Here is a 56,622-nt window from a genome sequence, read left to right as displayed (position 1 = left end):
GAATTGCCATCAGTTCCGCCCGAAATTCGGCATCTTTCGCAGGCATGTTATTATCCTGACAACGATTGGAAGAAGCTGTTTCTTCCATACGTTATCTGATCAGCCCCTGCTGTCATAGCAGGCGGGTGAAGAGATGGGTGGTGCCGTTATGCGTATTCAGTTGCTGTTGATCCTGCTGGTGGCGTTTGCCGGCCTTGCCGACGCGCAGCTGCGTCTGCCCGACCGTCTTCCGACACGTCTGCCCGATGTCCTGCCGGACACGCAGCTGGACCCGGCAGAAAGCCTGCTGGGTCAGCTGGAAGACAGTGTGCTTGATGAAATCGAGGATGCGCGCCGCGATGCGGTCAATACGCTAGTGCGCGCCAATCGCGATGTTCTGGAGCGCGGTCCCGGGGGAAGCGCTGTCCTTCGCGGTGAAGTTCTGGTGGTGGATCCTGATATTGTGCTCCTGACATTGGCACAGCAAAACGGATTTCGCATTATCGAAGACCGAACGGAAAGCGCTCTGGGGCTTCGTTATGTACGGCTGGGGGCGCCGAGCGGAATGCGGGCACAATCCGCGCTGCGTATTCTGCGGGGCCTTGATCCGGATGGCCTGTTTGATCTGAACACAGTGTATCTGCCATCCGGAATGGCGGCACATTTCCGCGGATATGCGGAACAAACGCACCGCGACCTGACTGTGGGCGTTATTGATGCAGGCGTCCCCGCGCAGGCTCCGGTTTTCGCTGCCGGTCAGGTCGAGACCCGGCATTTTCGTGGCACATCGGTTGTGCCTCATGATCACGGATTGCAGGTCGCCGCCATTCTGGGATCAGGAAATGGAGTGGTTCCAGGCGCCCGCATTCTGGCCGCGGATGTCTATGGCGGACAACCGACGGGGGGCTCTGCCGACACACTGATCCGGGCACTGGGATGGATGGCGGAATCTGATGTTCGCGTCGTGAATATCTCTATCGTCGGTCCGGAAAATCTCGCCTTGCGCGCGGCTGTCCAGCGCTTTACAGACCAGGGCCGCCTGATCGTCGCAGCGGTTGGAAATGACGGAGCCAGCGCGCGGCCGCTCTACCCTGCTGCCTATGAGGCGGTCATTGCGGTCACCGGCGTTGATGCCAATGGCGATGTTCTGCCCGAAGCGATTCGCGGCGATCATGTCGATTTTGCCGCGCGCGGAATGGATATGGTTTGGCCCTCTCTTAACGAACGATCCGTGCAGGTCCGCGGCACATCATTTGCCACCCCGATCGTAACCGGTCTGCTGGCTCACCAGACGCTGTTATTGGGCTCCACCGAAGCGGCCCTCAACGCACTGACGATGCAAGCCCGTGATCTGGGGCCGCGGGGGAAAGACCGCGTTTACGGGCACGGGCTGGTCGGTGACGGCCTGTTTCAGACCGCATCAGGGCACCTGGCGGGAAACTGATCTCCGTCAGCTGGAATAAACCGGGAGCTTCATTCGTTGTCTTTCTGAACGGCCTGCTGTGAGCGGCGGGCCGGAAAGGCAAGGAAAGGAGTTTCCAATGCGTATCATGCTTTCAATCTGTACCGTCCTGGCGACCGCCTCGATGGCCGAAGCGCAGCTGGGATCCGTAACCGGCACCGTCCAGCAGACGACTGATGTAGAAAATGACGAATTGCGGTTAGATCAGGACAGCCGCCTTCGGTCGAGTCTGCAAAGTGGCCAACCAGCTTCGCGACTGGAAATGATGCGGCAACAACAGGCCGTGCGCGAAGCGCGCCGGACAGCGGTAGCCGCCCGCGAGAGCGCCGGACAGGACGCGGCTTCACCACAAACCAATGCCAGCGTTGTGACTGAAGTCGATGCTCAAGCCGATGAGGCTGCGCAGGCCGCAGCACAAACCCAATCTGCGATCACTGCCGGCCCCGAGGGCGCCGGCGCTACAAATGCAGCAAGCGGTCAGGCAGACGCCGCAGACGCTGGCAATGGCCAGCTTTCCAGCCGCTCGGCCGCCAGTATCGAAGCCCGAGCAGCGCCGACGGGAACTGCGACCAGCCGCGTTCTGACTTCGGCCGAAATTGCCGCCAATTCAGCGCGCACGGAGGTGACAACGCATGTCCCGCCTGACGTGAATGTGCAGGTACAGACACCCGAAGCCGTCGTGGTTTCACAAGGCCGGAGCCAGACCTATGCCGGACCGGTCCGGCATTCCGATACTGTCATAATCCGTGATCGCCGTGTGGCCGATGACCGCGGGCCGGCAACCGCGGCGGCTCAACCCCGGCCCGATACGGCGCCGCAATCGGCCACTCGTCCTGCATCACGGGCTTCGGATACGATGTGGGTCAACCGGGACAGTATCCGTGAACATGCTTTTCCGCTGAGCTTTGCGCTCTTTCTCATCCTGTCATTGCTGGTGGCCGCAAGGCTGCTGGCTGAACCTCGCCGTCGACGCCCCTAGGCGGACGGACAATCAACCGGATATCGGGGGGCGGTCAATGCCGCCCCCTTTTTTGTGACTTTGTAACCGCGACCGACGCTCTGACCGTTTAAAGCTGACGGACAATGGAGGCTTCAAGAACCCGGCTTGATGCTGTTCGTTCGAGTGAGTCTGATTTGCGGCTGGCCTGATCAGTCCCGCGCCGGGCAGAGCGCGCCCTCACAGGCTTCGGTCATGAAGGTTTCGGCATCGAGCCGCCATCCGCCTTCATCCAGCGCCCATTTGGCGGCATAACTGCCGGAGACGCTGCCCTGTTCCGGTGATCCTTCCTGCTGGCCAATCCAGTGGCCGTATTCCATGGCCAGCGGCATCAGCGGCGACAGGATGATGCAGTCGGGCGTGCGGCTGTAGATGACGCGATCCTCACGCCCGAAATTACCCTGCCAGAGAGCGAGCTGTGCTTCTGCGCCCAGAAACAGGTCGCTATAGCTGGCAGCGACCAGCACGACGTCCTCACTCAGAATGGCAGCAATGGTGCCGGGGTCGCGTTCGGCAATGGCGGTGTTGAAGGCTGCCCTCGCCGCAAGTATATCGCCTGCAGCGGCAAAGTCGGCGCACGCCGTTTCCTGTGCAATGGCCGTGGCGGCCAGAAACAAAGCGCCCGCCACGCCCGAAACGGTTTTTCTCATACCGGTCTCCCTTTTTCCGGAGCACAGCACGCCTCCGGCGCGACGGCAACTCGACAGGGCGTCTTCACGGGCGCTAGTGTCGGGCAAACCAAATGACTGGAAGGCCTGTTTGCATGACGTTCTGGCCCATCGTCCTGATCCTCTGGCTGGCTTTTCCGCTGACCGCCCCCGCGCTCAACCGCGAGACGCCGCTGTCGATCACGGCGGATTATTCCGCCTCGGTGCTGGTTTTCCGGGTCGGGCGGGTGACGCTGGAGGCCGATCTGGGGCGCGCGGACTATGCGGCGCAGGCGCATGTCGAGGCCGCCGGACTGGCGGCGCTGTTTACCGATTTCGAGATCGATTCCGATGTCGCCGGACGGTTCACCGATGCCGGACCGCAGCCCTCACGCTATGGCCATGTCGAGCGCACGGGCGACAAGACGCGGATCATCGACGTTGCATTTGACGGCGGTGTGGCGCGCTCCACCGCCTCGCCGGACTTTTCCTCCTGGGGCGAGCCGCCGGCGAGCGAGGCGGACCGCACCGGCGTGGTTGATCCGATGACGGCGACCCTGCTCTTGTCGGAAATGGTGGCGGCGTCCGGCGGCGCACCGTGCGAAGGCGCGCTGCCGGTGTTTGATGGCAAGCAAAGGTATGATCTGCTGCTCGCCGCCCGTGGCACCGAGACCATCCGCACACGCGGCTGGCGCGGCGAGGCGCTGGTGTGTGATGCCTATTATGCGCCGGTGTCCGGTTATGACCCGGAAGACTGGCCGGAGCCCGGCGAAACCCGTCACCCGCTGCGCATGTGGATTGCCCCGATTGCGGGCGGCACGGCTTTCCTGCCGGTGCGCCTGCACACGCGCGCCGGCTTCGGCGGGGTGACGGTGGAATTGCGGGCGCTGACCCTGAACTGACGCCTTGACCCGGCGCCGGTCCGCGCGATGTTGAGGGCAAAGGGAGGGTTCGACATGACGCAGCGCCAATACGGAATCGTGGTTTACGGGGCGAGCGGCTTTACCGGCCGGCTGGTGGCCGAATATCTCAACACCGCTTATGGCGATGCGCCGGAGTTAAGCTGGGCCATGGCCGGGCGGTCGGTCTCCAAACTCGAAGCCGTGCGCGAAGAGATGGGCATTTCCGGCAATGTCGACATTCTCGCCGCGGATGCGTCCGATCCGGCCTCGCTGAAAGCGATGGCGGAGAACGCGAGCGTCATCATCACCACCGTCGGCCCCTATCAGCTTTATGGCGAGCCCCTGCTGGCCGCCTGTGTGGAGGCCGGGACGGATTATGTGGATCTGTGCGGCGAGCCCGCCTGGATGGCGCAGATGATCGTCAAATACCAGGAAAAGGCCGAAGAATCGGGCGCACGCATTGTGTTTTCCTGCGGGTTCGACTCGGTGCCGTTTGATCTCGGCGTCTGGTTCCTGCAGCGCGAGGCCAAAGCCCGGCTGGGCCATGTCCTGCCGCGCGTCAAAGGCCGTGTGCGCAAGATGAAAGGCACCTTCTCCGGCGGCACGGCGGCCAGCCTGACGGCGACGCTGGAAGCCGCGTCGAAAGACACGTCCGTCATCAAGCTTCTGACCAATCCGTTCTCTCTGGTGCCGGGTTTCAAAGGGCCGAAACAGCCCCATTCCGACAAAGCCGAATATGATGAAACGGCGCAGTCCTGGACCGCCCCCTTCATCATGGCCCCGATCAATACCAAGAATGTGCACCGCACCAATGCGCTCGCCGGACACGCTTATGGCGCGGATTTCGTCTATGACGAGCGGATGATGACCGGCGATGGTCCCAAGGGCGAGAAACGCGCCAAGGCGGCGGCGCGCCAGGACAAGCTGCAGAACATCATGCTGGCCATGGCCCCGACGCGCTGGCTGTTGAAAACCTTCATGCTGCCCAAGCCGGGCGAAGGTCCCGACAAGCAGGCCCGCGAAACCGGCTTCTATGACGTGCTGTTTATCGGTGAAGGCCAGAATGGCGAAGTGTTGCGCGCCTCGGTGAAGGGCGACAAGGATCCGGGCTATGGCTCGACCTCGAAGATGATTTCCGAATGTGCGCTGTGTCTGCTGCTCGATGTTGGCGGCGACAAGACCGGCGGCGGGATCTGGACGCCGGGGGCGGCGCTGGGCGATGTGCTGATCGGCCGCCTGCAGGCGCATGCCGGGCTGACATTTGCGGTCGAGGACTGATCAGGCGCGGGTTTCCGCTTCCAGGCCGGGCAGGCCGAACAGGGCCAGTTGCAGGCTGCGGGCGATGCGGTGGGCGCGTTCCATGAAATAGGGCACCGCCACCGCTGTGGGTGCCGTGTCCACAAGCGTCTGTTCAAACAGGGCCAGCCAGGTGCTGAAATGCTCCGGGCGAATGGAAGCGTGCTTCTTGTGTGCGGGGACCGGCCTGCCCGAATAGCGCCCGGCATTGAGGGTCACCGAGGCCCAGAAATCCTTCATCCGGGCCAGATGTTCCGGCCAGTGATCGCCAATGGCGTTTTCAAAGACCGGGCCCAGCACGGCGTCAGCCCGCACGCGGCCGTAGAAGGTTTCGACCAGCGTGGAGATATAGGCCTCATCTATGCCCAGAGTGGCGGCATGGGCGCGGATGGCTTCGCGGCGTTCGGCAACACTGGCGGATTGTGGATGCGACATGGCAGGGGGTTGGACGCTCTGCCAGGTGACGGCAAGGCGCGATGTTGCCGCACCCCTTCCGTCAAGGCGCGGTCAGTCCGCCATCAGCGCCTTGCGGCGGAAGCTGGTCGGGGCTTCGCCGGTGGCCTCGCGGAAAGCGCGGTTGAAGCTGGCAATCGAGCCATAACCGAGATCGAGCGCGACCTGCAGGATCTGCAGGCGGGCGCGTTCGGGATCGGCGAGGATTTCCTTGGCATCCTCGACGCGGTGGGAATTGATATAGCTGGAGAAATTGCGGTAGCCGAGGCCGGAATTGATCAGCTTGCGCAAGCGGTGTTCCGGTGTTTTGAGCTGATCGGCCAGCTTGCCGACGGTGAGGCCGGTTTCGCGATAGGCTCCGGCCTGCATGGCCGCTTCCAGCCGGGCCAGAAGCGGGCGGTCGACAGGGTCGATGGCGGCGATGGCGGCCTCGCTGTCATGGTGCTGGCGCACTTCCTTGCGGTCGACAAACATTTCCGGGCTGGCGCGCAGCGCCCACAGGGCAAAGGCGAAGGACAGCGCCAACAGCCAGAGCGCCGAGCCGACAAGATAGGCGGTTTCGGCCGCCGAGCCGCGCAATACGATTTCCAGCCCCATGAGAATCACGGCGGACAGGCCGACCGAGACGGCAATCACGACGCGGAAACGGCGGCGGGTATCGACCAGATCATCCTTCAGGCTGAGCAGGGCGAAATAGGTGGCGTGCAGGAACAGGATGACGGAAATGGATTGTTTGATCAGGGTCATGGCATCGCGCCAGAATGGATCGCTCACCGTATATTGCAGCGGCACAAGAATGAGAATCGGAATGGCCGGCAGAAGATGCGCGGCGCGAAAACGGTACTGGTCGCAGAACAGGGCGAGGCAGAACCACCAGAAGAAGACCCCGTCGAGCCAGCCCAGAGGCTCGATGACATGCTGCCAGATGCCGAGAAGGTCGCGCATGGTCGGTGAGGCGCAGATCATGTAGGCGGCCGCGCCGAGGCCGAAAAGCGCGCCAAGCCGGGCGGCCAGAGAGCGGCGGGCATTCAGAAGCAGAACCGCGCTGGTCAGAAGACACAGCACACCCGCGCTCATGCGGGCGATGATTTCAACAAGGGCGGCGTCCGTCATGACAGGGATTATGCCTCAATCAAAAAGGACCTGCCAGCTTTTCCGTTGCGGAAGGCGCGCGGGAGAAGCTGGCAGGCAGCACTCGCTAGCTGCCACTGGCAGCCAGCACCACGGCTTCCCGTCCATCTGGGGAGACGCTCCGGGCAGCGTGGATTTGGTCAAGTTGCGGGGCGGCAATTTCACTGACGGTACGGGCTACCGTGTCGGCCACGCAGATCCGGGTGGCGGTGGCGGCCATGGCGGAATGGCGGTTTTCATTGGCGCAGACGCGTTCTGCGGCGGTCACAAGGCGCTGATAAACAGCGGCGGAACCGCTGTGGGTGGAAAGTTCGGCCTGCGTGTAGGAGAGCTCTGCGCTGGCGGGATTGCCGGCGACGGCGCTTGCGCCCAGGAGAAGGGCGGGGAGGAGTGCATTCAACATAATCGACCTCGTTTGTTAGGGCCGCGGGGAGGCGGCTGACGAGCTCAATCTGGCGATCTTCCCCCTGCTCTGCTTTGCGATTTCGAAAATCGCGTGATGATTTTCAGAAACGCGCGGCGTTTTTCAGAAACGATCAGTGGCGGGGGTTGTTGTCTGATTGCAGGCTCTTGCCGGTCCAGTGGTGCCCGGTGCGCAGGCGCGAAAAGCCCGGATGCGCGCGGCATCCGGGCTCTCGATCATTCTGCGTCAATCACTGGTGCAGAGCAGGTTGATGATGGCCCCACAATTACGTCCACGACATTGCGTGCCGTCGCCGACATGAACCGTACCGCCATACTGGCTTGGCGGAAGGATCGAGTAATAGGACGCTTCCCGGTAACCGGCCATCCGGCACACCGCATCCGCGCCAGTATCACCACACGTCTGGCTCAGCGAACGTTCGCAGTGGTCAATGGCGCTGCCATTCGCGCGCGGTATGGCAAAGAAGCCGACACCGTTTTCACCGCGGGTTTCGCCGCTGAGTTGCGTGAGTCCGCCGCCCGGCGGCACGATCGGCCGACCCGGGATCGGCGGGCTGCCAATACGACGCATCGAGGAAATATTATTGTTCAATCCCACCGCCGTAAGATCGGCGACAGGCTCGCTGAAGCTGCGGCAGAGGCCGCGATAATTGGCATCGGAACAGACTTGCCAGGTTTCATTCTCGGCCATGACAAGCGAGCCGGTGCGGTCATTAAAACCGGTATTGCTCAGATTGTTGACATCGGACCCGGCGTCGAAAGTCTGGCCGGAATACCCGGCATTGTCGTAAAGCTGCAATCCGCTGCGCGGCAGGAGGACCGGCGTCGGACGGGAAGGGGGCGGAATTGTTGCGAGAACGCGCACCGAGCTGATGCGGTCGTTGAACCCGCCCAGATTCGCGACATCGCTGTTGAACCGCTGGCAGGCCCCGTCGAAATTAACATGTTCGCAAACCTCCCAATTGCCGAGAACCCGCATGGAAGATGCCCGGTCATTGAAGTTGAGGTTCGTCAGATTCGAGCCGTCTTCGCCGGCCTGGATGCGGACGGAGCGCCCGGTAAAATTGGGGCCGTCATAAAGAACGACTTGCGCGCGCCGGCTGAGCGGTGCGGTTTGCTGGGCCATGGCTTCCGCCGTTATGGCCAACGCAATGAAGGCTGCGGCGAATGCAGCCAGGAATGTGTTTGATTTCATGGTCCTCCCCCCGGAGATCAAAATGTCCGGGCAGATCCGGGAACCGGATATCCGCCACGAACGGGTTGGAAAATCAGTGATCGGGCCGGATCGGTTCTGACCCGCTTACATGGTTGTCATGGAAGAGCACGCGGTCGACCCGGCCCATGACATGGTAACATTCGAATCCGCGCTGGTATCCGCTCTGGAACGTCACAGTTCCGGAAATCATCCAGGTTTCCTCGCGCCGGTTCTCACCGCGGCCGAGATTCGAAAAACCGGCGGCACGGGCGAAGGTTGTCATCCGCTCAAGGCATTCCTGCTGCTGGTTCGCTCCCGGTGCCGGATCGTTGAAACCGTAGTCAGCCCCGGATTCCTCCATCGGTACGTTGGTCACCGGCGTGTAGTAATGGAAGGTGATCCTGTCCTCCAACGGCCGACCTTCATAGTCGGTCGGGCCTTCGCAATACCAGCGGGCCATCTGAAAGCCGGTCGGGAAAGACGGCGAGTCGAAGCGGATCATCAGCGACCCGAAGATTTCAGCGCGGCGGCCATCGACAGCGTTATAGGTCGATGTGCATGATTGCTCGTCGGAGGGGGCCGGATACATGCTGACCCATGTACCGGTGAACATGCCCTGGCGATTATTGTAATTTCCCGCAAGCCCGTCGACGTAGTAGACTATGCGGTCCGAGCCCTGAAGAACAGCGTATCCGCCGACCTCGCTCTCATAAACCAGCATGTCCTGCATGTCCTGTCGTTGGCCTGTCCAGAGCTCATCAGCGAGGGCCGGGCCGGGAATGATGCCGGCCAACAGGGAGGCCCCGATAACGGCGGCGGCTAATGTCGTTGAGTGTCTCAAAGTCCTGGTCCATATTGATTTGTGACAATTTTCCGCTGGAAGCTTGCCTTTTGTGGATGTCTGAATCCTGAGTGAAATCTGAGGGAATGCTGAAATCAGTCTTGAAAATGACAATCCGGCCACGGGCCGTGACCTGCCCGACATGACGGATGGCGACAGAATGTCTGTGCCCGTTCTCCGGTCGGGCGAGATCGAGCTGGACCGGCGCCGGGAAATCGTTCGATTCAAGGGGCAGGAGACCAGCCTGCGGGGCCGAAATTACGAGGTCTTGCTGCTCTTGATGCAGCGGGCGCCTGACCTCGTCACCAAGGACGAGATTCTCGATACGGTCTGGACGGACATCCCGGTGACCGAAGGCGTGATACCGACCGCCCTGAAGTCCATTCGCGAGGCGATCGGCGATACGGGCCGAAAATCCACTTATATCGAGACCCGCTATGGACGTGGATACCGGTTCAGCCTCCCGGTAACAGCGGAGGAGGCCGCGCCTTCAGAAGCCGACGGCGAGGCGCGCGGCATTCTGCACCGGATCCGGTTGCGGTCCCGGCCGCTTTTGGCGGGGGGTGTAGCGCTGATTGCGGGTGCATTTGCTTTCGCCGCCTATCTCGCAAGTGACGGCCGCCGCCAGAATGAGCCGCTGCTACAGACGCGGATCGACCCCGCATTCACCGGGCTGGAAGCGCCGCTTCATTCCGAAATGCTGTCCCGCGGCCTGCTGGATGCGGCCGCCAGCCCCCGGGGTTTCGATCTTCATATCGGGCATTCCGACGAAGAGGGCGGGGCCGCCATCCTGACATTGACGCTGGCAGCGACCGGGGAAGCACTGGATGTCCGCTCCATCCCGATCGCCGGTCTGGGAACCGAACAACTGGCGCGCCGGATCGCGGTCGAGAATTCGAATATCCTTCGATGCGCCGATCTCTTGGCCGGCGAGGCGCGGCAAGCCATGGCGGAGTCCGGACGTCTGTTTCCCGAGCTTGTCCGCCTGTGCCGGGCCCTGATGATTTCGGACAATCTGCAGGACCCGGTGAGGATCACCCGCCGGATGCTGGAACAGGGAAGCGATTCGCCCTTTCTGATGTCATTGCATGCGCTGGTGATCATGACCCAGCCCAACCGGTATTTTTTCGGGCGGTCGGTTGGCGAGGTCCAGCGTATCCGTGACGAAGCGGCAAGCCTCGCCGAACTGGCACACGAAGCCCTGCCGGAATCGAATTTCGTCCGGTCAGCCCTTATTCTGAGCCAGCTGGACAGAGAAGCACCCCTGCAACAACTCGACGCCCTGTCAGGCATACCTGTCGAAAGCTGGGCGGGATTCTATGCGACAGCACAGACCGCCGTGATCATGCGTCAGGTCGGGCGCATCAATGATGCACGTTTTCTGGCGCAGGAAGTGGAAAGCCGATGGCCGGCCATTCCGCAACATGTGGTGGGTCAAGCCATTCTCGCCGCTACGGCAGACAGATGGACGGAGAGCCGGGCTCTGCTAAACGACTATCTCTTGCTCTACCCGGACAATGTTCAGGCGAGTCGCCTGATGACGATTTTGAGCGGGTTTTACGGAAGTGATGCTGAACGCAATGCCGTAATGGCGGCACTGTCCATGCCCGATAGTATACGAACATGTTTCGACGTCCCAGAGTCCCTGACGGCAGACGCGGCAATGATCGATCGGATTATCCATGCCTGCCGCGCCCTGGATGTTACGATCGCGGCCCGCCAGCTTGCGCGGATTGGCGAGACATCGGCCGCTCTGGATATTCTGGAGGCGCTCGACCCTGCAGCCCCGGGTATCGCCGTTATTTTCTATTATCCGGAATTCGCTGCGGTCCGGGAAACGGACCGTTTTTCCGCAATTGCCGAAACTTTCGGCCTGCTGGACTATTGGCGCGATAGCGGCGAGCTGCCGGATTTCTGCTATCAGCAGATCGACGCGCCGGTCTGCATGCGGGCCGTGTTTGAATAGCCGCTATCTGAGCCGCCAGGAGCGCGCCGGGGCGAGGATGACGGCGTTCAGGAGTGCCAGATCAAGGCCTTCCTGATAGCCGCGGGCGGTCGGGTCCTGGGTGAAGGCGACCACGAAGCCCGCTCCCGTCCGGCGCGAGACCAGGAAAGGCTTGTAGGCGGTCTGGGCGATGTTTTCCTCCCAGAGATGGCCGGAAGCAACGAGCGTGTCCGGTCCGGCAAAGCGCAGCACGGTGTCGGCCTCGTCCAGCGGCACGGCGGTATAGATGTCCGATCCGGTCACCATGGCGGCCGCGCCTTGCGAATAGCCTGCCGACAGGAAGGCGTCGGCATTGGCGGTAACATTGAGCAGCGCACCCGGAGCCGTGTCGGGCCGGGCATTGCGCGGCTCCAGCGCCGCCTGCAGCGCGCCGTTATCCTCGATGACGCTGCCGGGCACGAGCGCGGTTTCGCCCGCGCCATTGCCCGTTGGCGTATCCGCGGCGCGCTCGCGGCGCAGCGGCAGGAGGTTGATCTCCGGATCGGTGATGAAGCGTGTGGCATCGCCCAGCGCGATCAGCGTGCCCCCGGCCTGCGCAAAGCGCGACAGGCTGGCCGCGCCGGTCTCGCCGATCTCGGCGGCATAGCCGCCACCGCGCTGTTCGGGCAGCAGGATGACGTCAAAACCGGACAGGTCCGCCCGCGCCAGCGTGGCGGCGCGGATGACGGTGACGGGCAAGCCGTAACGCCGCTCCAGCACATAGCGCAGCCCGCCGGCCGAATTCGGATCGGTGCCTTCACCCCAGGCCATGGCAATGCGGGGCGCGACAATGTCGGCAAACTGGCTGGAGCCGAAATTCGGACCGTCCTCGGTCCAGCTGGTGTCCAGCCCGGCGTAGACCGCGCCGATGGTGCGGGCGTGCAGGCGCATCAGGGAATCGAGATGGGCCGGAGCGCTGGCGCGGGCGATCACAACCGATCCGGCGGGAAAGGTCTCGCCCTGGATCGTGAATTCGCTGGCCGCGGTGCGCATCGGCACACCGTCTGCGGCGAGCGCCGCGACAAGACGCGCCTGGCCGGCATCGGTCCAGGGGATGACATAACCGAAGCGGGCGCTGGCCGCGGCTTCGGCGGGCATGGGCTCATCGGCGGTGACGGCGTCGCCCGGCAGGTTGGGGCGATTGGCGCATTCCGTGGAGTCGACATTGAACATGACCGGCAGGGACCAGGCGGTGACGTCATAGAGTTCATGGTCGAGACCGCGTGTGCGGCGGTCTTCCTGCGCGTCGAGGAAATCGTCCGGCAGCGGCGTGTCGCGTTGCAGCAGCGTCCGGGCGAGCTGCCCGGCGGGCTGGTTCAGATCGATATGGAAGCCGCCCTCCGGCAGCGCCGTGCCACAGGCCGTGGTGCCGCCGGCAATTCGCGAAATCTCGATGCCCTGCCGGGCGATCAGACGGGCGAGGCGCTCCGCGCCCCAGCGATTGGTTTCACGTGACAAAAGAATGGCGGCGGGCCCCTCGGCGATCGTGCTGGCGGCGGCGCGTACATCATGGAAGCCGCGCACAAAGCGCTCGCGGTTTTCCGCGGCGGCCTGCGCGGTCGACAGGCTGGCGATGAAGTGATTGGTGACGCCGTCGGCATAGGTCAGATCGCCGCCATTGCGGCGCGTCCAGACCAGGCCGCGGGCCGAGCCCTGCTCATAGGTCATGGCGACGCCGCCCTGCATCATCGGCCAGGTATCGCCATAGCCGGGATAGAAGGCGTCGAAGATCTCGCGGGTGAAATAGTCCGAACCGATGCGGTCGAACCACATCGCATGGTTCTGGCCGATAATGTCATGACCTTCCAGCTGTTCCTCGGTGAGCACCGGATTGACCGGGTCGGCCACGGGCGGGAAGAAATAGGACTGGTCGCCGCCCATTTCATGGGCATCGACAATGACCATGGGCCGCCAGTCGAGCATGGCAGCGGTGCGGCCGCGGGTTTCCGGCTGGGTCATGATGAACCAGTCGCGATTCATGTCGAAGAGATAGTGATTATGCCGCCCGCCCGGCCAGGGCTGGTCATGTTCCGCCGCATAGCGGTAGCCGTCGGCCTGAAGGCCGCGCGCCTGGGTGAAGGAGTTGATGAAGCGGTTGCGGCCATCCGGGTTCTGCACCGGATCGATGATGACCAGGGCATTCTCGCGGATCGTGTTCGCGACCGGGTCATTGGTGGCGGCCAGAAGATGATAGGCCGTGCGCAGCCCGGCATCGGTGGAGGAGATCTCGTCGCCATGCACGCCATAGCCGAGCCAGACAATCACCGGCAGGCGGCCGATCAGCGTGTCACGCTCCGCGCCTGAGAGCCCGCGCGGGTCGGCCAGCGCTTGCAGATCGGCACGAATGCCGTCGAGACGCGCCATCGTCTCCGCGCTGCCGATCACGGCATAGACGAGATCGCGGCCCTCCCAGCTGGTGGCATAGTCAAAGACCTGCATGCGGTCCGGGGCGGCCTCGGCCAGCGTGCGTAGATAATCCACGGCCTCTTCGGGCGGGGTGATCTCTTCGCCGAAGTCATGGCCCAGCGCGCTTTCCAGATCCGGGATGGCGGTATCGTAGCGGGCCTGCAGCGGGGTCGGCGCGGATTGCGCCAGCGCAGCGGCAGACAGGCCAAAAGCGGTCAGAGCGGCAAGCAGGATGCGATGTGTCATGAATAACCCCGGCAGAGTCTGAATGGCGTGCAGATACAAAACGGCCCGGAACATGATGCTCCGGGCCGATTGAATTGGCGAGATTATTCCCCGCCGCTTTCGTCTGTTCCGCCTTCCTCGCCCGGAACCGGGAAGCCGCGATCGCGCATCAGCGGGGCGATGTTGGCATCCCGTCCGCGGAAAGCCCGGTAGGCTTCGGCCGGATCGACCGAATTGCGCGGGGCGAACAGGTGCTCGACCAGCGCCGCCGCCACGGTCTCGTCATAGAAACCGCCGGGCGCTTCGGCAAAGGCTTCTGCCGCATCCGAGGTCAGCACATCGGCCCACATATAGCCGTAATAGCCCGCGGAATAGCCTTCCCCGGAGAAGATATGGCCGAAATGCGGGCTGCGGTGGCGCATGACCAGCTCGTCCGGCGCGCCGAGGCGCTCCATCGTCTCGCGTTCAAACGCGTCCGGATCAATGCCTGTTGGATCGGTCGTGTGGTAGTACATGTCGACCAGGGCCGAGGCGAGATATTCCGTCGTGGCAAAGCCCTGATTGAAGGTTGCGGCGGCCTCGATGCGGGCCACCAGCTCATCCGGCATGGGCTCGCCGGTTTCGACATGGACGAAGTAATTGTCGATCACCTCGTCGGTCGAGAGCCAGCGCTCGAGCAATTGCGACTGGAATTCGGTGTAGTCGCGCACGCCGCCATTCAGCGTCGGATAGGCGACGTTGGAGGACAGGGTGTGCAGGGCATGGCCGAATTCGTGGAAGAAGGTGTTGGCATCATCCCAGGAAATCAGGACGGGCTCACCCGGGGCCGGTTCGACGAAGTTGGAATTGTTCGTCGAGAGCGGGGTTTCCAGACCGTCATAGGTGGTGTGACCGCGGAAGGAAGATGCCCAGGCGCCCGAGCGTTTTCCGGTGCGGGCAAACGGATCCAGATACCAGACGCCGACATGGTCGCCGCTGTCGCGGTCGGTGACTTCATAGACGGTGACGTCTTCATGCCAGACCGGGACGGAGCCATCGGTGATCTGTGTGAACTCGAAATTGAACAGCTCGCCGGAGACGAAGAACATGGCCTGCAGCAGATTGTCGAGCTGCAGATACTGGCGGACCTCGTTGGAGTCGAGCTCATAGCGGTCCTGCCGGATCTTCTCCATGTAATAGCGGTAATCCCAGGGTTCGATGGTGATGTTGTCACCGCGGGCATCGGCGAGCGCCTGCATGTCGGCGACTTCTTCCTCGACCCGGGCCACAGCAGCCGGCCAGACTGCTTCCATCAGTTCCATGGCGCGTTCCGGTGTGCCGGCCATGCGGTTTTCCAGCCGCCACTGGGCGTAATTGTCATAGCCGAGCAGGCCGACGCGCTCGTGGCGGAGCTGCAGGATTTCGGCAATGATGGCGTTGTTGTCGTACTCATCGCCATTATCGCCGCGATTGTAATAGGTGCGCCAGACCGTCTCGCGCAGATCGCGCTCGTCAGAGAAGGTGAGGAAAGGGTCCATCGAGGAGCGGGTATTGGTGATGGCGTATTCGCCTTCACGCCCGCGCTCGGCGGCGGCCGCGGCATAGGCCGAGATCACCGAATCGGAGAGACCGCTCAGCTGGTCCTCTGTGATGTAGGTGACGTAGGATTCCTCGTCGTGCAGCACATTGTTGGCAAATTGCGTGTGCAATTCTGACAGGCGGAGATTGATAGCCGCATAGCGCTCGGCGGCCTCGCCTTCCAGCGTCGCACCATTGCGCGCAAATCCGTCGTAAACCAGCGATACGAGGCGCTGCTGATCGGGACGCAGGCTATCGACTTCCTCGCCTTCATACACCGCACGCACACGCTCGAAGAGCGCCTGATTCTGGGTGATCTGCGAATTATAGGCCGACAGGCGCGGCGAGAGTTCGCGCTGCAGTTCGCGGAATTCCGGGCTCGACATGTTGGACGACCAGATGCCCCAGAAATTGAAAACCCGGCCCAATGGCGCGCCGGCCCGTTCCATCGCGACAATCGTGTTCTCGAAGGTCGGCGGTTCCGGGTTGTTGGCGATGGCATCGATCTCGGCGAGGTGCGCCGCCATGCCGGCCTCGACGGCGGCTTCGAGCTGATCAAGGCTGACCTCGTCGAATTGCGGCACGCCGCCATACGGGCCGGACAATTCGGCGAGCAGCGGATTGGTCTCCAGCTCGGCCTGCCAGTCCGTGGCGCTGTCCTCTGTGGCGGCATCGGCCATCGTGTCATCCATCATGGCGGTTTCGTTGGCAGTGTCTTCCACACTGGCCGCGGTCTCGGCGGCGTCCGGCGCGCAGGCGGCCAGGGTCAGGGCGGCAAGGCTGGTCGTGGTGATCAGAAGGCGTTTCATCGGGTTTCTCCCCTTGAATATGTCAATGGTTGACGCGGAACCTAGCGTCACAAGGGGGAATCGCAAATGCCGCAGTGTCGCAGATTGCGGAAGGTTAATGTTCAATGCCCGCAAGCTGCGGCATTCCGGCGTGTGTCAGCATGCCACATTCTTTTTAGGGGCTTTCCCCTTTTACCTATGGTCAGCCTGTGGAATTATCGCACGGGACGAATTCTTGATCTGGGGGACTATCCATGTCGCAAGCCACAGCGATGCCGGTAAAATCATCCGGCCTCGACGGTATGCTGATCGGGCTGATCTGCATTCTCGGCGCTTTCTGGAGCCTCATGGCAGCTGCCCGCGGCGTTGATCCGCAAATGGTGGCGCATGGCTGGCTGATGCTCGGCGGGTTCATTATCGGCCTGGTGCTGGTGGTGAATGCCTATTCCGCCAATGGCCGGGTGGAAGAAACCGGGCTGTATCATGACAATGTCATCAAGGCCGGCGCGATTGCGACCATGTTCTGGGCCGTGGTCGGCCTGCTGGTCGGCGTGGTGATCGCGCTGCAACTGGCCTGGCCGAACATCTTCTATTTCGAACAATTCGGCTTCCTCAATTTCGGACGCCTGCGGCCGCTGCACACCTCGGCGGTGATTTTCGCCTTCGGCGGCAATGCGCTGATTGCGACCTCCTTCTATGTGGTGCAGCGCACCAGCCGGGCGCGCCTCGCGGGCGGTCTGTGGCCGTGGTTCGTGTTCTGGGGCTATCAGTTCTTCATCGTCATTGCCGCCTCGGGCTATGTGATGGGCGTCACCCAGGCCCAGGAATATGCCGAGCCGGAATGGTATGCCGATATCTGGCTGACCCTGGTCTGGGTCGCCTATCTGATGGTTTTCCTGGGCACGCTGTGGAAGCGCAAGGAGCCGCATATCTATGTGGCGAACTGGTTCTATCTCGCCTTCATCGTGACGATTGCCGTCCTGCACCTGGTCAACAATCTGTCGATCCCCGTCGATCCGTTCGGCTCGTTCAGCTACCGCGTCTTTTCCGGTGTACAGAATGCGCTGACGCAATGGTGGTATGGCCATAATGCGGTGGGCTTCTTCCTGACCGCGGGCTTCCTCGGGATCATGTATTATTTCATCCCCAAACGGGTGGAGCGGCCGGTCTATTCCTACCGTCTCTCCATCGTCCACTTCTGGACGCTGATCTTCATCTATATCTGGGCGGGACCCCACCATCTGCACTATACGGCGCTGCCGGAATGGGCGCAGACGCTGGGCATGACCTTCTCGGTGATGCTGTGGATGCCGTCCTGGGGCGGGATGATCAACGGGCTGATGACGCTGTCCGGCGCGTGGGACAAGCTGCGCACCGATCCGGTGGTCCGCATGATGGTGGTCTCTGTGGCCTTCTACGGCATGTCGACCTTTGAAGGACCGCTGATGAGTATCCGCGCCGTCAATGCGCTGTCCCACTATACGGACTGGACAATCGGCCATGTGCATTCCGGTGCGCTGGGCTGGGTCGGCATGATCTCCTTCGGGGCGATCTATTGCATGGTCCCCTGGCTGTGGAAGAAGAAGGGCATGTGGAGCCGTGCCCTCATCGAATGGCATTTCTGGCTCGCAACGCTGGGCATCCTCCTCTACATCGCGGCGATGTGGCCGTCAGGCATCACGCAGGGGCTGATGTGGCGCGCCTATAATGATCTCGGCTTCCTCGAATACTCCTTCATCGAGACCGTCGAGGCCATGCATCCCTATTACATCATCCGGGCCGGGGGCGGGCTGCTCTTCCTCGCCGGAGCCATTCTGATGGCCTTCAACATGTACAAGACGATCACTGGCGATGTGAGCGAGACCGAAGACGAGGTCACGCCACAACCCCGCGCGATCCCGGCGGAATAGGAGCGGCAGGATGGCTGATACACCGCAAAAACCGAGCTTCCACCAGAAGTTCTTCGAGAAAAACTCGCTGATCCTGACGCTGGGCGTGGTGGTGACCATTTCCATCGGCGGCATTGTCGAGATTGCCCCGCTTTTCTACCTCAACTCGACCATCGAAGAGGTAGAGGGCGTGCGCCCCTACACGCCGCTGGAGCTGATGGGCCGGCAGATCTATATGCGCGAGGGCTGCTATAACTGCCACTCGCAGATGATCCGCCCGCTGCGCGACGAGGTCGAGCGTTATGGCCATTACTCGCTGGCCGCGGAAAGCATGTATGACCGGCCTTTCCAGTGGGGCTCGAAACGCACCGGTCCGGACCTGGCCCGGGTGGGCGGCCGCTATTCGGATGAATGGCACCGCGACCATCTGATCCACCCGCAATCGGTGGTCCCGGAATCCATCATGCCGCCCTATGCCTTCCTGCAGGATGCGGTGCTGGATTATTCCACCATCACCGCGCATTTGCGGGTCAACCAGTTCCTCGGCGTGCCCTATTCGGACGAGGCGGTTGAAAACGCGGTCGCCGATCTGGAAGCGCAGGTCGATGAATTCTCGTCCGGCTATGACGATCTGATCGCCCGCTATCCCGGAGCCCAGATCCGCAATTTCGACGGCAATGCAGAGGTCATCACCGAGATGGATGCTCTCATCGCCTATCTTCAGGTGCTCGGCACAATGGTCGATTTCTCGACCTATTCGCCCGACGCCGAAGCCAATCAGCGCTAGGAGGCCGCGGCATGTATGAGGCACTGGCCGGTTTCGCGCAGACCTGGGGGTTGTTGTTCTTTTTCGCCGTGTTCATCGGCGTTCTGGTCTACGCCCTGTGGCCGAAGAACCGCGAGAAATTCGACGCTGCCGCCCGCATGCCGCTGAATGATGATGCCCCGCCTTCCGAGGACGGGAAAAAGGACGAATCCAATGTCTGAGAAACATATCGATCAGGAAACCGGAACCGAAACGACCGGTCATGAGTGGGATGGCATCCGCGAGCTGGACAATCCCCTGCCGCGCTGGTGGCTGTGGATTTTCTATGCCTGTATCGCGTGGTCGGTGGTCTACTGGGTGCTGATGCCGGCCTGGCCCGCCCCGCCGGGCATGCAGGGCTTCACCGAAGGCGTGGTCGGCAATTCCGAACGTGTCAATGTCGCCGAGGACATGCAGGCGCTGCAGGCCTCGCGCTCGGAATTCTTCACCCGGCTGGACGCTGCGGAAAGCTATGACGCTATCGAATCCGATCCGGCGCTGTTCCGGTTCGCGCTGGCGGCCGGCGAATCCAATTTCGCGAATTTCTGCGCCACCTGCCACGGGGCCGGGGCGCAGGGCTTTACCGGCTATCCCAACCTCAATGATGATGTCTGGCTTTGGGGCGGCTCGTTCAACGATATCCGCACCACGCTGCTCTACGGCATCCGATCGGATCATGCCGAGACGCGGTATTCGCAAATGCCGGCCTATGGCGCGGACGGGCTGTTGTCCCGCGAGCAGATCCGCAATGTCCGGGATTATGTGCTCAGCCTGTCGGGCGGGACCGGATTTGACGCGGCGGCGCTGAGCGCCGGTGCCGAGGTCTTTGCCAGCCAGTGTGCGACCTGTCATGGCGACAATGGAATGGGCGACCGCACCCAGGGCGCGCCGGACCTGACCGATGCCATCTGGCTTTATGGCGGCAGCCCGGAACAGGTCGAAAACTCGATCTGGCGCGGGCCCTTCGGCGTCATGCCGGCCTGGGAGGGCCGTCTTGATGATCCGGTGATCACGGCGCTGACGGCCTATGTCTATTCGCTGGGCGGCGGGGAAGCCGAAACTGCGGCCGAGGGTGCGGCGGGCGAATAAGCCGCATCCCTTCCTCCACCGGAACAAGGCATAAGTGCGGATATGAGCACGGCCCGACATAATCTGATTTCCGCCCCGGGGGTTGCCACCCACGATGTGGAAGCTGTCAACGACGCCAAAAAGCGCAAACTCTACAAGAAGCGCGAGCCCATCTATCCCAAGCTGGTGCACGGTAAATTCCGGCTCGCCAAATGGGTGTTCATGGTGCTGGCGCTGGGGGCGTATTACTTCATCCCCTTCCTGCGCTGGGACCGCGGCCCGTCGGCGCCGGACCAGGCCGTGCTGATCGATTTTGAAGGCCGGCGCTTCTATTTCTTCTTCATCGAGATCTGGCCGCAGGAAATCTATTATGTCTCCGGCCTGCTGATTATCGCCGCGCTGGCCCTGTTCCTGGTGTCAGCGCTGTTTGGCCGGGTCTGGTGCGGCTATGCCTGCCCGCAGACCGTGTGGACAGATCTGTTCATTGCCGTCGAGCGCCTGTTCGAGGGCGACCGCAACAAGCGCATCAAGCTGGACCGGGCGAAATGGTCCTTCGACAAGGCGTGGCGAAAAATCGGCAAGCATTCGGTCTGGCTGGTGATTGCCGCGGCGACCGGCGGGGCGTGGATTCTGTATTTCCACGACGCCTATGACACGCTGTCACATTTCTTCACCGGCGGATCGCCGATCTCGGCCTATCTGTTCTTCGGGGTTCTGACCTTCACCACCTATACGCTGGCCGGGACCATGCGCGAGCAGGTGTGCATCTATATGTGCCCCTGGCCGCGCATCCAGGCGGCGATGACCGACCGCGATGCGCTGAATGTTGCCTACCGGGTGGATCGCGGCGAACCACGCGGGGCTCACAAGAAGGGCGAAAGCTGGGAAGGGCGCGGCGACTGCATCGATTGCAAGGCCTGTGTCGCGGCCTGCCCGATGGGGATTGATATCCGCGAAGGCTCGCAGCTGGAATGCATCCAGTGTGCGCTGTGCATAGATGCCTGCGATGACATCATGAAGAAGGTGGACCGGCCGACCGGGCTGATCTCCTATGACACGGATATCAATATCGACCGCCGCCATGCCGGGCTGGAGCCGATCTACAAATTCCTGCGGCCGCGCGTGCTGGTCTATGCCTTTGCGCTGGCGATTGCCGGGTCGATCATGTTGTTCGGCCTGACCACGCGCGCCAGCCTGGACGTCAATGTCACGCGCGACCGCAATCCGAATTTCGTGCAATTGTCGGACGGGTCGGTGCGCAATGGCTATACGCTGAAAGTCATCAACCGCACGCATGAGAACCGGGAATACAGGATCGCCATTGACGGGCCGGAGGGTCTGGAATGGCGGATTCTGGGCCAGGAAGAGACGCGCGGGCTGACCGTGGATGTACCGGCCGAGCGCACCCAGGATTTCCGCATCTTCCTGACCGTACCGCGCGAGGCGATCACTGCCAGCAATCAGAGCGTCATCTTCACCGTGTCGCCGGACGGTTCGGATGAAAGCCGCACGGCGGAGACCGTGTTCCTGTCGGGAGGATCAAGATGATCCGGGAGATCAAGGGCCATCACGTCCTCATCGGACTGCTGGTGTTTTTTGCCGTCATCATTGCCGTCAATGCGGTGTTCCTGACCCAGGCCATCCGCACTTTCCGCGGCGAGGACGAGCCGCGTTCCTATATCCAGGGCATCAATTACAATGACACGCTGGAGCGCCGCGATGCCCAGGCCGCGCTGGGCTGGACCGCGGTCAGCGCCGTCGACGCAACCGGTGTGCGCCTTGAAATCACGGATGCGGACGGGCAGGGCGTGACCGGGCTGATGATGGATGCGCGGCTGCGCCATCCGGCCGATTCCAGCCTCGATATTCCGCTGACGCTTCGCGGCGACGGGCCGGGCGTGTACCGTGCGCCAGCGGAGATACCGCCGGGGCGGTGGACGCTGGTGGTCTCGACGCCGGAGGGCCCGCCCTTTGAGATGGAACAGGAGATATGGCTGCAATAGATGCCAGCGGGGTTGATCCGGAAGCCTTCGTGCGCACGCGCGGCGGGCATCAGGAGATTGATCTGCTTGTTTCCGGCGTCCATTGCGCGGGCTGTATCTCGCGTGTGGAATCGGCGATGCGGGATTATCCCGGCGTCTCCAATGCGCGTCTGAACCTGTCGACCGGCCGCCTGTCGCTGGCCTGGAACGGCCCGTCCGGACAGGCCCGGGCGATGGTGAAGCGGCTAAGCGAGATCGGCTATCCGGCCACCCCGTTCGAGCCGGAGACCGGCGCGGATGCGGCCAGCCAGGAAGAGCGGCGGCTGCTGATCGCCATGGCGGTGGCCGCGTTTGCGACGGCCAATGTCATGCTGTTTTCGGTCTCGGTCTGGGCCGGAACGGATATGAGCGCACAGACGCGCGACCTGTTTCACTGGCTGTCGGCGCTGATCGCCCTGCCCGCCGTGGCGTTTTCCGGACGGCCTTTCTTCTCCTCGGCCTGGGTAGCGCTGCGGAACCGGCAGGTCAATATGGATGTGCCGATCTCGCTGGCGGTCACGCTGGCCTGCGGCCTCTCCCTCTACGAAACCATCAAGGGCGGCGAGGAAGCCTATTTCGATGCTGCCGTGATGCTGCTCTTCTTCCTCTTGATCGGGCGCTGGCTGAACAGCCGGCTGCGCGCCAAGGCGGGGGCGGCCGCGCGGCAATTGGCGGCGATGCAGGCGAGCACGGCGAACCGTATCGGCGCGGACGGCCAGCTCAAGGCGATTCCCGCGCGCGATGTCCGGCCCGGCGATATCCTGCTGGTGGCGGCGGGCGAGAAAATCCCGGTCGATGCCGAGGTGATCGAAGGCACAAGTCAGCTGGATGCCGCGCTGGTGACCGGCGAGACCCGCCCGGCAGACGCCAGTCCCGGCACGCAGATCTTTTCCGGCATGGTCAATCTCGGCGCGGCGCTGAAGCTGCGGGCAACGGCACGGCGCGATGATTCCCTGCTGGCAGAGATCAGCCGGCTGGTTGAAGCGGGCGAACAGAACCGGTCGCGCTATGTGAAGCTCGCCGATCATGCCGCGCGGCTCTACGTGCCCATCGTGCATGCGCTGGCGGCACTGACCCTGGTGGGATGGCTGGTCGTGGGAGCCGAACCGCGGACCGCCATCATCAATGCGATTGCGCTGTTGATCATCACCTGTCCGTGTGCGCTGGCACTGGCCGTTCCGGCCGTGCAGGTCGTGGCCTGCGGGCGGCTCTACAGATCCGGCGTGCTGGTCAAGTCCGGCGATGCGCTGGAACGTCTCGCCGAAGCCGATGCCGCAGCGTTCGACAAAACCGGAACGCTGACCCTTGGCCGCCCGCAACTGACAAACCGGGCGGCGATTTCCGACGCCGATTTCGAACTGGCCGCACGTCTGGCCCGCACCAGCCGCCATCCCCTGTCACGGGCGATTGCCGATCTCGCCGGGATGGGCGAGGTGGCCGATCATGTGGCCGAAACACCCGGCGGCGGGCTGGAAGCCATCATTGCGGGCGAGCGTGTGCGCCTCGGCTCGGCCAGCTGGATCGGGGCCGAGGCTGCAGGCGAGACGGTTTCGGAAGTCTGGCTGCAGGCCGGAGACCGGGCTCCGGTGCGCTTTGCCTTTGCCGACCGGTTGCGCAGCGATGCCGCTGATACTGTCCGGGCCGTCGAGGCGCTGGGCCTGCCGGCCCGCATCCTGTCCGGCGATCATACCGAAGCCGTGGCCGGGATGGCGCGCGAGCTGGGCATGGAAAGCTGGCAGGCGGGGCTGAAACCGGCCGAGAAGATTGCCGCGCTGGAAGCGGCCCGCGGCGATCACCGGCATGTGCTGATGGTGGGCGACGGGCTGAATGATGCCCCGGCGCTGGCGAGTGCCCATGTCTCCATGTCGCTGGCCAGTGCTGCGGATATTTCCAAGGCGGCCGCGGATTTCGTGATCCAGCGCGACCGGCTTTCGGCCATTCCCGAAGCGATCATCATTGCCCGCAAGGCCAGACGCCGTGTGCTGGAGAATTTCGGACTGGCCGTGGTTTACAACATGATCGCGGTGCCGCTGGCCGTGTTCGGATTTGTCACGCCGCTGGTGGCCGCCATTGCCATGTCGGCCTCCTCGCTGCTGGTGACGCTCAACGCCTTGAGGCTGGCGCGCTGATGGAAGTGCTGGTCTATCTCATCCCGATTGCGCTGGGTATGGGGGCGATCGGCCTCGGCGCTTTCCTGTGGACGCTGAAATCGGGCCAGTATGACGATCTGGACGGGGCCGCCCAGCGCATCCTGATGGAGGATGATGACCGGCCCCTGCCGGACCCGGAGCGTGCTCAGGCCGAGGCCGACGGCCCGGACGAGGTGCACAAATCCTGATAGGCGCGCCAGCTGGCATGACCCAGCCAGGGGAAGATCACCGCCAAGCCGACCAGGAAAAAGACCGACCCGATGGTGATCCAGAAAGCGATCAGCCAGGCCCAGGTGAGCATGGCGAAGGGATAGCGGCGCACCGCCGTGACCGAGGCGATCAGGGCGGTGGCAGCATCGACTTCGCGGTCGATCAGCATGGGAAAGGAAATCACCGAGATCGAGAAGGCGGCAATGGCCAGCGCCGCGCCGATCAGCGTGCCGGCAACGGCCATGGTCATGCCGGCCGGATGGCTTAGCACCCAGGAGGAAAATTCGGCCAGACTCGTATAATCCTGTGAGGCAAAATAGGCGTAGAGGAATTGCGCGATGCGGGCCCAGCCCAGGAGCAATATGATCAGAAGCAGGCCCAGAAAGGCGACCTGCGAGATTTTCTCTCCGGAGACCAGCCAGATATCGCTGAAACGGACCGCCTTGCCTTCATCAAGGTGCTTGGAGACCTGGTAGAAGCCGACCGCGAACAGGGGCGCGATCAGGGCAAAGCTGGAGAGCGCCACCGGGATCCAGGCTGCCATATCCAGCCACCACAGGCCGGCGGACAGGGCCGCGCCGAGCGCGACGAAAATCAGGCCGTAGCCGATGGAAACGACTGGCGCGCGCATAAGATCACTGGCGCCGGCTTTCAGCCAGCGCATGGGCGCGCCCGGCCGGATGGCATTGAGTTCGATGGCTGGCATGTCTTCCCTCCCCGGAATATCCATACACATTATAGGGTCTGATCGCGTCGCTTGCCCAGCGGCGTAGTGCCGCGCATGCCATACTATCCACAAGCCGATTCCGGAGGCAATGTGCCCGCCATGGAAGCCTTGGCACAAATCAGTTTTCTGGGTGGTCTGATCGCGGGCCTTGCCAGCAGTCTGCATTGCGCCGGTATGTGCGGCGGCATTGCCTCGGGCCTGATGTTTTCCCTGTCGCCAGACCAGAGTGCGACCACGCGGCTGGGCGTTCTGATGACCGCGCAAAGCGGGCGGATGCTGGGCTATGTTCTGGCCGGTGCCGCGGTGGGGGCCGCCGGCACCGGGCTTTATTCGGTGATGGATTTTTCGGTCGCTCAGGCCGTCTTCCGCTGGGGCGCGGCGATGATGCTGGTCTGGATCGGCCTGTCGCTGACCGGTCATCTGCCCGCGCCTCTGGTGCTGGACCGCCTGTTATTGCCGATCACCCGCTTTGTGATGAAGCCCGTTATGGCGGCCGGGCCGGTCTCGCCCTGGCTGGCGGGGCTCGCCTGGGGCGCTCTGCCGTGTGCCATGGTCTATGCCGCCCTGCTCTATGCCATGCTGGCGGGCAGCGCCTTGCAAGGCGCGCTGGTAATGCTGGGCTTTGGCCTTGGCACCTTGCCGTCTGTCACCGGCACGGCGCTGGGCATTGGCTGGCTGGAAAAGTCCGGCCGCAAGGCGCAATTCCGGTTGGCTGCAGGCCTCATCATCACCGCGCTGGGCATGGGCATGCTGCTGGTGCCGCCCGAAGTGATCGCCGCAATGTGCGGGCTGGAGCTTTAGACTTCCAAGGAGCTACTGGAACGATTCGAGGGGGCGCCGAGTAATGCGTACAGGAAGAAAACGTTGGCTCTGTTCCGGCCAGTCAATACAGATCACGTCATCCGTCGTGTCCCGGAACAAAAGGGATTGAGACGGTGCGTTACACCCGGTCTCGAAAATCATGCTTTGCGTAGCGCTAGCCGGGTCCACCAGGTGGAGCGTGCCGCCTTCATTCAGAACCAGCCGGTTTTCCTGCATTCCTTGCAAAGTGAGCCTCCGGCCTGAAGCGACATGGATATCATCATGGGTCAATATAATTGGCATTGCAGTAGCTGACGCTACCCGCCAGTCAATCAGGTGAAGCCGGTTCTCGAAGTGGCTTCTGTTGAGCAGCATCCCGTCTAGCATTTCTTCAGTTATCCAGTGCGCACGTTCGATCAGAACAATGCGGCCATCGGGAAGAATACTCGCCTGCTCAATTCGCGAGCGTTGATCGGATAGCTGGATGAATGCAATCTCTTCTGCGTCGGCGAGCACGCGGACGTAAGGATTGTGGTCATCATCGTAGTGCGGGGCGAATGAATACAACACACCGCCCTGATAGCTGTTCATGATAGCGCCATACCGGCCAGATAGATCAGGGACATTGGAGACGCGGGCAACCGATGCGCCGTCCGCATCGTAAACATTAACGCGGATCGCCCCGTCATGGCGTGTGCGCTCAACCCGATAACCTGTAACCGGGTCGATGGAGAAGTTTTCTACGGTTTCGCGTCGTGACGTCTCTTCTAGCGCAATCATGTCGATTTCACTGCCGGGATCACCAGCCGACACACCTGGGCCATGGAAGACGAATACCCGCTCGCCCAAGGTCAGCATCGACAAATTTGTGTTCGGCGGACTGACGAATTCACGCACGGGATGATCGATATCCACCCTCCCAACAAATTCGCCATTGTCATCAAAGCGAATGAAAATATTCGTCAGGCCCGTGCTCAATCGCGGGATACAGGATCCAATCAGATCGCCACTCGGTTCAAGAATTCCATATTTGTAGCAGGACACAACGTCGCTATCGCCGAGCCTTATTTGCGGCCCTTGCGCATCCGAGCACCCGGCTGTACCGGCAATCAGCATGATTGCCCAAAAATTCGCTATCCAACCTACTGGCATCCGCCGATCATTCTCGACCTCGGCGTATAAGGCAAGAGAGCGGTTGTTGGCCTAACCCGCTTTCGGCCGCCTGAAGTGATCGCGGCGATGTGCGGGATGGAGGTCTAGCCCTGGCTGGCATTTGCCAGACCTGTGATTACTGAGTTTGGCAGCCGTAAGTCTTTTACTCGTGCTCGAAAGCCATGATCGCACATATGTCGCGCAACTCGGTCGGACTGATGGGTGAATCGTCGTCGGATATTTGCAGGTAGACCTGCCTAAGCCGCTGATTGTTATCAAAACGAAATCCACCAAATCCATCTGATGGCGCCACAAAGGCACGACGGAATAGCAAGCAACCTATCGCTATGCTCTCAAGGTAGGGGCTCCCCATCTCGCTGGACGATTCACCATGGTAGGCCGCGTACCAAAGCCTTGCCTCGTCCAACTCGTCCTGCGCCAAGCCTTCATACACGAGCCGGCGGATAGAAAAGGCTGATTGAAAGCATTCGCTCCGGATTGAATCTTCCACCGGGAACGGGCAAGCCGCCGCATGTGCGGCCAACAATTCAACAGCCGATGGCCGCGCCGGCCCGCCTGATCCGGTTGAGCAACCCGCCGAAAGAACGGCAAGAAGCGTAATCCAGAAGCGCAAACCCTAACCCATTTCCGGCCGGACAATGCCAGGGCCCAGATTGCGGATCACTTCCGCTGCGTTGAAGTCATTGGCATCATCGCCGGACGGGCGGCGGCCCATGACGATTTCGGCCACAGCTTCATAGCGCGTGGTCTCGCGATAGCGCGTGTCATTCCAGAAGGGGTCATGCCAGCCATACCAGCCATAACGCGGATGGTAGTAGCGGTAATCGACATAGAAGCGCGAATAGAAGGGATCACCGCCCCAGGTGCGCGTATCCTCGTCCGTGGCGCGCTGCACCACGGTGAAATGCTCATAGCCGCGTTCGCGCGTCAGCTCGGCGGCGCGATAGAGCAGATAGGTTTCCACGGTTTCGCGATCGGTCAGGGAATTGCCGGCAAAGGTGATGCGATAGCGATCGCGCTCGATGGCCTGCTCGCTATAGCCATAGACGCTGCCGCCGGGCTGATTGGCGGCCTGATAGGGGGTCGGGGTGGCGCAGGCCGTCAGAAGGACGCCGGCCACCAGCATCAAGGTGGTTATCCGCATGGCAATCTCTCCATTTCAATGTCCTCGCAGGGACAAGTATGAGCCTGTTGCGCGGGTTTTTCCAGTGGTGTCATTCCGGGTTCATCGAATCCGTGGCAGGCTGGGGCCGAACAGATTTCATGAAGGAGTTTCCATGTTCCGTATTCTCTCCGCCAGCGCGGCTGTCATCGCTCTGAGCGCCGCCGCTTCGGCTCTTACCCCGCAGGAAGACCTGACCGCGGCCTGCACCGAATCCGGCAATGATGCCGAACAGTGCAGCTGCGCCGCCGATTATATCGTCGAGACGCTGGACGAGAACGAACTCGCCTTCATGATGGCAACGATGGAAGCGGAAACCGAGGATCCGGCGGAAATCATGGCGATTGCCGCCGCCAACGGCATGGAGCTGGCCGACATCATGGTGATGGGTCAGAAAATGCAGACCGCCGAGCCGGAAATGCGCGAAGCCTGCGGCATTGAAGAGCTTAACTGATCAATCCAGATCATATTCCAGAATGACGGTGGGCGGCACGGCTTCGGTCGGGCCGCTGCCATCCTCCGGCCACAGCGCCCAGGGCGCATTGGCAACGAAAAACACCCGGTCATCCTGTACATCCACCAGTGTCGGCTCGCCAAAATCGGGGTGATTACGGAGGAGAATCTCCGTGTTCGCGACCCCGAGCCCGTCTGCGGACAGGTCGATCGCAATCACGGCATGCGGCGAGACGCCATTGCGCACGGCGATCAAGCGGCCCTCGCGGGTGGCGGCAAGGCCATCAATACCGATCAGGCTTTCCGTTCCGGGGCGCACCTGCTGCGCCGTGCCGTCCGCCAGATCGACGCGCCATAATCCCAGCGCATAATCGGCGACATAGAGCGCGCCATCGGCCAGCGCTGCGCCCTGCAGGCCGCCAAAGCGCGGATCTTCGGACAGGATTTCTAGCGAGCCGGACAGCGAGCTGAGCTGGTAGATGCGGTTGGCGCCGCTATCGACGGCCCAGACCATGCCATCACGCGTCACCAGATCGGCGATCCGCTCCGCATCCTCCATTTCATAGCGGCGGTAGACATCGCCGGTAATCATGTCGAGCGCGACGAGGGCAGTGGTGGCCGCCTCACCTTCTTCCAGCGGGGTTTGCGGCAGGGTGCCTGTCGCCGCCCAGATGACACGGTTCACATCATCAGACGCCAGGCCGAAGACCGATTGCAGACCGTCTCCGGCATCGGCAAAAACCTGCGCCGCGCTTCGGTCAAACGGCTCGACCACCCAGACCTTGCGGCCCACGACATCGGACAGGAAAATCCGGTCGGTCTCGATCTCGACGGCAATGCCTTCAATCAGGCTGTCCGGGAGGGCGATCTGCGCGGCGCGTTCGGCCTGTCCGGCCGGGCCCGAATGGCGGGCCAGCAAGCCATCGAGCGCAGCATAGCGGTCCGGATATGTCTCGCGCAGGCGGGCATCGGTTTCGCCCAGACGCGAGAGGTCAAAGGCAATCCCGGCCTCTGCCACCGCTTCGAGCGCGCCCAGCAGCAATTCGTCATCGCCGCTGGCCATGCCGATCTGTGCCAGGCCCAAGAGGATGCCGGGGTGACCGGGCTGCAGGGCGCGTGCCGCGCTCAGGGACCGGCGGGCGGCCTCATAATCGCCGGCCTCTGCGGCGCGGGCCGCTTCCATGCGCAGCGTGCGCGAGGTCTCGAACGGGGCGAGCGGGTCCGGCGGCGCGTCCTGTGCAAAACCGGCAGAAGACAGCAGGCAAAGCGCGGCAAGGGAACGGATCATTCAGACACTCATCTGTTAGCGGTGGCCAATTGGACGATATTTGCGCGCGCGGCGCATCTGACAATTTCGCGAGAAAGATTGCCGGCCGGACAGCTCAGTCATTTTCGCCCAGCCGCTTGCGGCGCGCCGCCATCAGCTGCAGGCGCAGCGCATTGAGGCGGATGAAGCCCTGCGCGTCCTTCTGGTCATAGACATCGTCCTCCTCGAAGGTGACATGTTCGAGGCTGTAGAGCGAGGCCGGCGAGTGGCGGCCGACGACATTGACCGAGCCCTTGAACAGGCGCAGGCGGACATCGCCGGTCACGTATTTCTGCGAATGGTCGATCGCCGCCTGCAGCATTTCGCGCTCGGGCGAGAACCAGAAGCCCTCATAGAGGATTTTGGCATATTTCGGCATCAGCTCGTCCTTGAGATGCATGGCCCCGCGGTCGAGCGTGATCTGCTCGATGCCGCGATGCGCTGCCATCAGGATGGAGCCGCCGGGGGTTTCATAGATGCCGCGTGATTTCATGCCGACAAAGCGGTTTTCCACCAGGTCGAGGCGGCCAATGCCATGGGCGCGGCCCAGATCATTGAGGCGCTCGATCAGCGTCGCCGGAGACAGTTTTTCGCCATTGACCGCCACGGCATCGCCTTTTTCAAAGGAAATGACGATGTATTCGGCCTCGTTGGGCGCATCCTCGGGCGCGAGCGTGCGCTGGAAGGTTTCCTCGAAAGCCTGCGCCGACGGATCTTCCAGATTCTTGCCCTCCGAAGAGGTGTGCCAGAGATTGGCATCGACGGAAAACGGCGCTTCGCCGCGCTTGTCCTTGGGGATTTGAAGCCCGCGGCTTTCGGCATAGGCGATCAGCTTGGTGCGCGAGGTCAGGTCCCATTCGCGCCAGGGCGCGATGACGTGCAGGGACGGGTCGAGGGCGGCAAAGCCCAGCTCGAAGCGGACCTGGTCATTGCCCTTGCCGGTCGCGCCATGGGCGACGGCATCAGCGCCGGTCTCGTGCGCGATCTCGACGAGGCGCTTGGCGATCAGCGGGCGGGCAATGGAGGTGCCGAGCAGGTAGAGGCCTTCATAGACGGCGTTGGCGCGGACCATGGGGAAGATGTAGTCGCGGGCAAATTCCTCGCGCACATCCTCGATGAAAATGTGTTCCGGCTTGACGCCGGCGGCCAGCGCTTTTTCACGCGCCGGCTCGATCTCCTCGCCCTGGCCCAGATCGGCGGTGAAGGTGACGACTTCGGCGTCATATTCTTCCTGCAGCCATTTGACCGCGATGGATGTGTCCAGCCCGCCCGAATAGGCCAGAACGATCCGCTTGATATCCCTGCGCGCCATGCCGCGTCTCCCGATGCTCGAATGCGGCGGAAACTACCGCACCTGCGAAGCCGCGCAACATTTCAATCAGACGCCGGAATTGTCCTCATCGGCGTCCTCCGGGCTCAGGGTTTCGCGGGCCGGATCATTTTTCCAGACCTGCCAGGAATAGATGACGAGAAACAGCGTCTTGGCGATGAGGGCGGCGCCCAGCGCCATGACCACCGGTTCGGGCGGCAGGGTGAAGGCCGCGGCCAGCCCGGCGAGCCCGATCGGCAGGAAAAGGCGGCTGGCCATGCGGTGGGTCTTGTCCCAGCTGAGATCCGAGGACAGCGTCCAGGGGGTGCGGATGCCGGCGAAGAAATTCGGCCGCGCCTTGGCGATGACCATGCCGACGAGCAACATCAGGAGGGAGATGAAAACAGCGATTCCGCGCGCCATCACCTCACCGTCCACACCACCGCCAAGGGCGGTCCAGGTGATCAGCCCCTGCCCGCCGGCCAGCGCCAGAACGCCGATCATCCAGCCAACGATGTAGAGCGGCTTTGACCGCCGGAGATTGCGTCCGCGCGGGTCGATATTCGGGGCGATGCCCAGCAGGAAGGTGATGCCAAGAAGGAGCGCCGGAAGAAACAGGAAGGCCTCGGCTTTCGAGCCCGTCCGGTTGACCTCGCCCGACAGGCTGAAATGCACGGCGACCTCCGCCCCCGGCGGCGTATTGATCCAGCCATAGGCGGAAAAGATCACGGCAATCACGAAGGCGAAGGCGGAAATCAGCATTCCCAGACGGATCATGTGTCAGTCTCCCTTTTGCCCACCAGCCCCATGAGCAAGGCAATGGCTTCTTCGGCGGCGCCGGCATTGAGCCGGTAGCGGATGGTGGTGCCATGGCGTTCGGCGCGGATCAGCCCCGCCTCTTTCAGCGCGGTGAAATGGCCCGACATGGTCGGCTTGGACACGGGGAAGGCGGCGGCCAGATCACCCGCCGTCATCGGTCCGTCCCGCAGTTTTTTCAGCACCTGACGCCGGACCGGGTGGGCCAGCGCCTTGAAAACATCACTCATGGCCGATGATTGACATGGCCTTTATTTAGCGTCAAGACTAATTAGTGAAATTACGAATGAGGAATACATGCCGCCGAGGCGTTAACCCCCAAGCATGCGAGTAGACCCTATTCCTCCGGCAAGTTCTCGAGGAAGAAGCGGATCTGGTTTTCGCCCATCACCGCGCGGATATCGGCTTCGCTCATCCCGCCGGCCAGCAGGGCATCGGTGAGCGCGGCCAGTTCCGAGGCATCGAATGTGGCGGTGATGGAGCCATCATAGTCCGAACCCAGCGCCACCGCCTCCACGCCGAAAATATCGGCCGCATGGGCAATGACGCGGGCAATACCCGCCGGGCTGTCATCACAGGTGACATCGGCCCAGAAGCCGATACCGATCAGGCCGCCGCGCGCCGCGATTTCGGCCAGAAGCGCGTCGGGAATATTGCGCGGCGTCTCGCACAGGGAGCGCACCCCGGTATGCGAGACAATCAGCGGGGCGCCGGTCATGTCCAGCACTTCGCGGACCACGGCTTCGGAGGAATGGGCAAGATCGAGAATGAAGCCCCGGTCGAGCAGATCGCGCACCGCTTCGCGGCCGAATTCCGTCAGCCCGGCATTGGACAGGCCATGCAGGGAGCCGCCCAGCTCATTGTCGAAGAAGTGCTGCAGGCCAACAACGCGATAGCCCTCCGCATAGAGGCGCGGAATATTCGCCAGATCGCCTTCCAGCGGATGGGCACCCTCCGTGCCGAGAATTCCGGCCACCATGTCCGGATTGTCCGCTTGGGCGGCCAGCGCCGCTTCCAGATCGGCGCGGTTTTTCACCACGACGAAGTCGCCGTCGGACCGCTCTGCCGCGCGATGCAGGCGGCGGGCATGAAAGCGGGCGCGATTATAGAGCGAGTTCCAGGTGTCGACCGGCCAGCGCTGGGCAATCGCCAGCAGGGTGATGTCGTCGCTGGTGGCATCATTGGTTTCGTAATTCATGTTGGACGGCGTCTTGGTCACCGAGGTGAAGACCTGCAGCACAACACCGCCTTCGCGCAGGCGCGGCAGATCGGTATGGCCGCGGCCATAGCGGCGCACCGGATCGCGCGACCACAACAAAAGATCGGAATGAAGGTCCGCGACGCGCAGCGTGTCATGCAGGGCCTGAGCCTCTGGCGAAATGACATAGGGATCGTGCGGAGTGACGGCGTTCAGCGCATCATCCACCCGCGGCGGCAGGATGAAGAAAAAGAAGACGGCCACCGACAGGACGATGACCAGACCGGCGATGCCGGCCCATTTCAGAACTGCACGCATGATTTCCCTCCCCCGGACCCCGCAAACTCTGACCCGGTCGACGGATAGAGGCAAGGGTGTTGCGGCCGGACGCGCAGCACTTTCATGTCTGAAACAAGGGTTGTTTTCACGGTGCGCGGGCGCAGCTAGTCTGCGCGCCATGATCTGTTCCGGACGCTCCTTATGCTGATGATCCTGCTGAATGCTGCGGGCGGGCTGGCCCTGTTCATGCTGGCCATGGCGATGATGACGGACGGGCTGAAGGCCGCCGCGGGCGGGGGGCTGCGCGATTTGTTGCGCGGCTGGACCTCCTCGGTCCTGCGCGGGGTGGCCGCCGGAGCGCTGATCACCGGCGTGTTGCAATCCTCCAGCGCGGTCCTCGTGGCGGTCATCGGTTTCGTCAATGCCGGCATTCTGTCCCTGCGGCAGGCCCTCGGCGTCGTGTTTGGCGCCAATATCGGCACGACGATGACGGGCTGGCTGGTGGCAGCGACGGGCATTGGCTTCCCGGTCGAGCATTATGCGCTGCCGGTCATAGCCCTGGGCGTGCTGCTGCGTTTCCTCGCTGCTGGCAAGCGTCTGCAGGGTCTTGGCGAGGCGTTGACCGGTTTTGGCTTGTTCTTCCTCGGCCTGTCGGTGCTGAAGGACGCTTTCGCGGGCGTGGTGGAGACCTATGGCGCCGAGGCGTTCGGCTTTGCGGCCGGAGGCGGGCCGGGCCCGCTGGCGCTGCTTCTGCTCGCCGGATTCGCGATCACGGTGCTGACCCAGTCCTCCTCGGCTTCCATTGCCATTATCTTCACCGCCGCTGCCGAAGGGCTGATCGGCCTGCCCGGCGCGGCGATGGCGGTGATCGGGGCCAATCTGGGCACCACGTCCACCGCCGCTTTCGCCACGCTGACGGCGACCGCAAACGCCCGCCGTGTCGCCGCCGGACATATCGCGTTCAACCTGATCGCGGGGGCCGCCGCACTGGTTCTATTGCCGCTGATGCTGATGCTGGCCGGCTGGATCAGCCACGCCCTGACGCCCGGCGAAAGTCCGGCGATGATGCTGGCGATTTTCCACACCGGTTTCAATATTCTGGGCCTGATCGTCATGCTGCCCCTTGCCGGGGTGTTGGCGGCCCGGCTGGAGCGCCTGTTCCGCACGGCGGAGGACGACATCTCGCGGCCCCGGCATCTCGACATCACGCTGCGCGCCACGCCGGCGCTGGCCCTGCCCGCGATCCGGGCCGAGCTGGCACGGCTTCATGATGAGGCCGCGGCCCTGGCAGGGCTGGCGCTTTCGCCGAAGCCGGGCGCGCGGGGTGCGCTGGCCCGGCGCGCGGTTGCCTGCCGCCAGCTGGGCCGCGCCATCACCGAATTTGCCACCCGGCTGCGCATGCAGGAGATGCCGCGCAGCGAAGCCGAGGCGCTGCCGGTCATGCTGCGCGTCGGACGTTATTTCGAGGAGGCGGCGCGGCTTTCTCCCGCAGCGCTGGAGGCGCGCCCCGCCATTGCGGCGCTGGGCGGGGCGGAAGCGAGAGACGCGGCACGGGAGGCGCTGAACAGCGCAAGGCGGGCGATTACGTTATCGGCGGGACCGGACGATCCCGGCCATGCCAGCGGACGCGACGCCGCGCTGGAGGCCTTCGAAACCGCCTATCAGCTGGCCAAGTCCGAAATTCTGCGGGCCGCCGCGCAGGGCGAAGCGGGACCGGAGGCGGTGGACGCGGCGCTGGATGCGCTCAGCCATGTCCGCCGCCTGACCGAGCAGATGGTCAAGGGCGACCGCCTTCTGGATCCTGAAACCCCGGAGCGGACCGCCTAATCGTGCAGGAAGGCATAGGGCGGGCGCGGCCGTCCCGTGAAATTCCAGTAGACCGCTCCGCCGATCAGCCCCGCCACCGCAAACAGGCCGATGATGGGAGAGGGCGGCTGGGTGATGGCCGATGCGCCATGCGCAATAAAGTGCATGATCGCGGCACCGGTGAGCGCACCGGCGAGGGCGTCTGTCCATCCGCGGGGGATTTTCGCAAGGCGCATCCCCCAGATCAGGAGCAGGGCCGGAAAGGCGGCGAAAGCGGCGATATAGAAGCCCAGCGTGATCGCGATGATCAGCATGGAAAACAGGCCGGCGAAGGAAACCGGCTCGTCCCCGCCCCACAGCGCAATGATGAAAAAGACGATGGAGACGCACACGCTGGCCACCATGCTGGCGCCCAGAAAAGATATCGCCGGAAACAGAAAGCGCCGCACGAAAAGGCGTCCCAGCTGCTGAATGACGGTCATGCGCCTCTCCGTTTTGCGCCATCCTGCCGCAAGCCGGGCCGGGCCGGCAAGCCGGTCCGGCCTCCATCTTGCGTATCCGGCGGCAAGGCCTGTCCGGACGGGCCGGCCAGGCGGGATGTGTTCCGGGTTGGAACGCCCGCCGCCTCCGGTCCGGACAGCGATTGTGGAGCCCTGCCATGCCTGCCCCTTGCCCGCGTGTTTTTCCGTCCGGCCCATTCGATGCGAAGGCGCGGCGCGCTTTCGGCAGCGCGGTCACGCGTCATGCCCATGATCTGGGCGGTGATCCACTGTTCACCGATGCGGGGCTGGCCGAATTGCTGGACCGCTATCCGCGCGAGGATGTGGGCGTCTACACGATGGGCGAGGGGCCGGACAGCTGGCAGCGGGGGCGGCTGGGCGATATTTCAGGCGCCGAGCTGGTGCAGGCGGTGAAGGCTGGCAATCTGTGGCTCAATCTTCGCGGATCGAGCGCGCGCGATGCCTATCTTGGTGGCATGAACCGGCAGATTTTCAGCGAGCTGAAGCGCGCCCTGCCCGGCTTCATGCCGTTCCGCACCGACCTGGCCCTGCTGATCTCCTCGCCCGGCGCGCGCGTGTCCTATCATCTCGATGTGCCGCGCGTCATGCTGTTCCATGTGCGGGGCCGCAAGCGGATCTTCGTCTATCCGCGGGAATCGCCTTTCATCGCGGCACGGGATCTGGAGCGTGTGGTCAGCGAGGCAACGACCGAGGCGATTCCCTATGATCGCAGCTTTGATGCCGGGGCGCAGGTCTTCGATCTGGTGCCCGGCGACATGCTGTCCTGGCCGCAGAACGGGCCGCACCGGATCGAGAACGGGCCGGATCTCAATGTCTCGCTGTCGGTCGAATACATGACGCCCGCCGCCCTGATGCGGGCCAATGCGGTGCTGGCCAATGCCTGGCTGCGCGAGCGGTCCGGTTATGAAGGCGGGCTGGAAGCGCGGCCGGGTTTCGGCTGGCTGCCGAAATTTGCGCTGGCGCGCTGGCTGCGCGTGATCGAACCGCGGCAGGCCCGGCCGGAAACGCTGGCGCGCACATTCGTGGTGGAGCGCGGTTTTACGGGCTAGCGGCCGGGCATGGCAGAACGCGTCTCCACGGCGGGCCGGATGGCGTTATAGTGGGGCTGTGATCTTTCACCGATTGCCTCCGGCGTGGATAAAATCGTAGGAGTCGTAGTAGGAGACAAAATCTCCCGATTCCAGTTTTATCCCCGCTTTCCGCCGCCAAAGGACTGATACATGGCCCGCAAACTCGTTCTCATCACCGGCGCATCCTCCGGCATCGGCGATGCCATGGCCCGGCAATTCGCCGCAAAGGGCTGGGATCTGGCGCTGGTCGCCCGCCGCGAAGACCGTCTGAAAGATCTGGCCGCGGAAATGAAGGCCAAGAATGGCGTCGACAGCCTGGTCATTCCGGCCGACCTTTCCAGGCCGGGCGAGCCGGAGCGCATTTTCGCGGAAATCGAAAAGGCCGGCCGTCAGATCGACGGGCTGGTCAATAATGCCGGGGCCGGACAGCCGGGATATTTCACCGAAACCGGCTGGGCCGATCAGGCGCGCTTCCTCGAGCTGATGGTGACCAGCTATCTCAAGCTGATTCACCTCGTCCTGCCGGGCATGGAAGAGCGCAAGTTCGGCCGCATCATCAATGTCTCGTCCGTTTCCGCCCTGCTGCCGGTCTCGCCCGGCCATACGCGGTTTTCCGGCACAATCTATCCCGGCGCAAAAAGTCTTCTGATCAAGGTGTCACAATCGCTGAAAGCGGAAATGATCGGCAAGAATGTTCACGCCACCGCGGTCTGTCCCGGCTACACCTGGTCGGAATTCCATGATGTGAACGGGGCGCGCCAGTCGGTTTCGCAACTGCCCTCCTACTGGATGCTGAAAGCCGAGGATGTCGCCGCCACCGCCTATGATGCCGTGGAGCGCAACAAAGCCGTCAGCGTGCCGGGGGCATGGTATAAATTCATGACCGGGCTGATGCGGGTTCTGCCCGATCCGGTGGGCGAATGGCTGATTGCGCAGCAGGCCCGGCGCGCCATGAAGCGCGCCCAAGCCACACAAGCGGCGGAGTAGGCCATGAAAGACCGTCTGATCGTCGCCCTCGACCTGCCCTCCACCGCCGAAGCGGAGGCCATGACCGCGCAATGCGGGGAGGTGGTCTCCTTCTACAAGATCGGGCTGCAACTCCTGCCCGTGGGCGGGATGGAGCTGAGTGAGCGCTTGCGCCGCCAGGGCAAGAAAGTGTTTCTGGACTTCAAGCTGCACGACATTCCCACCACGGTGGAAAAGGCGACGCGGTCGATTGCCTCGCGCGGCGGGGATTTGCTGACCGTGCATGCCGAACCGCCGGTGATGCGGGCGGCGGTGGCCGGGCGCGGCGATGATCCGGATCTGAAACTGCTCGGCGTGACCGTGCTGACGTCCTATGATGATGCCATGCTGACCGAGATGGGCTATCGGATGGGCGCGCGCGATCTGGTGATGCGGCGGGTCGAACAGGCACTGGAAGCGGGCATGGATGGCATTGTCGCCAGCCCGCTGGAAGCCGCTGAAATCCGGGAAAAATTCGGAGACGGCTTTCTGATCGTGACGCCGGGCATCCGGCCCTCATGGTCCAGCCAGGATGATCAGGCGCGGGCGGCAACTCCTGCTGATGCCTTGCGCAATGGCGCGACGCATCTGGTGGTCGGACGGCCGGTCAATGCCGCTTCTGATTCGGCTGACGCCGCGCGGAAAATCCTGGAGGAGATGGGCGCGGCCTAATAGCTGCCGCCGCCTCCGCCATAACCCCCGCCGCCATAACCGCCGCCGGAGTAACCGCCACCGCCATAGCCACCACCACCGTAGCCGCCGCCACCATAGCCGCCGCCATGACCTCCGCCATATCCGCCGCCTCCGTGACCGCCATAACCACCCCCGCCATGGCCACCGCCACCGCCCGTAAAGCGGACGCCGGTATTGACGCGGACATTGGTGTTTACATTGACATTGGCCGAGGCATTGGCGCTGGAACCGGCATTCGATCCGGCCCCGCTGCCGGCAAAGGCGCGCGAACGTCCGCCACCACTCTGGATGATGAAAGTGCCGCCTCCGCCGCCATAATAGACCGGGGAACGGCCACCGACACCCGGAAAGATCGGGCCGGTATAGGTCGCATATTCGCTGGAATGCCCACAGCCGCTGTGATGCCGGTGATGATGGTCACAGCCACAGGAAGATGAGTGGCCGCCCGAGGAATAACCGCCCGAATCGCGCCAGTAGCGGCCATCCTGGCCATGCCATTCGCGCGCATAACGGGTGCGGGTGTATTCGCTCTCGCGTCGGTAATAGCTGTCCTCGCGCACAACATAGCGTGGCGGCTCGTAGCGTGGAGGTTCGTATCGCGGCGGCTCATAATGCGGCGGACGCCGCGGAACATCGACAAGGCGGCACGGCCCCCCAGACGCATTCCACTCGGTTTCGGTCGGGACCGGATCGAGAATCACACAGGGATGACCCGGCATGCGGCGGGGGCCATGCGGCCCTCCGCGGTAATCGGCATATCGATCTGACTCGTAGCGTCCCGTATCATCTCGATGTCCGGAGCTGTTCGGAATGTAATCGCCGTCATCGATATAGGAATACCGGGAGCGGCCAGATGTGGGTTGCCTCAGAAGGCGACTGCCTTCGTTATTCCTGAAAATATATCCTTCCGGCGTATAATCCGACCGATAGTCCACCGAGGTCGCCGGACCGGAATTGCCGCCGGTGTCATATCCGCTATAGGCGCCGGTCTCATATCCGCCGGACATTGTGCCCGAATGGCCAGCACCGGAATATGTGCCGGAACGATCCACCACACAGATGGGCTCGGACTGACCTTCCGGGAAAATCTGACGTGTACCGGCCGGACATTCCGCATAGCGAATCTGTGCCCCGGCCGGGATATTTTGGCCACCGAGAAGGCGATTATGGTCCTGCGCCACCGCCGGACCGGCAGCCGCGAGAACGAGGAAGGAGGCGAGCATCTTGTTCATTAACAGAATGCTAATGCCAAAGCCGTGCCAGAGAATAGCGGTTTCCCTTGGCGGGCGAAGCGCTCAGAAGTCCGACACGACGCCCTTGCGTTCCCAATCTCCGAATCGCGTGGGTTCGGGCCCAGCCGGGCCATTGATTTCCCTGGGAGATTCGGCGGCACCCTGGGCCTGCTCGCGCCGGCGTGCGGCCTCTTCCAGCGCGCGTTTCGCGGCTGCACTCAGTTGCTTTCCGGGCGCGGCGCCCGCGGGAGGTGTTTCAGACGTGCTCATGGACGGGGAGATAGCGCGCCAGAACGCGACATGCTAGGGCGCGCGCATGAATCCCGGACTCGATGCCCGCCGCGCCGCCGTGCGCGCCCTGAAATTTGTGCTGGAAAGCCGCACCGCACTGGATGCCGCGCTGTCGCAGACGCCCGAATTCGCCCGCATGGAAGCGCGCGACAAGGCCTTTGCGCGGATGATCTCGGCGACCACGCTACGCCGCCGCGGTCAGATCCACGCCGTGCTGTCAGCCTTTCTCGAACACGATCTGCCCGATCATGCCGGCGAGGCGCGCCTCTTGCTTGAAACCGCGGTCGCGCAAATCCTGTTTCTGGACACCAAGCCTCATGCTGCCGTGTCCGAAGCGGTGACATTGGCCAAGACCTCGGCGGAATCGAAACGGTTTTCGGGCCTGATCAATGCCGTGCTCCGCAAAGTCGTGGCCGGCGGCAAGGATATTGCCGATGCAACGCCGCTGTCAGACAATCTGCCGAACTGGCTGCGCGAAAGCTGGCAGGCGGCCTATGGCATGCGGACGGTTGAGGCGATCTGTGCTGTCGTCATGGGCGATCCGCCGCTGGACCTTTCGCTCAAATCCGCAGACGAGGCCGGAAAGTGGGCCGAAGCTATCGGGGCCGAGGTGTTGCCGACCGGAACGCTTCGCAAGCCGGACATTGGCGATATCACCGCCCTGCCCGGCTTTGATGAGGGTGCGTGGTGGGCACAGGATGCCGGAGCCGCGCTGCCCGCGCGCCTGCTCGATGTGCAGCCCGGTGAAACCGTTCTGGATCTGTGTGCGGCACCGGGCGGCAAAACCATGCAACTGGCTGCGGCCGGCGCATCCGTGACGGCGCTCGACGCCTCGCCCAAACGCATGCGGCGCGTTGCGGACAATCTCGGCCGCACCGGGCTTGCCGCCGAATGTGTCACGGCGGACGGGCAAAGCTGGGGTCAAGACGCCTCCTTTGATGCCATCCTGCTGGATGCGCCCTGCTCGGCAACCGGGACGTTGCGCCGCCGCCCGGATGCTGCGTGGATCAAGAATGAAGATGACATTGCCTCCCTCGTCCCGATACAGGACGGGTTGCTGGACAATGCCGCACGCCTGCTGAAACCGGGCGGGCGGATGGTGATCTGCACCTGCTCGCTGCAGCCCGAGGAAGGCGAAGGCTGGCTTGAGCGCGGGCTGGCGCGCAATCCGGACCTGGAGACTGACAGGATTCTGCCGGACGAGCTGCCAGAGCTGGAGCGCGCCATTCTGGATTCCGGTTCTGTGCGGCTGACGCCCGACATGTGGTCCACACGCGGCGGAATTGACGGTTTCTTCATCGCGCGATTGCGGAAAAGCGGCAAAGTCTGACGGCTTGCTTGCGCGGGCCCGGGCGCACTGTTATGCGCATTGCATGGCAGACACCGTCCTGATTGCTCCCTCCATTCTGTCCGCCGATTTCGCGCGGCTGGGCGAGGACGTGCGTGCGATTGACGCTGCGGGCGCCGACTGGATCCATGTCGATGTGATGGACGGACATTATGTGCCCAATCTGACCATCGGACCGGGCGTTGTAAAAGCCCTGCGGCCGCATTCGGCAAAGACGTTTGATTGCCATCTGATGATTGCGCCGATTGACCCTTTTATCGAGGCCTTTGCCGAGGCTGGCGCGGACATCATCACGGCGCATCCAGAAGCCGGCCCGCATTTTCACCGCACAGTGCAAGCCATCAAGGGCGCAGGCTGCAAGGCCGGGGCGGCATTGAACCCGTCCACGCCCGAGACCGTGATTGATCATGTTCTCGACGAGCTGGATGTGGTGCTGGTGATGAGCGTCAATCCGGGTTTTGGTGGCCAGAGCTTCATTTCCTCCCAGCTCCGGAAAATTGAAGCGCTGGCGAAAACCATCGAGAGGCGCGGTCTGGACGTGATCATCGAGGTTGATGGCGGGATCAATCCGGAAACCGCCCGGCAATGCGTGAATGCCGGAGCGCGAGCGCTGGTGGCGGGAACGGCGGTATTCAAGGGCGGCCCCGCCAGTTATGCGGCAAACATCAAAGCCCTTCGGGGAGACTAGCCGCAATGACCCGTGTGGTCCGGATTTCAGATTATGCCGAAGCGATCAGCCGGAAGATCAGGCGCGAGCTTTTTGACACGCTCAATTCGATCGGCGGCGCGAATGCATTGTCGGCAGGCAGCCTGCCGCAAACTCCCTTTTCACCGCCGTTGAAAGATGTACGGGGCGCAGATGCCGCACGCGGGGCCGCGATTCTGGATGGCCGTTTCGCATTTGCCGGACAGGTGCTGGAAAGCGATGATCCTTTTTCCCTGCCCGCGCCATCGGAGCGTTTTGCCCGTGCGCTTCACGGGTTTTCGTGGTTGCGGGACTTGCTGGCCTGCAAGGATGGACAAGCCAGGGCCCGCGCCGGCGAGCTGATTGATGCCTGGATGGCCGGTTTTGGCAAATGGAACAGCTTTTCCTGGGCGCCGGAAGTCAGCGCCGTGCGCGTCATCAACTGGGTTCTGGCCGGCTCGCTGTTCGCGGGCGAGCCGGAGCGGTTGAAATCCCTTATGCGCCAGGCCCGGCATCTCAAACGGTCGGCCATCCATAGCTATACCGATCTGGATCATATCCGCACTGGCGCCGCCCTCATGCTTGCGGGCGCGGCGCTCGAGACCGACAGCCTGCGTCAGGCGGGACAGAAAATATTCGAAGCCGAATTGCCGCGGCAGATTTTTACCGATGGCGGACATTGCAGCCGCTCACCTTCTGCTGCCGCCGAAATCCTCACCCTGCTGACCCTGATCGATACCGCGGAGGCCCATGCCAATCGCGAGACACCGGAAGTGATCAGCCGGGCCATGGACAGAATGGCACCTATCGTCCGTTTCTTCCGTCTGGGTGATGGCGGGCTGGCGTCATTCCAGGGGGGTGGCGAGGGGGACCGCCGGGCGCTTGACCTCATCCTGTCGGCCCGCGATACCGGCTCGAAATCTTTCGGATTTGCGCCCAATAGCGGCTATCAGCGGATCGAGGCGGGCGGTGCCTTATTGATTCTGGATGCCGGCAAACCGGTCAAGGGGCCATCCTCGGTCTCCGCGCATGCCGGGACGCTCGCTTTCGAGCTGGCGGCGGGCGGACACCGCATAATCGTCAATTGCGGATGGGCAGAACACCAGCCGACCAGCTGGCGGGAAGCGGTGCGGGCCACAGCGGCGCATTCAACGCTGACCCTGGAAGAAACCTCCTCTGCCCGCCTGGTGCCCCCGGGTTGGCGCCGGACGCTTCTGGGGCCCCGATTCGAGCATCAGCCCGGAATGGTCGCCGCCCGGCGCAATGAAGAGGATATCGGCACCTGGATCGAGGCCAGCCAGGACGGCTATCACGCCAGCTTCGGCCTGCATCACCGGCGGCGCCTGTTTCTGGCAGCGGATGGCGGGGATCTACGCGGCGAGGACGGCCTGTTCCGTCCGGTCGAGGACGGGCCGCCGGATGATGTGGACCGGCGATACCGGTTTGCCATCCGTTTTCACCTGCATCCCGGCGTCAAGGCTTCGCTGGCCCGCGACGGCATGAGCGCGCTTCTGGTGCTGGGGAATGGCGATGGCTGGCGTTTCCGCACCGATGGCGGACCGATCCGGATCGAACGGTCTGTCTATCTTGCGGCCGGGGGGAGCCCGAAACGATCCTCGCAAATCGTTGTCCAGGGTGAAGCCGAGCCTTTCGGAGCCGGGGAGCGCCCGCCCAACCGTGTGCGCTGGGCGTTTCAGCGGCTGGGCCGCGTTGGCGGGACGTAAGCGTTCCTGTCTTTGCCTTGCCGCTTTCGCGTGATAATCGACGGCCAATCCAATCAAGTGAAAGTGTCTGCCTCTCATGAGCCAAACTGACCTTATTCCTGTCCGCCGCGCCCTGATTTCCCTGTCAGACAAGACCGGGCTGGAAGACCGGGCCCGCCGCCTGATCGCGCTCGGCGTGGAAATCCTGTCCACGGGCGGAACGCTGCGCGCCCTGCAGGGTTCGGGGATTGCGGCGAGGGACGTGACCGAGGTCACCGGTTTTCCGGAGATGATGGACGGGCGCCTGAAAACCCTGCACCCGCTGGTGCATGGCGGGCTTCTGGGCCGTCGCAATCTGGAAAGCGACCGGGCGTCCATGGCGGAGCATGGCATTCCCGATATCGACCTCTTATTCGTCAATCTCTACCCGTTTGAAGCCACCGTTGCCGCCGGCGCGGACTTCGAGACCTGTATCGAGAATATCGATATTGGCGGCCCGGCCATGTTGCGCGCCGCCGCCAAGAATCACCCCTTTGTTGCTGTCTGTGTCGACAATGAGGATGCAGATGCGGTTCTGGATGCCATGGACGACCATGCCGGTGCGACGCCCCTTGCGCTTCGCAAATCGCTTGCGGCCAAGGCCTATGGCCGGACAGCGGCCTATGATGCCGCCGTGTCCAACTGGTTCGCGAACGCGCTGGGCGACAAGACACCAGCCTTCCGGACATTTGGCGGGACCCGCCTGTCGGAGCTGCGCTATGGCGAAAATCCGCACCAGGCAGCGGCTTTCTATGCCAATGGGGCCGGCCGGGCGGGCGTCGCCACCGCGCAAGTCGTTCAGGGCAAGGCACTGTCCTACAATAATCTGGCGGATGCCGATGCCGCGTTCGAGCTGGCCGCGGAATTTTCAGACGAACCGGTTTGCGTGATCGTCAAGCATGCCAATCCCTGTGGCGTCGCACTGGGCAAGACGGTTCGCGATGCCTGGGACCGGGCCCTGATGGCGGATCCGATCTCGGCCTTTGGCGGCATTGTGGCGTTCAACCGTCCGATCGATGCGGAGACAGCCGATGGCCTCACCAAGCTCTTTCTTGAAGTCATTATCGCGCCCGGTGCGGACGAGGCGGCCCTCGATATCCTCTCCAAAAAAGCCAATCTCCGGATTCTGCTGACCGGGAGTATGCCCGATCCGCGGCAGGACAGCTGGACTGCCAAGACAGTGGCGGGCGGGCTTCTGGTGCAGGAGCGTGACAATGGGCTCGCCAGTGCGGACGACCTGAAGACGGTGACCGAAACCGCACCGGATGAGGCCACCATCAGGGATTTGCTGTTTGCCTGGACGGTCTGCAAACACGTCAAATCCAATGCGATTGTCTATGCCAGGGACGGAATGACGACCGGCATCGGTATGGGACAGACCAGCCGTGTCGAAGCTGCCAGGCTGGCCGCGCGCAAGGCTGTCGAGATCGCACAGGAAAATGGCTGGGATGAGCCAGCGACCATCGGGTCCGCCTGCGCCTCGGACGCCTTCTTCCCCTTTGCGGACGGGCTGATGGCGGCTGTCGAGGCCGGCGCAAGCAGTGTCATCCAGCCGGGCGGTTCGGTGCGCGACGAAGAGGTGATCGCGGCGGCCAACGAGGCCGGCATTGCCATGGTCTTCACCGGCATGCGGCATTTCCGGCATTAAGGGATGCGCCGCTGGCTGATCCGGGTGGGCTTGCTCTTTCTGGGGCTCGGCGTGGTCTACGGGGCCGCGGCCGCCCAGAATCTGTCCGGTCTGCTTGTTCCGGAGCGGACACTGAGTGAACATGTGGAAATGTTGCGGCCCGGAATCGGGATTGTCCGTCCCGGGGCCGTGGACGGGCCCGTGCCGGCCATCATTTTCTTTCATGGCTGCGGCGGAGAACGGCCCATGCATCTGGCACACGCCGAGGCGATTGCCGATGCCGGGTTTGCCGCCATCATCGTCGATTCTTTTGAACCCCGGGGAGTCGGGCGGTTCGCCGCCATGACGCAGGTCTGTTCGGCCTTGCGCCTGTGGGGGCAGGAGCGGACCGCCGATGTCTTTGCCGCGCTGGAAATTGCCCGTGAAACCGACGGTATTGATGCTGAGCGCCTGGTACTGGCAGGCTGGAGCCATGGCGGCTGGACGCTGCTGGATGCGATGAGCTTTGCGGGTGAAGGCGTGCGTCCACCTTCGCTGACAGACGGTGAGACCGGTTTTGACGGTGTTGCCCGCATTGTCCCGATCTATCCCTATTGCGGATTTCCGGCGCGGGCGTCCGGGCGGATTGGCCCCGGGCTGCCACCGATCGAAATGATCCTCGCCGAACGCGACCGGGTGGCCCCGCGCGGAGATTGCGAACGTCTGGCGCGGCAGGCCGTGGCGGCAGGCGCCGATATCACCTTTGACGTCTGGGAGGGCGTCACACACGCCTTTGACGATACCGACGCCCCCGCCCTTGATCCGCGCATGACCTATGATGCGGAAGCCGCGGCAAGGCTGCGGGCGAGGCTGATTGAAATTCTGCGCGAAACGCAAGACTGACTTTACGCAGCCGGCATCCTCGCCCATCAAGTGGTCATGGGCTGGTTTTCGCTTTTTGCATTCCTGATCGCGCTTGGCGCGGGCGCATTTGTCGGTTTCCGGCTTTATCAGCGGGGATTGCTGACGCCGGTCCCCCGCCGCACACTGCATGACATGATCCGGAATATCGAGCCATTCACAGATATCCAAATACCGGCCGGAAAAGGTCCCTTTCCGGCGGTGATTCTCCTGCATGGCTGTGGGGGCATCCGCCCGAATATGGCGGTCTTCGCGAAGCTGGCGACAGAGTTGGGCGTCATGGCTATCGTGCCGGATTCAAACTCCTTTCGCGGCATCGGGTATGAAGAAGCGCTTGAAACCGTCTGCACCGGGGCGAAACTGCGAGCCTCGGAGCGCGCGGGCGATCTTCACGCCGCACTCGAAATCGCCCGCCAGCACCCGCTCGCCAATGCATCGCAAATCGTCATTGCCGGCTGGAGCCATGGCGGCTGGACCGCACTGGAAGCGCTGGCACTCGATCAGGCCGGCATGCCGCCCGCGTCGCTGGATCAATTGCCGCCGAACGGGCTGGAGGGCGTCAAGGCCATCTTCGCCATGTATCCCTATAGCGGCTTTCCGGCACGGTCGCGGCGCATGCCCTGGCGGACAGACATCCCGGTCGAAAGCCTGCTGGTCCGGGGTGATACGATTTGTGATGATCTGGAATCGGTCGAGGTCTTCAATCGACAGATCAAATGGGGGGCGGACGTCAAATGGCGCTATGTGGAGCGGGCAACGCACGCCTTTGACGAGCCGGACCACCATCCGACCTCGAGTCTCGTCTACGACCCCGAACGCGCGAAAATTGCCCATACCGCGTTTCAGGCGTTCCTGAAACGGTATCTGGATCTGCGTCAGGATTCGGCGGACTGAGCCATCTCCCTGAGCTGGGTTGATGCGATGGCCAGCTTGGACAGGGTCCAGGCACCGGTCGTTTCCAGTTCTTCCAGCGCGCTATCATAGCGGCCGGCCTCGATGTCATTCTGGATACACCAGGCGCCCAGCAATTCGTCCGCCCATTCGCGGTTGGGTGCTTCAACCCCGGTTTGAAGCGCGCCGCCCGCCGACCGGGCAAACCGCATCATGGAAGAGGCGATCGCCTGCTGGCTGGCGTACAAATCCTCGATCAGGCGGCGAACGGCCAGGCGGTCCCAGTGAAGATCGGACGAGACCTCCGATCCCAGCCCCCGCAGCATGTCGACAGAGAATCGCGCGCCCGCAGCGTGATAGACATAGCCGGCCGATTCCAGGGGCCAGTCTTCCTGCAGCGCCAGATCCACCACATCCGACGAGGATGTCAGCGGCCGGAGTACAGCGATGTCATGCGCCAGATCCTTGGGAGCGCCGGCTTTTACAAAAGCTTCAGTCCGTTCCTCGACATGTTCGCGGTCATAGCTGGAAATGATGTCCATGGCTGATTCCCGAAGCTTGTCGACGCCCGGCCGGTAAGCCTCGATCAGATCGCGGATCGGTGTGGCCTGACCGGCTTCCTGGGCGCGGGCGCGCCGCGCCAGCCAGTAGGTCTGCCGCCGGAGCAGGCGAATGATTTCACGATGCAAGGTGATCTGGACGTCTGCGGGCGCCCGATTGTCGAGCTTGTTGATCCGGTCGGTCAGATCCGAGAAGCGGAAAACCCGGCGCCCGGCCTCGAAGGCACGCGCAATCAGCTGAGCCTCGGCGCCGGTGGATTCGATTGCGCGGTGCACAAAAGTCGGGCCGCCCAGATTGATCATGTCATTGGCCAGAACAGTGGCGATGATTTCCCGCCGCAGACGGTGGCCGGACATCTGCTCGCCATAGGTGTCGAGATCGTTCGGGAAATAACCCTTCAGCATGCTCTCGAAATGCGGGTCATCGGGAACATTCGACGCCACAAGCTTGTCGAAAGTGGTGATTTTTGCATAGGAGACCAGCACGGCGAGTTCGGGGCGGGTCAAAGCCAAGCCGTGCTCCTTGAGGGTGCGCATGGCGTCGCCCGATGGCAGGCCCTCCACACTGCGGTCCAGCCGTCCGGTCTTTTCAAGCCGCGCCATGAAACGCTCATGCGCATCGACGTCGGCAGGGGCATCGCGTTCGGCCAGCGTCAGCGCCAGGGTCTGGTCGTAATTATGCTTCAACACATGCTCTGCGACCTCATCGGTCATACCGCCGAGGAGTTTGTCGCGCTGCGCGCGGGTCATCTCGCCCGATCTCAGGAGCGGGCTGAGCAGAATCTTGATATTGACCTCATGGTCAGACGTGTCAACGCCGGCAGAGTTGTCCACGAAATCGGCATTCACCCGGCCGCCATTGCGGTCGAATTCTATCCGGGCCGCCTGGGTAAAGCCGAGATTAGCCCCCTCGCCAATGACTTTCGCGCCAACATCGGCAGCATTGACACGAATGGAGTCGTTCGCCTTGTCGCCCACCTCCCAGTGCTGCTGGCCCGAGGCCTTCACATAGGTGCCAATGCCTCCAAACCACAAAAGCTCGACCTGCGCCTTGAGAATGGCCATCATGAGCTCGGGCGGTGACAGGCTTTCCGCGTCTGTGCCCAGAGCCTTGCGGGCTTCTTTTGACAGCTTGATCGACTTTTCCGAACGGGAATAAATCCCGCCACCCTTGGAAATCAGCTTCTTGTCATAGTCCTGCCAGCTGGAGCGCGGGAGGTCGAACAGGCGTTTTCGTTCCTCCCAATTGGCCTCGCAATCGACGGGGTTCGGATCAATGAAGATGTCACGATGATCGAAGGCCGCAATCAGCTGGATCTTGCGCGACAGGAGCATGCCGTTGCCGAACACATCGCCCGACATGTCGCCGACACCGGCAACCGTGAAGGTTTCGTTCTGAATGTCCTTGCCAAGCTCGCGGAAGTGCCGCTTGACCGATTCCCATGCGCCGCGGGCGGTAATACCCATTTTCTTGTGATCATAGCCGGCCGAGCCGCCCGACGCGAACGCATCGCCGAGCCAGAAGTCATATTCCTCCATCGCAACGCCGTTGGCGAGGTCCGAGAAGGTCGCCGTGCCCTTGTCGGCGGCCACTACCAGATAAGGATCTTCGCCATCCCAGATGACCACCTTGCCCGGATGCATGACGGCATCTTCCTGGATGTTGTCGGTAATATCGAGCAGACCGCGGATGAAGGTACGATAGGCGTTCTGGCCTTCTGCCAGCCATTCATCGCGAGAGCCGGACCGCGGCAATTGTTTGGGATAGAAACCGCCTTTTGACCCGACCGGGACAATAACAGCATTCTTCACCTGCTGCGCCTTGACCAGCCCCAGCACTTCGGTGCGGAAATCATCGCGGCGGTCAGACCAGCGCAGTCCGCCACGCGCCACCGGACCGAAGCGGATATGGACGCCTTCCACATTCGGCGACCAGACGAAAATCTCGCGATAGGGCTTGGGCAGCGGAAGTTCTTCGAGTTCCTGACTGGCGATCTTGAAAGAAATGTGGGCCTTGGGCAGCCCGTCATCGCCGGTCTGAAAATAATTGGTCCGCAGCGTTGCCTCGAGCAGGCGGAGAAGGCGGCGCAGGACCCGGTCATGATCAATCGAGGCAACTTTTTCCAGTTGCGCGCGAATGTCCCTGCCAAGCGAAGCAGAATTTTCCTTGCGGGCTTCCAGATCCATCTCGAGATCGGGATTGAAGCGGGTGTCGAACAATGCCAGCAGCTGGCGGGCGATGGCCGGATTTTCCGCCAGCGCCTCTTCCTGAATGGCCTGGGACGGATCCAGCCCGGTCTGCTGACGATACCGGGCGAGCGCCCGCAAAACAGCCGCTTCGCGCCAGCTGACGCCCAGCTTGAGGATCAGCCGGTTGAATCCGTCATTTTCGGCGCGGTTCGCCATGACGGCGAGCAAGGCGTCTTCAAACGCACCACTGAACTCTGTGATGTCCTGCCCGGCGAGCGCCTCCGAGCGCATTTCAAAATCGTGGATATGAACAATGGCTTCGCGCGCCTCGTCGGTTTCGCGGCGGACTTCATAACCGGACTCCTGGATCACATTGAGACCCATATTTTCCAGAATCGGCATGACTTCCGACAGGTGGGTGGGCTCGTTCCGGCGATAGATTTTCAGACGCAGAATCGAGGTGTCCTCGCCCTCATCGCGATAGAGGCGGGCACCGATATGCGTGTCATCACCCAGTGATTCGATACGCAAAAGATCGGCAAGGCCCTCCAAAGGCGCGAACAGTTCGCGATAGCCCGCCGAAAATGCGCGGTCATAGGCCGACAGGCGATGCCGAAGATGGTCCGGCAGGGACCGGCGGCCCTCCGCCACGAACTCATCTTCCCAGGTCCGCGCCAGCGCCACGATTTGCCGTTCCAGCTCGTGGAGGTCCGGTTCGGGATGATTGTTCGGATCGAGGCCAACAATGTAATGAACGCGGGCGAGTGGCCCGTCGCCAAAATGCGGATAATAGGCCGACATGCGGCCATCAAAAGCGGCACGGATCATTTCGCCGGCCTGCTCGCGAACCCGCGAATTATAACGCTCCCGGGGCACGAAAAGCAGGCAGGAAACAAAGCGGTCAAACCGGTCGCGCCGGACCAGAAGCTTGGTCCGCGGACGATCCTGCAAATGCAGGATACCGAGGCCGATCTTCAAAAGATCATCTTCCTCGGTCTGGAACAGCTCGTCGCGCGGATAATTCTCGACGATATTTCGCAGCTTCTTCTCGGAATGCGTGCCCGGGATCTTGCCGGCCCGTTCCAGAACGCGGCGGACCTTGCGCCGGATCAAGGGCACATCGCGGGCCATGCGGTCATAGGCTTCTGCCGTGAAGAGCCCGACAAACCGGGCCTCCCCGATGACGGCACCATCTTCGCGATACCGTTTGACGCCAATATAGTCCATGTAAACACGGCGATGAACGCGCGACTTGATATTGGCCTTGGCGACGATGATCGGCGAGGGCTCGTTCAGAAAGGATTCGATGGCCGGCGTCAGAAGCGCGGGTTCATTGCCCTTGCGCAGCACCTGACGCTCGGGATCGCGCAGAATGCCGAAGCCTGATCCCGGCTGAACGGTGGGCTCGCGGCTGCTCATCTTGCCTTTGGCATCGACATCGAACTGATAGACGCGGCTACCGAGAAAGGCGAAATGGTCATCGCGCAGCCAGCGCAGGAATTCGAGCGCTTCGGACTTTTCCTCAAGGCTGGCCGGCGTGTTGGCATCCTCGACATGGGCGATGGCCATATTCATGGCGGCCCGCATGTCCTTGAAGTCATCGGTCGCCAGCCGGACGTCTTCCATCGCGGCCCGGACCGCTTCCGCCAGCGCTTCGCGGGTGCGTTCATCCAGCGGTTCGACATGCACCTGGATCAGGCTTTCAGGAAGGGTGTCGCCTCCGGCGCAGATTTCGCCCTTCTCATTGCGGCTGACCGGAACAATCGGGTGAAACATGGCGAGCACATCAAGGCCCTGAGCTCCAATCTCGCCCATGACCGAATCGACCAGGAAGGGGCGGTCGGGGCCCGCGACCTCGACGATATCGCGTTTGATCGAGCTGGCGCTGCCGGTTTCCGAAGCGCGGGCGCGGACATGGATTTTTCCTTCGCCCCGCCCTTTCGCCCAGTCCCAGAATTCCGCCGCCTGTTCGGCCAGTTGCGTGGCCTTGATACCCTCGAGATCCTCGGCCAGCGCGTCGCCGAGCACCTGATCCAGAAAGGCCTGCGCGGCCGTATCGGGGTCGCTGCCGAATTTCTTCTGCCAGACCTTGCGGGCGGCTTTGTTGAATGCGGAGGAGGTATAAGCCTGGGCGGTGGCAACAACGGCGGTCATGGGCGGCTCTTCTTGCGCACAAAAGGGGTGACCGGCTCGCCTGATTGTGCAGCCGACAGGGCGACCGGCGTTTCGTCCTTACTCCTGCAACGGGAAGGGTTAATCAAGGCGTAATGCCGCAAAATACCGCAATATTGTGTGAAGAAAGATTCGGCACCGCCGGACGGGGACAGGGGAGTGTCCGGCGGTGCCTGCAGGCCTCCAAGGCAGGCTGGGGGGACGCACAAGTGAGGCCTGTTTCTGTCAGAGCCGTTCCCGGCTCTTTTAAGCTATATAGAGAGCCGCGCTTCCATTTGAAGCCCACACGGCAACGGCCGCTGAAAATGTCAGCACGGCCAGTGCAATCGAGATAAAGCGGTGCATGACATTCCTTCCTCGCTCCGTCTGGCAGGGATATGGGGCCGGTCAGGCAGATTTTCATCCCACACTGTTTCACAAGGGCGTGAAAGACTGTGTTTCCGGCAAAGAAAAACGCCATCCGGACCGGATGACGTTTTCCTTGTCCGTTGAATTGGCTTCAGATTCAGGCGGCGAGCACGCTGGCAAAAACTTCAACGGCTTCGTCTGTGTCTTCCTGGCCGCGGGCCGCGAAAACCTTGCCATTCATGGAGATTGCCACGCCGGCATCGGAAACATCAGGAGAGTTTGCTGCCCGAGCGAACATGGGGACATCGCCGGACATGGCAATAACCGGTTTGCCGTCGCTCAGGAATTTGTCGATCGCCGCTTCGGTGGACTCACTGATGCCGTGAGAATTTCCCGGCAATACGAGCGCGCAATATCCGTCAAAATCCATATCGCCAATGGTTGAGGCCGGAACAAAGTTGACATCCTGACCGGCTTCGGTCCGGCCCGTCAGCATTCCACTCGTATTGGAAACAACCGAGATGGCAAAACCTTTCTGCTCCAGCGGGCGGGTGGCCCGGACAAAATCGTCAGCATCGAAATTCTGGGCGGTTACGGCAGCGACACGGCCGATGATCGGTTGGCGTTTACGGGCAAAGCGGTTCATTAAACTCCTTCTACGCCCGGCACTTCGGTGCGGACGATTCTGGTTACTGTTAGGTCTGAATAAGCATTGAGATAGTTATTGATGGCATTAAAATCAACCACCGGCGTCATATTGCGCCCCTGAATTTTATTATATTGGCCCAATGGAACCTAATGATACATGGTTGATTTATCGCAATCCGGCCCTTATCTAACCGGTTCACCCCACCCCTTCAATCTTCACTGATCAAATACTGTCTAAATATAGTTAGAACAGGAGCCCTTTTTTATGTGTGGAATCGCCGGTGACTTGCGGTTTGATGGAAGTGACGCCAATCCTGATGTCTTGCAGACCATGGCCCGGATCATGGCCCCCAGGGGGCCGGACGGGTCGGGCATGGTCGTCCGCGGCGCCGCGGGCTTCGCGCACAGACGGCTGAAAATCATCGATCTGTCCGATGCCGGGCAGCAACCGATGGAAGATGCCGAACTGGGCCTGACCCTCGCCTTCAATGGCTGCATCTATAATCACAAGGAATTGCGCGCCGAGCTGGAAGACAGGGGATACCGCTTCTTCTCGACATCCGACAGCGAGGTCATCCTGAAGGCGTATCACGCCTGGGGGCCGGATTGCGTGCAGCGTTTCAACGGCATGTTTGCCTTCGCCATCCGCGAGCGCGAGAGCGGCCGGACCGTTCTTGCGCGCGACCGGATGGGCATCAAACCGCTCTATCTTGCGGACACGGATGGCGGGCTGCGGTTCGCCTCCTCGCTGCCGGCGCTACTGGCCACGGGTGGCCTCGACCGCACCATCGATCCCGTCGCCCTGCATCATTATTTCAGCTTCCACTCCGTGGTGCCGGCCCCGCACACCCTGTTCAAGGGAGTACGCAAGCTGCCGCCGGCGACGGTTCTGGTGATTGAAGCGGACGGATCCCGCAAGCAGGACACCTACTGGCAGCCGGATTATGACCTCCGGGCTGAAGAGCGCTCACTGTCGGCGGATGACTGGCGCGAGCGAGTGGAAGCGGCGCTGAGAGCGGCCGTGCGCCGGCGTCTTGTGGCCGACGTGCCGGTCGGCGTGCTGCTGTCCGGCGGGCTGGATTCATCCCTGATTGTCGGCCTGCTCGCGGAGGCCGGAGCCACCGGGCTGAACACATTCTCCATCGGCTTCGAGACGGTTGGCGAGGAAAAGGGAGATGAATTCGAATATTCCGATATTGTGGCGGAGCATTTCGGCACGATCCATCACCAGATTCCGGTTGAAACCTCGCGGGCCCTGCCGGCGCTTGGCCGCGCCATCGGTGCCATGTCCGAACCCATGACATCCCATGATTGCGTCGGGTTTTTCCTGTTGTCGGAAGAGGTCTCGAAGCATGTGAAAGTGGTGCAATCGGGGCAGGGCGCGGACGAGATTTTCGCGGGCTATCACTGGTATCCGCCCATGGCCGGGGCGAATGATCCGCTCTCCTCCTACAAGACAGCGTTCTTTGACCGGGAGCAGGCGGAAATGGCCCGCCTGATCCCTGCTGACATACTCGCAGATGACCCCTCGACGGAATTTGTCAGGCAGCATTTTGCCCGGAGCGGCGCAACGGAGGCGGTGGACAAGGCACTGCGGCTCGATTCCCACATCATGCTGGTTGATGATCCGGTCAAGCGGGTTGACAATATGACCATGGCACACGGCCTTGAAGCCCGCGTTCCCTTCCTTGATCACGAGCTGGTCGAGATTGCGGCGCGCTGCCCGGCGGACCTGAAGATGGCGGAGGGCGGCAAGGGGATTCTGAAAACCATTGCCCGCGACCATATTCCGCATGCGGTCATCGACCGGCCGAAAGGCTATTTCCCGATGCCGGCGCTGAAATATCTGCGCGGCCCCTATCTCGAAATGGTGCGGGATGCGGTCCATTCCAGCACTTTCAAGGACAGGGGGCTGGTCAATCCGGATTATGTGGAAGAGCTCCTGAAGGCGCCCGAGGATCATATCACGCCGCTGCGTGGCTCGAAGCTGTGGCAGATCGGCGTTCTCGCCCTCTGGCTTGAACAGCACGACCAGGCGGCCTGACATGTCCGCTGCCGACAAATCCCGCAAGGACCGGCCCGTCCGGGCGCGCCAGCATAGGCTGGAGCGCCTACGAAAGCAGTCCGGCCTGACGCCGCCCCCGTCCGCGATACCCGAGGCGGCGGAAAAGGGAGAGGGCGTTACGGTGGATTGCGGCTGGGGCCGGCTGGTGTTCTGCCAGACCTTTCCCGATAATGAGTCCATTGCCGAAGCGCTGAAGGATGAAGGCGAGGACCGCAGGGATATAGCGGTTTATGTGCGCGACCCGCATGTCCTGCTCGCCATCGCGCCGACCGAACTCTTCCTCGATCCGTCACATACCTACCGGCTGGATCTCGGCGCGTTCAAGACCGCCAGGGACCGGCCCGAGGGTTTCACGATCCGGCGCCTGTCCTCGGCGGCAGACGCGAAAGCGGTCAATCGCATCTATCGCGCCAATCACATGGTGACGGTTGATCCCGACTATGTCTGGAAACGCCGCGATTCGCGGGTCATCACGATTTTCGTGGCTGAAGACAATGAGAGCGGCGATATTGTCGGGACAGTGACGGGGGTGGATCATGGCCGGGCGTTCGACGATCCGGAACAGGGCAGCTCGCTCTGGTGTCTGGCGGCCGATCCCAAAGCCCGGCTGCCGAAAATCGGCGAGGCCCTGACCCGGCATCTGGCCGGTCATTTCCAGGCTCGCGGCTGCGCTTTCATGGACCTCTCCGTCCTGCATGACAATGAAGCCGCCATCAGCCTGTATGAGCGCCTGGGCTTTGTCCGCGTGCCGTTTTTTGCGGTGAAACGGAAAAACCCGATCAATGAGACGCTCTTCACCGGCCCGCCAATGGAAGACGGGCTCAATGTCTATGCCCGTATCATCACCGAAGAGGCCCGCCGCCGGGGGATTGCGACCGAAGTGCTGGATGCCGAAGGCGGGTTTTTCCGCCTCACCCTTGGCGGACGATCAATTGTCTGCCGTGAATCCCTGTCAGAGCTGACCAGCGCCGTGGCCATGAGCCGGTGTGACGACAAGGCCGTCAGCCGCCGCTTGATGCAGAAGGCTGGTATTCCCGTGGCCGAGGCGGTTGATGCCGATGACGATGACGCGGTGGGCCGATTGCTGGACCGCGCCAGGGAAGTCGTCGTGAAGCCCGTGCGCGGCGAACAGGGGCGCGGAGTCACAGTCGGCATCCGCGACCGGAAAACGCTGG

General features: G+C 62.6%; 50 protein-coding genes (2 of these 50 cut by a window edge). 27 read left to right on the top strand and 23 right to left on the bottom strand.

All coding sequences use genetic code 11. The features are described from left to right. A protein-coding gene (locus DBR16_RS13430; protein ID WP_233347842.1) for a sigma-70 family RNA polymerase sigma factor crosses the window boundary here: on the bottom strand, window positions 1-46 show its start. 467 nt of this gene lie to the left of the window's left edge; only the first 46 of its 513 coding nucleotides appear in the window; the start codon lies at window positions 44-46; its stop codon lies beyond the left edge, outside the window. Window positions 47-148: 102 nt separating this feature from the next. Here DBR16_RS13430 and DBR16_RS13425 point away from each other — a divergent pair, with 102 nt between their 5' ends. Both DBR16_RS13425 and DBR16_RS13420 read left to right on the top strand, forming a co-directional pair. Next, window positions 149-1,423 carry a S8 family serine peptidase gene (locus DBR16_RS13425; protein WP_161539515.1) on the top strand — a complete coding sequence of 425 codons (1,275 nt, stop codon included), beginning with the start codon at window positions 149-151 and terminating at the stop codon, window positions 1,421-1,423. A 97-nt stretch (window positions 1,424-1,520) separates the two neighbouring features. Further along, window positions 1,521-2,420 (top strand): hypothetical protein, encoded by a 900-nt coding sequence (locus DBR16_RS13420; protein WP_109261732.1) that lies wholly within the window; start codon window positions 1,521-1,523, stop codon window positions 2,418-2,420. Between the two features lie 170 nt (window positions 2,421-2,590). On the opposite strand, the gene DBR16_RS13415 is transcribed toward DBR16_RS13420, so the two are convergent. Further along, the gene (locus tag DBR16_RS13415) at window positions 2,591-3,088 is read right to left on the bottom strand and encodes a nuclear transport factor 2 family protein (protein WP_109261731.1); all 498 of its coding nucleotides are present in this window, start codon (window positions 3,086-3,088) and stop codon (window positions 2,591-2,593) included. A 113-nt stretch (window positions 3,089-3,201) separates the two neighbouring features. On the opposite strand from DBR16_RS13415, the gene DBR16_RS13410 reads away from it, so the two are divergent. Then, the gene (locus tag DBR16_RS13410) at window positions 3,202-3,987 is read left to right on the top strand and encodes a DUF3108 domain-containing protein (protein ID WP_161539514.1); all 786 of its coding nucleotides are present in this window, start codon (window positions 3,202-3,204) and stop codon (window positions 3,985-3,987) included. 54 nt (window positions 3,988-4,041) lie between these two features. Beyond that, window positions 4,042-5,265 carry a saccharopine dehydrogenase family protein gene (locus tag DBR16_RS13405; protein WP_109261729.1) on the top strand — a complete coding sequence of 408 codons (1,224 nt, stop codon included), beginning with the start codon at window positions 4,042-4,044 and terminating at the stop codon, window positions 5,263-5,265. Here DBR16_RS13405 and DBR16_RS13400 read toward each other — a convergent pair whose 3' ends face one another. The 5 genes from DBR16_RS13400 to DBR16_RS13380 all read right to left on the bottom strand — a co-directional run bounded on the left by DBR16_RS13400 (window position 5,266) and on the right by DBR16_RS13380 (window position 9,326). Then, on the bottom strand, window positions 5,266-5,718 hold the full coding sequence (locus tag DBR16_RS13400) for a group III truncated hemoglobin (protein WP_109261728.1): 453 nt from the start codon (window positions 5,716-5,718) through the stop codon (window positions 5,266-5,268). A gap of 72 nt (window positions 5,719-5,790) precedes the next feature. Next, on the bottom strand, window positions 5,791-6,849 hold the full coding sequence (locus tag DBR16_RS13395; protein WP_109261727.1) for a helix-turn-helix domain-containing protein: 1,059 nt from the start codon (window positions 6,847-6,849) through the stop codon (window positions 5,791-5,793). An 85-nt stretch (window positions 6,850-6,934) separates the two neighbouring features. Next, entirely contained in the window at window positions 6,935-7,270 is a 336-nt protein-coding gene (locus DBR16_RS13390) for a UrcA family protein (RefSeq protein WP_109261726.1), read from the bottom strand. Between the two features lie 246 nt (window positions 7,271-7,516). Continuing rightward, window positions 7,517-8,485: a beta/gamma crystallin-related protein gene (locus tag DBR16_RS13385; protein WP_109261725.1), complete on the bottom strand. Its 969-nt coding sequence runs from the start codon at window positions 8,483-8,485 to the stop codon at window positions 7,517-7,519. A gap of 73 nt (window positions 8,486-8,558) precedes the next feature. Next, entirely contained in the window at window positions 8,559-9,326 is a 768-nt protein-coding gene (locus DBR16_RS13380) for a hypothetical protein (protein WP_125184573.1), read from the bottom strand. A gap of 160 nt (window positions 9,327-9,486) precedes the next feature. Here DBR16_RS13380 and DBR16_RS13375 point away from each other — a divergent pair, with 160 nt between their 5' ends. Beyond that, entirely contained in the window at window positions 9,487-11,292 is a 1,806-nt protein-coding gene (locus DBR16_RS13375; protein WP_161539513.1) for a winged helix-turn-helix domain-containing protein, read from the top strand. 3 nt (window positions 11,293-11,295) lie between these two features. Here the strand turns inward: DBR16_RS13375 and DBR16_RS13370 are convergent, their stop codons facing one another. Further along, window positions 11,296-13,962 carry a M14 metallopeptidase family protein gene (locus DBR16_RS13370; protein ID WP_109261885.1) on the bottom strand — a complete coding sequence of 889 codons (2,667 nt, stop codon included), beginning with the start codon at window positions 13,960-13,962 and terminating at the stop codon, window positions 11,296-11,298. Window positions 13,963-14,045: 83 nt separating this feature from the next. Beyond that, window positions 14,046-16,307 carry a M3 family metallopeptidase gene (locus DBR16_RS13365; protein WP_109261722.1) on the bottom strand — a complete coding sequence of 754 codons (2,262 nt, stop codon included), beginning with the start codon at window positions 16,305-16,307 and terminating at the stop codon, window positions 14,046-14,048. Window positions 16,308-16,540: 233 nt separating this feature from the next. Here DBR16_RS13365 and ccoN point away from each other — a divergent pair, with 233 nt between their 5' ends. Genes ccoN through ccoS form a run of 8 tightly spaced genes read left to right on the top strand, consistent with a single transcriptional unit; the run spans window position 16,541 to window position 24,407 of the window. Continuing rightward, window positions 16,541-18,196 (top strand): cytochrome-c oxidase, cbb3-type subunit I, encoded by a 1,656-nt coding sequence (gene ccoN, locus DBR16_RS13360; protein WP_233347841.1) that lies wholly within the window; start codon window positions 16,541-16,543, stop codon window positions 18,194-18,196. Between the two features lie 10 nt (window positions 18,197-18,206). Further along, window positions 18,207-18,962, top strand: coding sequence for a cytochrome-c oxidase, cbb3-type subunit II (gene ccoO, locus DBR16_RS13355; protein WP_109261721.1), 756 nt, complete (start codon window positions 18,207-18,209; stop codon window positions 18,960-18,962). Between the two features lie 11 nt (window positions 18,963-18,973). After that, entirely contained in the window at window positions 18,974-19,162 is a 189-nt protein-coding gene (locus DBR16_RS13350; protein WP_109261720.1) for a cbb3-type cytochrome c oxidase subunit 3, read from the top strand. Then, window positions 19,155-20,069, top strand: coding sequence for a cytochrome-c oxidase, cbb3-type subunit III (ccoP, locus tag DBR16_RS13345; protein WP_109261719.1), 915 nt, complete (start codon window positions 19,155-19,157; stop codon window positions 20,067-20,069). Before DBR16_RS13350 ends, ccoP begins: the two co-directional genes overlap by 8 nt. A 42-nt stretch (window positions 20,070-20,111) precedes the next feature. Then, window positions 20,112-21,596: a cytochrome c oxidase accessory protein CcoG gene (ccoG, locus tag DBR16_RS13340; protein ID WP_109261718.1), complete on the top strand. Its 1,485-nt coding sequence runs from the start codon at window positions 20,112-20,114 to the stop codon at window positions 21,594-21,596. Beyond that, the gene (locus tag DBR16_RS13335) at window positions 21,593-22,051 is read left to right on the top strand and encodes a FixH family protein (RefSeq protein ID WP_109261717.1); all 459 of its coding nucleotides are present in this window, start codon (window positions 21,593-21,595) and stop codon (window positions 22,049-22,051) included. The genes ccoG and DBR16_RS13335 overlap by 4 nt, the downstream gene beginning before the upstream one ends. Continuing rightward, window positions 22,039-24,198 (top strand): heavy metal translocating P-type ATPase, encoded by a 2,160-nt coding sequence (locus tag DBR16_RS13330; RefSeq protein WP_109261716.1) that lies wholly within the window; start codon window positions 22,039-22,041, stop codon window positions 24,196-24,198. Before DBR16_RS13335 ends, DBR16_RS13330 begins: the two co-directional genes overlap by 13 nt. Continuing rightward, window positions 24,198-24,407 carry a cbb3-type cytochrome oxidase assembly protein CcoS gene (gene ccoS / locus DBR16_RS13325; protein ID WP_109261715.1) on the top strand — a complete coding sequence of 70 codons (210 nt, stop codon included), beginning with the start codon at window positions 24,198-24,200 and terminating at the stop codon, window positions 24,405-24,407. The genes DBR16_RS13330 and ccoS overlap by 1 nt, the downstream gene beginning before the upstream one ends. Here the strand turns inward: ccoS and DBR16_RS13320 are convergent. Beyond that, entirely contained in the window at window positions 24,365-25,135 is a 771-nt protein-coding gene (locus tag DBR16_RS13320) for a DUF2189 domain-containing protein (protein ID WP_109261714.1), read from the bottom strand. The two genes, ccoS and DBR16_RS13320, sit on opposite strands and share 43 nt — an antisense overlap. Window positions 25,136-25,210: 75 nt before the next feature. On the opposite strand from DBR16_RS13320, the gene DBR16_RS13315 reads away from it, so the two are divergent. After that, window positions 25,211-25,957 (top strand): sulfite exporter TauE/SafE family protein, encoded by a 747-nt coding sequence (locus DBR16_RS13315; RefSeq protein WP_109261713.1) that lies wholly within the window; start codon window positions 25,211-25,213, stop codon window positions 25,955-25,957. Between the two features lie 12 nt (window positions 25,958-25,969). Here the strand turns inward: DBR16_RS13315 and DBR16_RS13310 are convergent, their stop codons facing one another. From DBR16_RS13310 to DBR16_RS13295, 3 genes are all read right to left on the bottom strand, one after another. Beyond that, window positions 25,970-27,073 (bottom strand): hypothetical protein, encoded by a 1,104-nt coding sequence (locus tag DBR16_RS13310; protein WP_125184572.1) that lies wholly within the window; start codon window positions 27,071-27,073, stop codon window positions 25,970-25,972. A 199-nt stretch (window positions 27,074-27,272) separates the two neighbouring features. Next, window positions 27,273-27,743, bottom strand: coding sequence for a hypothetical protein (locus tag DBR16_RS13910; RefSeq protein ID WP_125184571.1), 471 nt, complete (start codon window positions 27,741-27,743; stop codon window positions 27,273-27,275). Between the two features lie 3 nt (window positions 27,744-27,746). Further along, on the bottom strand, window positions 27,747-28,274 hold the full coding sequence (locus DBR16_RS13295) for a CC0125/CC1285 family lipoprotein (RefSeq protein WP_109261709.1): 528 nt from the start codon (window positions 28,272-28,274) through the stop codon (window positions 27,747-27,749). 133 nt (window positions 28,275-28,407) lie between these two features. Here DBR16_RS13295 and DBR16_RS13290 point away from each other — a divergent pair, with 133 nt between their 5' ends. Beyond that, window positions 28,408-28,746 carry a hypothetical protein gene (locus DBR16_RS13290; RefSeq protein WP_109261708.1) on the top strand — a complete coding sequence of 113 codons (339 nt, stop codon included), beginning with the start codon at window positions 28,408-28,410 and terminating at the stop codon, window positions 28,744-28,746. Here DBR16_RS13290 and DBR16_RS13285 read toward each other — a convergent pair whose 3' ends face one another. The 5 genes from DBR16_RS13285 to DBR16_RS13265 form a co-directional block, all read right to left on the bottom strand. Beyond that, a complete protein-coding gene (locus tag DBR16_RS13285; protein ID WP_109261707.1) occupies window positions 28,747-30,033 on the bottom strand; it encodes a tetratricopeptide repeat protein in 1,287 nt (428 codons plus the stop codon). Between the two features lie 94 nt (window positions 30,034-30,127). Next, entirely contained in the window at window positions 30,128-31,363 is a 1,236-nt protein-coding gene (locus DBR16_RS13280) for an argininosuccinate synthase (protein WP_109261706.1), read from the bottom strand. Between the two features lie 66 nt (window positions 31,364-31,429). Then, on the bottom strand, window positions 31,430-32,137 hold the full coding sequence (locus tag DBR16_RS13275; protein WP_109261705.1) for an SdpI family protein: 708 nt from the start codon (window positions 32,135-32,137) through the stop codon (window positions 31,430-31,432). Continuing rightward, on the bottom strand, window positions 32,134-32,406 hold the full coding sequence (locus DBR16_RS13270; protein ID WP_109261704.1) for a metalloregulator ArsR/SmtB family transcription factor: 273 nt from the start codon (window positions 32,404-32,406) through the stop codon (window positions 32,134-32,136). The genes DBR16_RS13275 and DBR16_RS13270 overlap by 4 nt, the downstream gene beginning before the upstream one ends. A 107-nt stretch (window positions 32,407-32,513) precedes the next feature. Beyond that, the gene (locus DBR16_RS13265; protein WP_109261703.1) at window positions 32,514-33,692 is read right to left on the bottom strand and encodes a dipeptidase; all 1,179 of its coding nucleotides are present in this window, start codon (window positions 33,690-33,692) and stop codon (window positions 32,514-32,516) included. Between the two features lie 162 nt (window positions 33,693-33,854). Here DBR16_RS13265 and DBR16_RS13260 point away from each other — a divergent pair, with 162 nt between their 5' ends. Continuing rightward, window positions 33,855-35,480, top strand: a complete 1,626-nt coding sequence (locus tag DBR16_RS13260; protein WP_109261702.1) for a Na/Pi cotransporter family protein — start codon at window positions 33,855-33,857, stop codon at window positions 35,478-35,480. Here the strand turns inward: DBR16_RS13260 and DBR16_RS13255 are convergent. Next, a complete protein-coding gene (locus DBR16_RS13255) occupies window positions 35,477-35,941 on the bottom strand; it encodes a hypothetical protein (protein ID WP_109261701.1) in 465 nt (154 codons plus the stop codon). The two genes, DBR16_RS13260 and DBR16_RS13255, sit on opposite strands and share 4 nt — an antisense overlap. 176 nt (window positions 35,942-36,117) lie before the next feature. Here DBR16_RS13255 and DBR16_RS13250 point away from each other — a divergent pair, with 176 nt between their 5' ends. The 3 genes from DBR16_RS13250 to pyrF all read left to right on the top strand — a co-directional run bounded on the left by DBR16_RS13250 (window position 36,118) and on the right by pyrF (window position 38,727). Next, window positions 36,118-37,029, top strand: coding sequence for a cupin domain-containing protein (locus tag DBR16_RS13250; protein WP_109261700.1), 912 nt, complete (start codon window positions 36,118-36,120; stop codon window positions 37,027-37,029). A gap of 171 nt (window positions 37,030-37,200) precedes the next feature. Continuing rightward, complete coding sequence (locus DBR16_RS13245; protein WP_109261699.1) at window positions 37,201-38,037, top strand: SDR family NAD(P)-dependent oxidoreductase; 837 nt, start codon at window positions 37,201-37,203, stop codon at window positions 38,035-38,037. 3 nt (window positions 38,038-38,040) lie between these two features. Further along, window positions 38,041-38,727, top strand: a complete 687-nt coding sequence (pyrF, locus tag DBR16_RS13240) for an orotidine-5'-phosphate decarboxylase (RefSeq protein WP_109261698.1) — start codon at window positions 38,041-38,043, stop codon at window positions 38,725-38,727. Here pyrF and DBR16_RS14155 read toward each other — a convergent pair. Then, a complete protein-coding gene (locus tag DBR16_RS14155; RefSeq protein WP_267894811.1) occupies window positions 38,724-39,980 on the bottom strand; it encodes a hypothetical protein in 1,257 nt (418 codons plus the stop codon). The two genes, pyrF and DBR16_RS14155, sit on opposite strands and share 4 nt — an antisense overlap. Window positions 39,981-40,043: 63 nt before the next feature. Further along, window positions 40,044-40,250 carry a DUF1674 domain-containing protein gene (locus DBR16_RS13230; protein WP_109261697.1) on the bottom strand — a complete coding sequence of 69 codons (207 nt, stop codon included), beginning with the start codon at window positions 40,248-40,250 and terminating at the stop codon, window positions 40,044-40,046. Window positions 40,251-40,296: 46 nt separating this feature from the next. Here DBR16_RS13230 and DBR16_RS13225 point away from each other — a divergent pair, with 46 nt between their 5' ends. The 6 genes from DBR16_RS13225 to DBR16_RS13200 all read left to right on the top strand — a co-directional run bounded on the left by DBR16_RS13225 (window position 40,297) and on the right by DBR16_RS13200 (window position 47,467). Beyond that, entirely contained in the window at window positions 40,297-41,601 is a 1,305-nt protein-coding gene (locus DBR16_RS13225) for an RsmB/NOP family class I SAM-dependent RNA methyltransferase (protein WP_109261696.1), read from the top strand. Window positions 41,602-41,644: 43 nt separating this feature from the next. Continuing rightward, window positions 41,645-42,307 (top strand): ribulose-phosphate 3-epimerase, encoded by a 663-nt coding sequence (gene rpe, locus DBR16_RS13220; protein ID WP_109261695.1) that lies wholly within the window; start codon window positions 41,645-41,647, stop codon window positions 42,305-42,307. Between the two features lie 5 nt (window positions 42,308-42,312). Beyond that, window positions 42,313-44,028: a heparinase II/III family protein gene (locus DBR16_RS13215; RefSeq protein ID WP_109261694.1), complete on the top strand. Its 1,716-nt coding sequence runs from the start codon at window positions 42,313-42,315 to the stop codon at window positions 44,026-44,028. Between the two features lie 76 nt (window positions 44,029-44,104). Beyond that, window positions 44,105-45,694 (top strand): bifunctional phosphoribosylaminoimidazolecarboxamide formyltransferase/IMP cyclohydrolase, encoded by a 1,590-nt coding sequence (purH, locus tag DBR16_RS13210; RefSeq protein ID WP_109261693.1) that lies wholly within the window; start codon window positions 44,105-44,107, stop codon window positions 45,692-45,694. A gap of 3 nt (window positions 45,695-45,697) precedes the next feature. After that, window positions 45,698-46,555 (top strand): dienelactone hydrolase family protein, encoded by an 858-nt coding sequence (locus tag DBR16_RS13205; RefSeq protein ID WP_109261692.1) that lies wholly within the window; start codon window positions 45,698-45,700, stop codon window positions 46,553-46,555. A 36-nt stretch (window positions 46,556-46,591) separates the two neighbouring features. After that, complete coding sequence (locus DBR16_RS13200; protein ID WP_109261691.1) at window positions 46,592-47,467, top strand: dienelactone hydrolase family protein; 876 nt, start codon at window positions 46,592-46,594, stop codon at window positions 47,465-47,467. On the opposite strand, the gene DBR16_RS13195 is transcribed toward DBR16_RS13200, so the two are convergent. Beyond that, window positions 47,449-52,368: an NAD-glutamate dehydrogenase gene (locus tag DBR16_RS13195; protein WP_109261690.1), complete on the bottom strand. Its 4,920-nt coding sequence runs from the start codon at window positions 52,366-52,368 to the stop codon at window positions 47,449-47,451. The genes DBR16_RS13200 and DBR16_RS13195 overlap by 19 nt on opposite strands. A 523-nt stretch (window positions 52,369-52,891) precedes the next feature. Then, entirely contained in the window at window positions 52,892-53,380 is a 489-nt protein-coding gene (locus DBR16_RS13190) for a hypothetical protein (protein ID WP_109261689.1), read from the bottom strand. A gap of 267 nt (window positions 53,381-53,647) precedes the next feature. Between DBR16_RS13190 and DBR16_RS13185 the strand changes: the two genes are divergently transcribed. Together DBR16_RS13185 and ngg are read left to right on the top strand one after the other, a co-directional pair. Then, window positions 53,648-55,426 carry an N-acetylglutaminylglutamine amidotransferase gene (locus DBR16_RS13185; protein ID WP_109261688.1) on the top strand — a complete coding sequence of 593 codons (1,779 nt, stop codon included), beginning with the start codon at window positions 53,648-53,650 and terminating at the stop codon, window positions 55,424-55,426. Between the two features lies 1 nt (window position 55,427). Beyond that, window positions 55,428-56,622, top strand: the 5' portion of a protein-coding gene (ngg, locus tag DBR16_RS13180) for an N-acetylglutaminylglutamine synthetase (RefSeq protein WP_109261687.1). 584 nt of this gene lie beyond the right edge of the window; only the first 1,195 of its 1,779 coding nucleotides appear in the window; the start codon lies at window positions 55,428-55,430; its stop codon lies beyond the right edge, outside the window.

The sequence above is a fragment of the Hyphobacterium indicum genome, assembly GCF_003129605.1.
Classification (GTDB): Bacteria; Pseudomonadota; Alphaproteobacteria; order Caulobacterales; family Maricaulaceae; genus Hyphobacterium; species Hyphobacterium indicum.
Note: the sequence above shows the minus strand (reverse complement) of the source record. Positions and strands in the feature narration are given on the sequence as shown.

What these genes read in the sequence shown, in the direction of transcription:
- purH (WP_109261693.1), top strand. Translation starts at nt 44,105, where the DNA reads ATGAGCCAAACTGACCTTATTCCTGTCCGCCGCGCCCTGATTTCCCTG.
- DBR16_RS13410 (WP_161539514.1), top strand. Translation starts at nt 3,202, where the DNA reads ATGACGTTCTGGCCCATCGTCCTGATCCTCTGGCTGGCTTTTCCGCTG.
- DBR16_RS13310 (WP_125184572.1), bottom strand. Translation starts at nt 27,073, where the DNA reads ATGCTGATTGCCGGTACAGCCGGGTGCTCGGATGCGCAAGGGCCGCAA.
- DBR16_RS13425 (WP_161539515.1), top strand. Translation starts at nt 149, where the DNA reads ATGCGTATTCAGTTGCTGTTGATCCTGCTGGTGGCGTTTGCCGGCCTT.
- DBR16_RS13285 (WP_109261707.1), bottom strand. Translation starts at nt 30,033, where the DNA reads ATGATCCGTTCCCTTGCCGCGCTTTGCCTGCTGTCTTCTGCCGGTTTT.
- DBR16_RS13230 (WP_109261697.1), bottom strand. Translation starts at nt 40,250, where the DNA reads ATGAGCACGTCTGAAACACCTCCCGCGGGCGCCGCGCCCGGAAAGCAA.
- DBR16_RS13400 (WP_109261728.1), bottom strand. Translation starts at nt 5,718, where the DNA reads ATGTCGCATCCACAATCCGCCAGTGTTGCCGAACGCCGCGAAGCCATC.
- DBR16_RS14155 (WP_267894811.1), bottom strand. Translation starts at nt 39,980, where the DNA reads ATGAACAAGATGCTCGCCTCCTTCCTCGTTCTCGCGGCTGCCGGTCCG.
- DBR16_RS13375 (WP_161539513.1), top strand. Translation starts at nt 9,487, where the DNA reads ATGTCTGTGCCCGTTCTCCGGTCGGGCGAGATCGAGCTGGACCGGCGC.
- DBR16_RS13365 (WP_109261722.1), bottom strand. Translation starts at nt 16,307, where the DNA reads ATGAAACGCCTTCTGATCACCACGACCAGCCTTGCCGCCCTGACCCTG.
- DBR16_RS13190 (WP_109261689.1), bottom strand. Translation starts at nt 53,380, where the DNA reads ATGAACCGCTTTGCCCGTAAACGCCAACCGATCATCGGCCGTGTCGCT.
- DBR16_RS13280 (WP_109261706.1), bottom strand. Translation starts at nt 31,363, where the DNA reads ATGGCGCGCAGGGATATCAAGCGGATCGTTCTGGCCTATTCGGGCGGG.
- DBR16_RS13405 (WP_109261729.1), top strand. Translation starts at nt 4,042, where the DNA reads ATGACGCAGCGCCAATACGGAATCGTGGTTTACGGGGCGAGCGGCTTT.
- ccoO (WP_109261721.1), top strand. Translation starts at nt 18,207, where the DNA reads ATGGCTGATACACCGCAAAAACCGAGCTTCCACCAGAAGTTCTTCGAG.
- DBR16_RS13295 (WP_109261709.1), bottom strand. Translation starts at nt 28,274, where the DNA reads ATGCGGATAACCACCTTGATGCTGGTGGCCGGCGTCCTTCTGACGGCC.
- DBR16_RS13315 (WP_109261713.1), top strand. Translation starts at nt 25,211, where the DNA reads ATGCCATACTATCCACAAGCCGATTCCGGAGGCAATGTGCCCGCCATG.
- DBR16_RS13420 (WP_109261732.1), top strand. Translation starts at nt 1,521, where the DNA reads ATGCGTATCATGCTTTCAATCTGTACCGTCCTGGCGACCGCCTCGATG.
- ccoS (WP_109261715.1), top strand. Translation starts at nt 24,198, where the DNA reads ATGGAAGTGCTGGTCTATCTCATCCCGATTGCGCTGGGTATGGGGGCG.
- DBR16_RS13225 (WP_109261696.1), top strand. Translation starts at nt 40,297, where the DNA reads ATGAATCCCGGACTCGATGCCCGCCGCGCCGCCGTGCGCGCCCTGAAA.
- DBR16_RS13395 (WP_109261727.1), bottom strand. Translation starts at nt 6,849, where the DNA reads ATGACGGACGCCGCCCTTGTTGAAATCATCGCCCGCATGAGCGCGGGT.
- DBR16_RS13250 (WP_109261700.1), top strand. Translation starts at nt 36,118, where the DNA reads ATGCCTGCCCCTTGCCCGCGTGTTTTTCCGTCCGGCCCATTCGATGCG.
- DBR16_RS13350 (WP_109261720.1), top strand. Translation starts at nt 18,974, where the DNA reads ATGTATGAGGCACTGGCCGGTTTCGCGCAGACCTGGGGGTTGTTGTTC.
- DBR16_RS13290 (WP_109261708.1), top strand. Translation starts at nt 28,408, where the DNA reads ATGTTCCGTATTCTCTCCGCCAGCGCGGCTGTCATCGCTCTGAGCGCC.
- DBR16_RS13385 (WP_109261725.1), bottom strand. Translation starts at nt 8,485, where the DNA reads ATGAAATCAAACACATTCCTGGCTGCATTCGCCGCAGCCTTCATTGCG.
- DBR16_RS13370 (WP_109261885.1), bottom strand. Translation starts at nt 13,962, where the DNA reads ATGACACATCGCATCCTGCTTGCCGCTCTGACCGCTTTTGGCCTGTCT.
- ccoN (WP_233347841.1), top strand. Translation starts at nt 16,541, where the DNA reads ATGTCGCAAGCCACAGCGATGCCGGTAAAATCATCCGGCCTCGACGGT.
- DBR16_RS13185 (WP_109261688.1), top strand. Translation starts at nt 53,648, where the DNA reads ATGTGTGGAATCGCCGGTGACTTGCGGTTTGATGGAAGTGACGCCAAT.
- DBR16_RS13330 (WP_109261716.1), top strand. Translation starts at nt 22,039, where the DNA reads ATGGCTGCAATAGATGCCAGCGGGGTTGATCCGGAAGCCTTCGTGCGC.
- pyrF (WP_109261698.1), top strand. Translation starts at nt 38,041, where the DNA reads ATGAAAGACCGTCTGATCGTCGCCCTCGACCTGCCCTCCACCGCCGAA.
- DBR16_RS13265 (WP_109261703.1), bottom strand. Translation starts at nt 33,692, where the DNA reads ATGCGTGCAGTTCTGAAATGGGCCGGCATCGCCGGTCTGGTCATCGTC.
- DBR16_RS13270 (WP_109261704.1), bottom strand. Translation starts at nt 32,406, where the DNA reads ATGAGTGATGTTTTCAAGGCGCTGGCCCACCCGGTCCGGCGTCAGGTG.
- DBR16_RS13260 (WP_109261702.1), top strand. Translation starts at nt 33,855, where the DNA reads ATGCTGATGATCCTGCTGAATGCTGCGGGCGGGCTGGCCCTGTTCATG.
- DBR16_RS13335 (WP_109261717.1), top strand. Translation starts at nt 21,593, where the DNA reads ATGATCCGGGAGATCAAGGGCCATCACGTCCTCATCGGACTGCTGGTG.
- DBR16_RS13200 (WP_109261691.1), top strand. Translation starts at nt 46,592, where the DNA reads ATGGGCTGGTTTTCGCTTTTTGCATTCCTGATCGCGCTTGGCGCGGGC.
- ccoP (WP_109261719.1), top strand. Translation starts at nt 19,155, where the DNA reads ATGTCTGAGAAACATATCGATCAGGAAACCGGAACCGAAACGACCGGT.
- DBR16_RS13275 (WP_109261705.1), bottom strand. Translation starts at nt 32,137, where the DNA reads ATGATCCGTCTGGGAATGCTGATTTCCGCCTTCGCCTTCGTGATTGCC.
- DBR16_RS13255 (WP_109261701.1), bottom strand. Translation starts at nt 35,941, where the DNA reads ATGACCGTCATTCAGCAGCTGGGACGCCTTTTCGTGCGGCGCTTTCTG.
- DBR16_RS13245 (WP_109261699.1), top strand. Translation starts at nt 37,201, where the DNA reads ATGGCCCGCAAACTCGTTCTCATCACCGGCGCATCCTCCGGCATCGGC.
- DBR16_RS13205 (WP_109261692.1), top strand. Translation starts at nt 45,698, where the DNA reads ATGCGCCGCTGGCTGATCCGGGTGGGCTTGCTCTTTCTGGGGCTCGGC.
- rpe (WP_109261695.1), top strand. Translation starts at nt 41,645, where the DNA reads ATGGCAGACACCGTCCTGATTGCTCCCTCCATTCTGTCCGCCGATTTC.
- DBR16_RS13195 (WP_109261690.1), bottom strand. Translation starts at nt 52,368, where the DNA reads ATGACCGCCGTTGTTGCCACCGCCCAGGCTTATACCTCCTCCGCATTC.
- DBR16_RS13390 (WP_109261726.1), bottom strand. Translation starts at nt 7,270, where the DNA reads ATGTTGAATGCACTCCTCCCCGCCCTTCTCCTGGGCGCAAGCGCCGTC.
- DBR16_RS13215 (WP_109261694.1), top strand. Translation starts at nt 42,313, where the DNA reads ATGACCCGTGTGGTCCGGATTTCAGATTATGCCGAAGCGATCAGCCGG.
- DBR16_RS13320 (WP_109261714.1), bottom strand. Translation starts at nt 25,135, where the DNA reads ATGCCAGCCATCGAACTCAATGCCATCCGGCCGGGCGCGCCCATGCGC.
- DBR16_RS13415 (WP_109261731.1), bottom strand. Translation starts at nt 3,088, where the DNA reads ATGAGAAAAACCGTTTCGGGCGTGGCGGGCGCTTTGTTTCTGGCCGCC.
- ccoG (WP_109261718.1), top strand. Translation starts at nt 20,112, where the DNA reads ATGAGCACGGCCCGACATAATCTGATTTCCGCCCCGGGGGTTGCCACC.